Annotated in this window: 55 protein-coding genes, 1 tRNA gene and 1 pseudogene (2 of these 57 cut by a window edge); 43 read left to right on the plus strand and 14 right to left on the minus strand. The window is 72.6% G+C overall.

Going from position 1 to position 56,736, the window contains the following annotated elements; translation table 11 throughout:
• Positions 1-101, minus strand: partial view of an SAF domain-containing protein gene (locus tag ABD143_RS03865; RefSeq protein ID WP_343971272.1) — the 5' end (the start) only. Its footprint begins 541 nt before the window's first position; only the first 101 of its 642 coding nucleotides appear in the window; its start codon is at positions 99-101; the stop codon falls past the left edge of the window.
• Between the two features lie 72 nt (positions 102-173).
• Here ABD143_RS03865 and ABD143_RS03870 point away from each other — a divergent pair, with 72 nt between their 5' ends.
• Complete coding sequence (locus ABD143_RS03870; protein WP_343971667.1) at positions 174-374, plus strand: hypothetical protein; 201 nt, start codon at positions 174-176, stop codon at positions 372-374.
• A 14-nt stretch (positions 375-388) separates the two neighbouring features.
• Here the strand turns inward: ABD143_RS03870 and ABD143_RS03875 are convergent.
• A pseudogene (locus ABD143_RS03875) lies at positions 389-604 on the minus strand (FmdB family zinc ribbon protein); the annotation flags it as partial.
• 12 nt (positions 605-616) lie between these two features.
• A complete protein-coding gene (locus ABD143_RS03880; protein WP_343971274.1) occupies positions 617-1,234 on the minus strand; it encodes a 5-formyltetrahydrofolate cyclo-ligase in 618 nt (205 codons plus the stop codon).
• A 36-nt stretch (positions 1,235-1,270) separates the two neighbouring features.
• Between ABD143_RS03880 and ABD143_RS03885 the strand changes: the two genes are divergently transcribed.
• The 5 genes from ABD143_RS03885 to ABD143_RS03905 all read left to right on the plus strand — a co-directional run bounded on the left by ABD143_RS03885 (position 1,271) and on the right by ABD143_RS03905 (position 5,316).
• Entirely contained in the window at positions 1,271-2,167 is an 897-nt protein-coding gene (locus tag ABD143_RS03885; protein WP_343971276.1) for a UTP--glucose-1-phosphate uridylyltransferase, read from the plus strand.
• Positions 2,168-2,172: 5 nt separating this feature from the next.
• Positions 2,173-3,399 (plus strand): molybdotransferase-like divisome protein Glp, encoded by a 1,227-nt coding sequence (gene glp, locus ABD143_RS03890; RefSeq protein ID WP_343971279.1) that lies wholly within the window; start codon positions 2,173-2,175, stop codon positions 3,397-3,399.
• A gap of 8 nt (positions 3,400-3,407) precedes the next feature.
• Entirely contained in the window at positions 3,408-4,073 is a 666-nt protein-coding gene (locus ABD143_RS03895) for a GNAT family N-acetyltransferase (protein WP_343971281.1), read from the plus strand.
• A gap of 219 nt (positions 4,074-4,292) precedes the next feature.
• Entirely contained in the window at positions 4,293-5,201 is a 909-nt protein-coding gene (locus ABD143_RS03900; RefSeq protein ID WP_343971284.1) for a hypothetical protein, read from the plus strand.
• Positions 5,202-5,243: 42 nt separating this feature from the next.
• A tRNA-Ala gene (locus ABD143_RS03905) sits at positions 5,244-5,316 on the plus strand.
• Between the two features lie 435 nt (positions 5,317-5,751).
• Here the strand turns inward: ABD143_RS03905 and ABD143_RS03910 are convergent.
• On the minus strand, positions 5,752-6,726 hold the full coding sequence (locus ABD143_RS03910) for a helix-turn-helix transcriptional regulator (RefSeq protein WP_343971287.1): 975 nt from the start codon (positions 6,724-6,726) through the stop codon (positions 5,752-5,754).
• An 80-nt stretch (positions 6,727-6,806) separates the two neighbouring features.
• Here ABD143_RS03910 and ABD143_RS03915 point away from each other — a divergent pair, with 80 nt between their 5' ends.
• Positions 6,807-7,943: an epoxide hydrolase family protein gene (locus ABD143_RS03915; RefSeq protein WP_343971290.1), complete on the plus strand. Its 1,137-nt coding sequence runs from the start codon at positions 6,807-6,809 to the stop codon at positions 7,941-7,943.
• 83 nt (positions 7,944-8,026) lie between these two features.
• Positions 8,027-8,593 (plus strand): hypothetical protein, encoded by a 567-nt coding sequence (locus tag ABD143_RS03920; protein WP_343971293.1) that lies wholly within the window; start codon positions 8,027-8,029, stop codon positions 8,591-8,593.
• A gap of 13 nt (positions 8,594-8,606) precedes the next feature.
• On the opposite strand, the gene ABD143_RS03925 is transcribed toward ABD143_RS03920, so the two are convergent.
• On the minus strand, positions 8,607-9,227 hold the full coding sequence (locus ABD143_RS03925; protein WP_343971296.1) for a helix-turn-helix domain-containing protein: 621 nt from the start codon (positions 9,225-9,227) through the stop codon (positions 8,607-8,609).
• 124 nt (positions 9,228-9,351) lie between these two features.
• On the opposite strand from ABD143_RS03925, the gene ABD143_RS03930 reads away from it, so the two are divergent.
• The gene (locus ABD143_RS03930; RefSeq protein ID WP_343971299.1) at positions 9,352-10,248 is read left to right on the plus strand and encodes an EamA family transporter; all 897 of its coding nucleotides are present in this window, start codon (positions 9,352-9,354) and stop codon (positions 10,246-10,248) included.
• Positions 10,249-10,257: 9 nt separating this feature from the next.
• Here the strand turns inward: ABD143_RS03930 and ABD143_RS03935 are convergent, their stop codons facing one another.
• Positions 10,258-11,916: a dolichyl-phosphate-mannose--protein mannosyltransferase gene (locus ABD143_RS03935; protein ID WP_343971302.1), complete on the minus strand. Its 1,659-nt coding sequence runs from the start codon at positions 11,914-11,916 to the stop codon at positions 10,258-10,260.
• Between the two features lie 151 nt (positions 11,917-12,067).
• Here ABD143_RS03935 and rsmI point away from each other — a divergent pair, with 151 nt between their 5' ends.
• A complete protein-coding gene (gene rsmI, locus ABD143_RS03940) occupies positions 12,068-12,919 on the plus strand; it encodes a 16S rRNA (cytidine(1402)-2'-O)-methyltransferase (RefSeq protein WP_343971305.1) in 852 nt (283 codons plus the stop codon).
• Between the two features lie 69 nt (positions 12,920-12,988).
• Positions 12,989-13,762: a hypothetical protein gene (locus ABD143_RS03945; RefSeq protein ID WP_343971308.1), complete on the plus strand. Its 774-nt coding sequence runs from the start codon at positions 12,989-12,991 to the stop codon at positions 13,760-13,762.
• Between the two features lie 48 nt (positions 13,763-13,810).
• On the opposite strand, the gene ABD143_RS03950 is transcribed toward ABD143_RS03945, so the two are convergent.
• Positions 13,811-15,007, minus strand: a complete 1,197-nt coding sequence (locus ABD143_RS03950) for a cation:proton antiporter (protein ID WP_343971311.1) — start codon at positions 15,005-15,007, stop codon at positions 13,811-13,813.
• Between the two features lie 6 nt (positions 15,008-15,013).
• Positions 15,014-15,490: a cation:proton antiporter regulatory subunit gene (locus ABD143_RS03955; RefSeq protein ID WP_343971314.1), complete on the minus strand. Its 477-nt coding sequence runs from the start codon at positions 15,488-15,490 to the stop codon at positions 15,014-15,016.
• 41 nt (positions 15,491-15,531) lie between these two features.
• Between ABD143_RS03955 and ABD143_RS03960 the strand changes: the two genes are divergently transcribed.
• From ABD143_RS03960 to ABD143_RS04025, 14 genes are all read left to right on the plus strand, one after another.
• Positions 15,532-16,086 (plus strand): Uma2 family endonuclease, encoded by a 555-nt coding sequence (locus tag ABD143_RS03960; protein WP_343971318.1) that lies wholly within the window; start codon positions 15,532-15,534, stop codon positions 16,084-16,086.
• 34 nt (positions 16,087-16,120) lie between these two features.
• Positions 16,121-17,914: a methionine--tRNA ligase gene (gene metG, locus ABD143_RS03965; RefSeq protein ID WP_343971321.1), complete on the plus strand. Its 1,794-nt coding sequence runs from the start codon at positions 16,121-16,123 to the stop codon at positions 17,912-17,914.
• 70 nt (positions 17,915-17,984) lie between these two features.
• Positions 17,985-18,830 (plus strand): TatD family hydrolase, encoded by an 846-nt coding sequence (locus ABD143_RS03970; protein WP_343971646.1) that lies wholly within the window; start codon positions 17,985-17,987, stop codon positions 18,828-18,830.
• A 327-nt stretch (positions 18,831-19,157) separates the two neighbouring features.
• A complete protein-coding gene (locus ABD143_RS03975; RefSeq protein WP_343971325.1) occupies positions 19,158-21,821 on the plus strand; it encodes a transglycosylase family protein in 2,664 nt (887 codons plus the stop codon).
• Positions 21,822-21,903: 82 nt separating this feature from the next.
• On the plus strand, positions 21,904-22,710 hold the full coding sequence (gene rsmA / locus ABD143_RS03980; RefSeq protein ID WP_343971649.1) for a 16S rRNA (adenine(1518)-N(6)/adenine(1519)-N(6))-dimethyltransferase RsmA: 807 nt from the start codon (positions 21,904-21,906) through the stop codon (positions 22,708-22,710).
• A gap of 78 nt (positions 22,711-22,788) precedes the next feature.
• Entirely contained in the window at positions 22,789-23,355 is a 567-nt protein-coding gene (locus ABD143_RS03985; protein WP_343971328.1) for a PadR family transcriptional regulator, read from the plus strand.
• The gene (locus tag ABD143_RS03990) at positions 23,337-24,866 is read left to right on the plus strand and encodes a DHA2 family efflux MFS transporter permease subunit (protein WP_343971331.1); all 1,530 of its coding nucleotides are present in this window, start codon (positions 23,337-23,339) and stop codon (positions 24,864-24,866) included. The genes ABD143_RS03985 and ABD143_RS03990 overlap by 19 nt, the downstream gene beginning before the upstream one ends.
• Positions 24,867-25,021: 155 nt before the next feature.
• On the plus strand, positions 25,022-25,993 hold the full coding sequence (locus ABD143_RS03995) for a 4-(cytidine 5'-diphospho)-2-C-methyl-D-erythritol kinase (protein ID WP_343971334.1): 972 nt from the start codon (positions 25,022-25,024) through the stop codon (positions 25,991-25,993).
• Positions 25,990-27,795, plus strand: coding sequence for an ABC-F family ATP-binding cassette domain-containing protein (locus ABD143_RS04000; RefSeq protein WP_343971337.1), 1,806 nt, complete (start codon positions 25,990-25,992; stop codon positions 27,793-27,795). The genes ABD143_RS03995 and ABD143_RS04000 overlap by 4 nt, the downstream gene beginning before the upstream one ends.
• A gap of 309 nt (positions 27,796-28,104) precedes the next feature.
• Positions 28,105-29,490, plus strand: coding sequence for a HAMP domain-containing protein (locus ABD143_RS04005; protein WP_343971340.1), 1,386 nt, complete (start codon positions 28,105-28,107; stop codon positions 29,488-29,490).
• Positions 29,487-29,852, plus strand: a complete 366-nt coding sequence (locus ABD143_RS04010; RefSeq protein WP_343971343.1) for a hypothetical protein — start codon at positions 29,487-29,489, stop codon at positions 29,850-29,852. Before ABD143_RS04005 ends, ABD143_RS04010 begins: the two co-directional genes overlap by 4 nt.
• Entirely contained in the window at positions 29,849-30,880 is a 1,032-nt protein-coding gene (locus ABD143_RS04015) for an NlpC/P60 family protein (protein ID WP_343971346.1), read from the plus strand. The genes ABD143_RS04010 and ABD143_RS04015 overlap by 4 nt, the downstream gene beginning before the upstream one ends.
• Positions 30,880-31,761 carry a hypothetical protein gene (locus ABD143_RS04020; RefSeq protein ID WP_343971349.1) on the plus strand — a complete coding sequence of 294 codons (882 nt, stop codon included), beginning with the start codon at positions 30,880-30,882 and terminating at the stop codon, positions 31,759-31,761. The genes ABD143_RS04015 and ABD143_RS04020 overlap by 1 nt, the downstream gene beginning before the upstream one ends.
• A gap of 114 nt (positions 31,762-31,875) precedes the next feature.
• On the plus strand, positions 31,876-33,366 hold the full coding sequence (locus ABD143_RS04025) for a glycosyltransferase family 39 protein (RefSeq protein ID WP_343971351.1): 1,491 nt from the start codon (positions 31,876-31,878) through the stop codon (positions 33,364-33,366).
• 67 nt (positions 33,367-33,433) lie between these two features.
• On the opposite strand, the gene ABD143_RS04030 is transcribed toward ABD143_RS04025, so the two are convergent.
• A complete protein-coding gene (locus ABD143_RS04030; protein WP_343971354.1) occupies positions 33,434-33,883 on the minus strand; it encodes a nuclear transport factor 2 family protein in 450 nt (149 codons plus the stop codon).
• Positions 33,884-33,965: 82 nt separating this feature from the next.
• On the opposite strand from ABD143_RS04030, the gene ABD143_RS04035 reads away from it, so the two are divergent.
• The 10 genes from ABD143_RS04035 (at position 33,966) to ABD143_RS04080 (ending at position 42,678) form a co-directional block, all read left to right on the plus strand.
• Complete coding sequence (locus tag ABD143_RS04035) at positions 33,966-34,517, plus strand: TetR/AcrR family transcriptional regulator (protein WP_343971356.1); 552 nt, start codon at positions 33,966-33,968, stop codon at positions 34,515-34,517.
• A gap of 249 nt (positions 34,518-34,766) precedes the next feature.
• Positions 34,767-35,747 carry an ATP-binding cassette domain-containing protein gene (locus ABD143_RS04040; RefSeq protein ID WP_343971359.1) on the plus strand — a complete coding sequence of 327 codons (981 nt, stop codon included), beginning with the start codon at positions 34,767-34,769 and terminating at the stop codon, positions 35,745-35,747.
• On the plus strand, positions 35,744-36,025 hold the full coding sequence (locus ABD143_RS04045) for a hypothetical protein (protein ID WP_343971362.1): 282 nt from the start codon (positions 35,744-35,746) through the stop codon (positions 36,023-36,025). The genes ABD143_RS04040 and ABD143_RS04045 overlap by 4 nt, the downstream gene beginning before the upstream one ends.
• A gap of 117 nt (positions 36,026-36,142) precedes the next feature.
• The gene (locus ABD143_RS04050) at positions 36,143-37,354 is read left to right on the plus strand and encodes an NAD(P)/FAD-dependent oxidoreductase (RefSeq protein WP_343971365.1); all 1,212 of its coding nucleotides are present in this window, start codon (positions 36,143-36,145) and stop codon (positions 37,352-37,354) included.
• A 4-nt stretch (positions 37,355-37,358) separates the two neighbouring features.
• A complete protein-coding gene (locus ABD143_RS04055) occupies positions 37,359-38,279 on the plus strand; it encodes an RNA polymerase sigma-70 factor (protein WP_343971368.1) in 921 nt (306 codons plus the stop codon).
• Between the two features lie 79 nt (positions 38,280-38,358).
• Entirely contained in the window at positions 38,359-39,594 is a 1,236-nt protein-coding gene (locus ABD143_RS04060; RefSeq protein ID WP_425563736.1) for an IS701 family transposase, read from the plus strand.
• Positions 39,595-39,832: 238 nt separating this feature from the next.
• The gene (locus tag ABD143_RS04065; protein WP_343971371.1) at positions 39,833-39,988 is read left to right on the plus strand and encodes a lasso RiPP family leader peptide-containing protein; all 156 of its coding nucleotides are present in this window, start codon (positions 39,833-39,835) and stop codon (positions 39,986-39,988) included.
• A gap of 119 nt (positions 39,989-40,107) precedes the next feature.
• Positions 40,108-41,907: an asparagine synthase-related protein gene (locus tag ABD143_RS04070; RefSeq protein WP_343971374.1), complete on the plus strand. Its 1,800-nt coding sequence runs from the start codon at positions 40,108-40,110 to the stop codon at positions 41,905-41,907.
• The gene (locus ABD143_RS04075; RefSeq protein WP_343971377.1) at positions 41,891-42,133 is read left to right on the plus strand and encodes a lasso peptide biosynthesis PqqD family chaperone; all 243 of its coding nucleotides are present in this window, start codon (positions 41,891-41,893) and stop codon (positions 42,131-42,133) included. The genes ABD143_RS04070 and ABD143_RS04075 overlap by 17 nt, the downstream gene beginning before the upstream one ends.
• 77 nt (positions 42,134-42,210) lie before the next feature.
• A complete protein-coding gene (locus ABD143_RS04080) occupies positions 42,211-42,678 on the plus strand; it encodes a lasso peptide biosynthesis B2 protein (protein WP_343971380.1) in 468 nt (155 codons plus the stop codon).
• Between the two features lie 300 nt (positions 42,679-42,978).
• Here the strand turns inward: ABD143_RS04080 and ABD143_RS04085 are convergent, their stop codons facing one another.
• Both ABD143_RS04085 and ABD143_RS04090 read right to left on the minus strand, forming a co-directional pair.
• Complete coding sequence (locus tag ABD143_RS04085) at positions 42,979-43,488, minus strand: AfsR/SARP family transcriptional regulator (RefSeq protein WP_343971652.1); 510 nt, start codon at positions 43,486-43,488, stop codon at positions 42,979-42,981.
• A 51-nt stretch (positions 43,489-43,539) separates the two neighbouring features.
• Positions 43,540-44,898 (minus strand): dipeptidase, encoded by a 1,359-nt coding sequence (locus ABD143_RS04090; RefSeq protein ID WP_343971383.1) that lies wholly within the window; start codon positions 44,896-44,898, stop codon positions 43,540-43,542.
• 74 nt (positions 44,899-44,972) lie between these two features.
• Here ABD143_RS04090 and ABD143_RS04095 point away from each other — a divergent pair, with 74 nt between their 5' ends.
• A complete protein-coding gene (locus ABD143_RS04095; protein WP_343971386.1) occupies positions 44,973-46,643 on the plus strand; it encodes a fatty acyl-AMP ligase in 1,671 nt (556 codons plus the stop codon).
• A gap of 13 nt (positions 46,644-46,656) precedes the next feature.
• On the opposite strand, the gene pth is transcribed toward ABD143_RS04095, so the two are convergent.
• Both pth and ABD143_RS04105 read right to left on the minus strand, forming a co-directional pair.
• Positions 46,657-47,241: an aminoacyl-tRNA hydrolase gene (pth, locus tag ABD143_RS04100; protein WP_343971389.1), complete on the minus strand. Its 585-nt coding sequence runs from the start codon at positions 47,239-47,241 to the stop codon at positions 46,657-46,659.
• 2 nt (positions 47,242-47,243) lie between these two features.
• Complete coding sequence (locus ABD143_RS04105; protein ID WP_343971391.1) at positions 47,244-47,867, minus strand: 50S ribosomal protein L25/general stress protein Ctc; 624 nt, start codon at positions 47,865-47,867, stop codon at positions 47,244-47,246.
• Between the two features lie 412 nt (positions 47,868-48,279).
• Between ABD143_RS04105 and ABD143_RS04110 the strand changes: the two genes are divergently transcribed.
• From ABD143_RS04110 to ABD143_RS04120, 3 genes are all read left to right on the plus strand, one after another.
• Complete coding sequence (locus tag ABD143_RS04110) at positions 48,280-48,843, plus strand: HD domain-containing protein (RefSeq protein ID WP_343971394.1); 564 nt, start codon at positions 48,280-48,282, stop codon at positions 48,841-48,843.
• A gap of 241 nt (positions 48,844-49,084) precedes the next feature.
• On the plus strand, positions 49,085-50,218 hold the full coding sequence (locus ABD143_RS04115; RefSeq protein ID WP_343971397.1) for an LLM class flavin-dependent oxidoreductase: 1,134 nt from the start codon (positions 49,085-49,087) through the stop codon (positions 50,216-50,218).
• Between the two features lie 7 nt (positions 50,219-50,225).
• Complete coding sequence (locus ABD143_RS04120) at positions 50,226-51,728, plus strand: MFS transporter (protein WP_343971400.1); 1,503 nt, start codon at positions 50,226-50,228, stop codon at positions 51,726-51,728.
• Here the strand turns inward: ABD143_RS04120 and ABD143_RS04125 are convergent.
• Positions 51,692-52,651, minus strand: coding sequence for a TIGR03564 family F420-dependent LLM class oxidoreductase (locus ABD143_RS04125; protein WP_343971403.1), 960 nt, complete (start codon positions 52,649-52,651; stop codon positions 51,692-51,694). The genes ABD143_RS04120 and ABD143_RS04125 overlap by 37 nt on opposite strands.
• A 47-nt stretch (positions 52,652-52,698) precedes the next feature.
• On the opposite strand from ABD143_RS04125, the gene ABD143_RS04130 reads away from it, so the two are divergent.
• The 4 genes from ABD143_RS04130 to ABD143_RS04145 all read left to right on the plus strand — a co-directional run.
• A complete protein-coding gene (locus ABD143_RS04130) occupies positions 52,699-53,493 on the plus strand; it encodes an MmyB family transcriptional regulator (RefSeq protein ID WP_343971406.1) in 795 nt (264 codons plus the stop codon).
• Positions 53,494-53,863: 370 nt separating this feature from the next.
• On the plus strand, positions 53,864-55,177 hold the full coding sequence (locus ABD143_RS04135; protein WP_343971409.1) for an NtaA/DmoA family FMN-dependent monooxygenase: 1,314 nt from the start codon (positions 53,864-53,866) through the stop codon (positions 55,175-55,177).
• 30 nt (positions 55,178-55,207) lie between these two features.
• A complete protein-coding gene (locus ABD143_RS04140; protein ID WP_343971412.1) occupies positions 55,208-56,308 on the plus strand; it encodes an LLM class flavin-dependent oxidoreductase in 1,101 nt (366 codons plus the stop codon).
• A 10-nt stretch (positions 56,309-56,318) separates the two neighbouring features.
• On the plus strand, positions 56,319-56,736 hold the beginning of the coding sequence (locus tag ABD143_RS04145) for an NtaA/DmoA family FMN-dependent monooxygenase (RefSeq protein WP_343971415.1). It continues 971 nt past the right edge of the window; the window shows 418 of its 1,389 coding nt (coding positions 1-418); its start codon is at positions 56,319-56,321; its stop codon lies beyond the right edge, outside the window.

Consider the following 56,736-nt stretch of genomic DNA (forward strand, 5'->3'; position numbering starts at 1 on the left):
GCCGCGGCACGGCGCAGCATCGCCACCCGGCGCCACCCGGGAGTGGTGAGCAGGGCGGCGGCACGGTGGTGCAGGCGGGGCGCGATCGGGGAGCGGGTCATGCTCTCGACGCTAGGACCGCGCCGCCCGGGTAACAGGGCGGATCGCGAACCTGTGGATGGTCACCCCGGGATGTGGATAACTCCGGTCAGGAAGCGGCTGCGGCCGGGGCGCTGCTGGTAGAAGTGCTCGAAGAGCCGTCGGAGGAGCTGCTCGACGACGAGCCGTTGCCCGACGAGGAGTCCTTGCCGGCGGAGGAGCTCTCGCTCTTCGACTCGCTCTTGGCGCTCTCGCTCGCCACGCCGCCCCCGCCGGAGCGGCTGTCGGTGCGGTAGAAGCCGCTGCCCTTGAACACGATTCCCACCGAGTTGAAGACCTTGCGCAGGGGGCCCGAGCATGCCGGGCACTCCGTCAGCGAAGCATCGGTGAAAGACTGCACTGCCTCGAACCTGTGGTCGCAGGCTCGGCAGGCGTACTGGTAGGTCGGCACGTGTCCCTCCGGAGGCACACTCGTACGAGTTGGCAGTCGGGCGCGCTGGCACTCGAACGCACTGAGTGCCAGCATAACCCGGAGGAGTCAGCTGTTGTTCCTCAGCGGGATGTGACCGGCGTCGGCCAGTAGTGCCGCCGTCACCCGCCGATCGTGTGGCTCGGCGGGCAGCTCGTCCACCAGTTCATCGTCGTTGAGCAGCACCACGAGCGGCACCTCGGCGGCGGTCAGGGGGAGCGTCCGGTCGTAGTAGCCGCCGCCCCGGCCGAGCCTGCGGCCCTCCCGGTCGGCGGCGAGCGCGGGCACGAGCACGAGCCGGGCCCGGGCGATCGCGGCCACGCCCAGCCGTTCTGCGGTCGGCTCGCGGAGCCCGAGGGGGCCGGCCGCCAGCCCCTCCGGGCCCGTGTACCGAGCCCAGTCGAGGGGGCCCGGGTCGGCGGGCACCACGGGCAGAAGCACCTCGTGGCCCGCGGCGTGCAGCGCCGCCACGAGCCCGGGGGAGCCGGGCTCCGACCCGACGGGCAGGTACGCGCACACCGGTCCGCCCGTCACGGCGGCGAGGCGCACGGCCGAGGAGGCGAGAGCCTCAGCTCGGCGGGCCCGTTCGGTCGCGGGGATCGCGAGCCGCGCGGCGGTGAGCCGGGCCCGCCACCGGGCCTTCTCGGCGCGCACCGCCCGACCTGTCCCGTTCGCGCGTCCCGTCACGCGCCAACGCTACCGGCGCCGTTAGCATCGCCGACCATGAGCGAGCCTGCGCGCGCCCCGACATTCCGCTCCGCCGTGGTACCGGCCGCAGGGCTGGGCACCCGGTTCCTGCCAGCCACCAAAACGGTGCCGAAAGAGCTCCTCCCGGTGATCGCGACGCCGGGGATCGAGATGGTGGCGGCGGAGGCGGCCGAAGCGGGCGCGCAGCAGCTCCTGATCGTCACCTCGCCCGGCAAGGACGCCATCGCCGCCCACTTCGCCGACTCCTCCGAGCTGGAGGCAGAGCTGAAGGCCCGCGGCAAGGACTCGCTCGTCCAGAAGGTGCGCAGGGCCCACGACCTGATCGACGTCCGGACCGTCACCCAGGACGAGCCGAAGGGCCTCGGGCACGCGGTCGGCTGCGCCCGCGAGGCCATCGGCCCCGACGAGGAGGCCTTCGCCGTCCTCCTGCCCGACGACCTCGTGCTGCCCACCGGCGTGCTCACGAAGATGGCGGCGGTCCGCGAGCGGCACGGCGGTAGCGTGCTGTGTGCTTTCGACGTCCCGCGTTCGGAGATCTCCGCCTACGGCGTGTTCACCGTCTCCGACACCGATGACGACGACGTCAAGCAGGTGCACGGGATGGTCGAGAAGCCCGCCCCCGAGGAGGCGCCGTCCACACTCGCCGCCGCCGGGCGCTACCTGCTGGACCGGGCGATCTTCGACGCGCTCGATCGCATCACCCCCGGCTCGGGCGGCGAGCTGCAGCTCACCGACGCCGTCGCGCTGCTGATCTCCGAAGGCCACCCCGTGCACGTCGTCGTGCATCGCGGCGGACGCCACGACCTCGGCAACCCCGGCGGCTACGTCCGCGCGTACGTCGACTTCGCCCTCGACGACCCGGACTACGGCCCTGACCTGCGTGCCTGGTTGGCCGCTCGCCTGAACGGCTGACAGCGGTGCGATCGGTCGACGAGCAGCTCGAGCGGATCATGGCCACCGCTGTCCGGCCCGCACCTGTGCGGGTCGCGATCTCCGAGGCGCACGGCCTGCGCTGCGCCGAAGAGGTCGTGTCCTCGCGCCCGCTGCCTGGCTTCGACCAGGCGGCGATCGACGGGTACGCGGTCCGGAGCGTCGACCTCCACGGCGCGTCGGAAGCCGAGCCGGTGTCACTCCCCGTGGTCGGGGAGATCCCGGCCGGATCCCGGCAGCCGCTGCGCCTGCAGCCCGGCCAGGCGGTCCGCGTCATGGCGGGGGCACCGCTGCCCACGCTGGCCGACGCCGTCGTCCCGATCGCGAACACCGATGGCGGCACCGCCCGACTCTGCGTGCACCGGGGGGTGCCGTCGGCGGCTTTCGTCCGCCGTATCGGCGAAGACGTGCAGCCCGGCGACGTCGCGGTACGCCGCGACGCCGTGATCGGCGCCGCTCAGGTCGCGCTGCTCGCCGCGGCCGGACGCGACAAGGTGCTCGTGCACCCGAAGCCGCGGGTCTCGGTGATCTCCGTGGGCGACGAGCTCGTCGATCTGGCCCGCACGCCCGGTGCCGGCCAGGTGGCCGACGTGTGCTCGCACGCGCTCACCGCCGCGGCGCGGGAGGCGGGGGCGGAGACCGCGCGGGCCGCGCTCGTGCGGTGCGACGCCCGCGACGTGACCGCCGCGATGCAGGACCGGCTCCCGTTCAGCGACGTGATCGTCGTGTGCGGGGCGGTCAGTGGCAACGCCGGAGCCGAGGTGCACGCCGCGCTGGGCGAGCTCGGCGACCTCGACACCACACGCGTCGCGATGCACCCCGGCTCCACCCAGGCGTTCGGACGGCTCGGGCCCGACAGCGTCCCCACTTTCCTGTTCCCGTCGTACCCGGCGACGGCCCTGCTGCTCTTCGAGGTCATGGTGCGCCCCCTACTGAGGCTCGCGATCGGGCGCCCCGACCCGTACCGCCGGCTCGTCCCCGCCCGGCTCACCTCGCCCGTCACATCCCTCTTGGGTCGCCGTGGCTACTTGCGGGGGAGGCTGCTGCGTGAACAGGCGACCGGGGACTATCTCGTGCAGCCGCTCGGCACGTCCGGAACCCACCTGCTGTCGTCGGTGACCGAGGCGAACGGACTGATCATGCTGCCCGAGGACGTCACGGAGGCCACAGTGGACGAGCTCGTGAGCGTCGCGTTCCTGCCCGCTCCAGCCTGACCGCCGCCGTGGCGCACGCCTACCCGGGGCGGTTCTCCGGGCGTCATCCCGGCTGGCCGGCCCAGCTGGGGCCGCTGCGCGTCCCGGCCGGGGTGGTCGCGCTGCGGCCGGTGCGGCTCCGCGACGCCAGTGCCTGGTCGGAGATCCGCATCCGCGACGAGGACCACCTCGCGCCGTGGGAGCCGACCCTGCCCGGCGGCTGGGCGCAACGGCATGCCGCAGCCGAGTGGCCGGGGCGGTGGCTGCAGTTGCGCAGCGCCGCGCGGCGCGGGGTCGCGCTGCCCTTCGCCGTGACACTCGACGGGCGCTTCGTGGGGCACGTCATGATCGGCAACGTGGTGCGGGAGCCGCTGCTCTCGGCGTACGTCGGCTACTGGGTGGACTCCACGGTCACCGGCGGTGGCGTGATCACCGCTGCCGTGGCGCTCGTCGTCGACCACTGTTTCAGCCGCGTGGGCCTGCACCGGATGGAGGCGACCGTCCGGCCCGAGAACGGCCCGAGCCTTCGCGTGCTGGAGAAGCTGGGGTTCCGGGAGGAGGGGCTGTTCCGGCGCTACCTCGACGTCAACGGCGCCTGGCGGGACCATTTCTGTTACGCCCTGACGACCGAGGAGGTGCGTCCGTCCGGCCTAGCCGGTCGCCTCGTCGCGGCGGGACTAGCGGAGCGCGTCTGATCAACATTGAGTACGCTCCGTGTTCAAATGTGGGCCGCTCAACCCCCACCGGGGTCCCAACTGCCACACCGGACACGTGCTGCGCACGAGTGAACCTCGGAGCCACGGCGCGTCGCTACGCGGGGGTCACCGCCTCGCTGACTACCGTTATCGCCCGGGGGCGATTCCGGCCGGGGAACCGAGTCGCACCCGGCCTGCGCCGTGGGGGAGGAGGCAGCCGTGCCGAGCTCGATGATCTTCGCGAGCCTGGTGGTGCTCTGGCTGCTGATCCTCGTTCCGGCGGTGGCACGGCACCGGCAGGAAGTGGCACGGCCCAGCATGGCCGCGCTCTCCGGGCGGGTGCTGGAGCGGCCGCGGCAGCGCCCACGCCCGGTCGGGGGTCGCGAGCTGGAGGTGGACGTGAAGGACGACGAGGCGGACGACCGGTCCGGCTGGGCCGACGAGACCGACGAGACCGACGACGAGCAGCGGTGGGAGCGCCCGCCGCCCCGCTACCGCCCCGGCCGCGGCGGCTTCGATCCCGAGGCCGCAGCACTGGCCGCGCGCGCTCGCTACGCGTTCCGCCAGCGCGTCGTACTGAGCATGCTGATCGTCGCACTCGTCACCGGCGTCGTGGCGGGCGTCGCCGTCCCGGGCATGTGGTGGCCGCACGCAGCCGTCGACCTCGTCCTCGTCGGCTACCTCGTCTACCTGCGTCGCCAGGTGCGTCTCGAGGAGGCGATCCGGGAACGCCGGGCAGCGCGCATGGCCGGCACCCGCCGCCAGTCCGCCGCGGAGGACCCGGAACTCGACGAGTGGGCCCGCCGCGGTCGCGAGGAGACCCGCGGCGAACCGGCCGCTCCTAATTCCGCGAAGGACGATGCCGCCAACTCGACGGGCGACGACGGCGAGGACCTCCTCGACGAGGAGCCCGAACGAGTCAGCGGCACGGGCGAACCCCTGCCGGCGAGCGGAAGCCGCAAGGCCGATCCTGTCGAGGGCGAACGGGCGCTGCCCCGCCTTCTCCCGGCCCCACCCCCGGCCCTGCCGGCCGGAACGGCGCTGGTGGAGGTCGAGGAGGACGACCTCGAGCTGTTCGACCTCGACGACGCGGGCAACCCCGACTACCGCCGTGCGGCCGGCGAATGACCCCCTGATAAGGTCGTCTCGTCCGACCGCGAGGCCGGGCGCGGGGCTGTGGCGCAGTTGGTAGCGCGACTCGTTCGCATCGAGTAGGTCAGGGGTTCGATTCCCCTCAGCTCCACTCGCTCTTGGGCGAGGTGTGCTCGCGGAGAGCGCTCGCCGGTCTCGCTCGTCGTGTTTTGTGGGGGCGCAGCCCCCACACCCCGCCCGGCGGGCTCCGCCCCCGGACCCCCGGCTTGTGGTTGCGTTGGGTTGGCGGGGTTCGAGTGGTCCTCCGTCGGTGGCTCACTCATGGAGAGCATGAGCCTTTCTCGTTCCGCATGTCTTGTGGGGGCGCAGCCCCCACACCCCGCTCGGCGGGGCTTCGCCCCCCGAACCCCCCGCCTTGGTCGCGTTGGGTTCGCGCGGCCGCGGTGATTGTGGAACCCGGGCTTTGCCCCCGCGTGCCGCAGGCTCTGCACACAAATACGCGCCGCGAACCCGTGAGATGGACGTGAGGGCTGTTCGAGCTTGGATCTCGGGATCTGGTGTTCATCTCACGGCTCGCCTAGCCCCCTCAGCCGTCGGCCGCCGCCGGAAGGGCGCGCGTGTAGCGCTCCGCCAGCGTCCGGATGTGCTCGACGAGTTCCGGTGGGTCGGTGACGTGGAAGTCGAGGCCCAGCATCCCGACCCATACCGCGACGATCTCCAGGCTGTCACCACCGGTGACGAGCACGCTGTGGGTGTCGTCGACCGTCTCGACGACCCCGACCGTCGGGTTGATCCGCGCCAGCACCTCGGCGGCCGGCGCGTCGACCTCGATCCGGGCGTGGACGGACCACCCCGTGAACGCCACCTGCCGCAGGACGAACGCGGTGTAGTCGCCGCCTTCGAGCGGCTGGGGGAGGAACCGGGCGCCGCCGGGCAACCGCAATCGCATCCAGTCGGCGCGGTAGCTGTGCCACTCCCGTGAGCGGCGCTCCCGGCCCACGAGGTACCAGCGCTGCTGCCAGCTCACCAGTCGGTAGGGCTCCACCTCCACCGGCTCGCCGTCGCGGTAGGAGAAGCGGACGCCCGCGTGGTCGCGGATCGCGACAGCCAGGTCGGCGAGCAGGTCGGGGTCGACCGGAGGATCGTCGACATTCGTGCCGGTGTTCACAGGACCGGTGGACGTGCTGTCGTGCAGCGCGCGGACGCGGCGGCGCAGCCGGGCGGGCAGCACGTGTTCGAGTTTCGCGAGGGCCTGCACCCTGGCCTGCTCCACACCGCGAACGGCGGTGACGGCGGCGGCCTGCAGCCCGACCGCCACGGCGACGGCCTCGTCGTCGTCGAGGAGGAGCGGCGGGAGCCTGCCGTGGTCGCCGAGCCGGTAACCGCCCGCGGGACCGCGGATCGTGTCGATCGGGTAGCCCAACTTCCGCAGCCGCTCGACGTCCTTGCGCACCGTCCGCTCCCCGACGCCGAGCCGGGCGGCCAGGTCCGCGCCGGCCCACGTGCCAGGGGTCTGGAGCAGACCGAGCAGGGCGAGCAGCCGGCCGGAGGTCTCGAGCACGTGCCCACCCAGAAATAGACGGCGAAATCGGTGAAAGTACAGGAACGAACCGTGCCGGTACTCCTCATAGCGTAGCCATCATGACCAGCACGCAGACGCTCTCAGTTCGCCCCTTCGAGGTCTCGATCCCGCAGGCCGACCTCGACGACCTGCAGCACCGGCTCGAGATCACCCGGTTCGCGACCCCGGCCCCCGGCGACGACTGGAAGTACGGCACCCCGGTCGGCTACCTGCGGGACATGGTCGAGTACTGGCGCACCTCGTTCGACTGGCGCGCGCAGGAGGAGCGGATGAACCGCTTTCCGCAGTTCCACACCGAAGTGGACGGCCAGACCGTCCACTTCATCCACGTGCGCTCAGCAGTCGAGAACGCAACGCCGATCGTGCTCACGCACACCTACCCCGGCTCGTTCGTCGACTTCCTCGACGTGATCGGCCCGCTCACCGACCCCGAGGCCCACGGCGGTCGGGCCGAGGACGCGTTCCACGTGGTGGTCCCCACCCTGCCCGGCTTCGGGTTCAGCACGCCCCTGTCCGAGGGCAAGTGGACGATGGCTCGGGTCGCGCGGACCTGGGACGCCCTGATGCGGGGGCTCGGGTACGACTCCTACGCCGCGCACGGCAGCGACGGCGGGGCGATGGTCTCGCGCGAGCTGGCGATCCTGAACCCGCCCGGGTTCCTCGGCGCCCACGTGCTCCAGCTGTTCTCCTTCCCCTCGGGTGACCCTGCGGAGTTCGAGCGCATGACGCCGGACGACTACGCGGCGCTGGAATTCGCGGGCTGGTTCCAGACCGTCAACGGCTACGCCCTGATGAACGCCGCGCGGCCGCAGACGATCGCCGCGGCGCTGTCGGACTCGCCGGTCGGCCAGCTCGCCTACAACGAGCTGTTCGAGAACTTCGGCAACGGAACGAGCCTGGTCAGCCGTGACCAGGTGCTGACGCAGGTGACGCTGTACTGGCTGACCAACACCTCCGCGACCGTGGTGCGCTACCACTTCGCGGAGCGGTCGTCGGCCCCGGTGGTGAACAACGGTCCGATCGGGGTGACGGTCTTCGCCGACGACTTCCGCTCGATGCGGCCGTTCGCCGAGCGCGACAACACCGACATCGTCTCCTGGACCGAGCGCCCGCGCGGCGGCCACTTCGCGGCCATGGAGGTGCCGGACGACCTCGTCGAGGAGATCCGTGCCTTCTACGCCGGCCGCCGTTCCTGACGAGGGTCCTGACGCAGCGGGAGCCCGTCACCCGGACGTGTTCCACCCAACAGGGTGATCGGCGGTGGGGCAGGATGCGCGCCGTGAGAAGACTCCGCCGGGTGGCGCTCCTCGGCGTCCTGACCGTGATCGTCGGGCTGTTCGCGGCACTCGCAGTCGCCGACCCGTTCCACCTCCGCCACGCGCGCTGGTTCACCGCTGCCCTCGTGCTGCTGGGGATCCTGCTGTTCACTGCGGCTCTCGCCGTCGCCGTGGGGCGGGGGATCCTGCGGGTGCTGGTGCTGATGGTCGGTGCTGTGGCTGCGCTCGGATGGTGCGCGCTGATCGGGGTCGCAACCCAGCTCACGTCCCCGAGCACCGAAGTCTCCCAGTCCGCCGACGGCGGCCGGCGACTCGTCGTGCTGGAGGGCTCGGCGACGGCGATCGATCCGGTCTTCGCCGTGGTCGTGCGGAACGGGACCGGGCCGTTCGAGCAGGAGACCGTCGTCTTCCAGGGCGTCGAGGCCGCCCCCGCACCGACCGCGCGGTTCGTCGACGGCAACACGGTCGAGGTACGTCTACCCGGCGGGTGCCTCTACCGCTCGGAGGTGGAGGCCGTGACCCTCGCGGTCGATCCGGTGCACCGGCCCCTGCGCGCCGACGGCTGCTGACGCCTCGCGCAGGTCACGAGAGCGGGATCTCGGCCTCGGCGATCGCGGTCGGTGGCACCAGACCCGCGTCGCCGGGCTGGAGCACCACCATCACGAACCGCACCGGCACCTCGCCCTCGCCGGAGTAGCGGTGTGGGGCGTGCGCCTGGAACAACACGGTGTCGCCGGTGTCGAGATGCTCCTCGGTCTTCCCGACGCGTAGGCCGAGCCGCCCCGACAGCACCGACAGCACCTCCTGCGTGCCCATCGGGTGCGCCTCGCCGTCGAATGCGTCGCCGGGCTGGAGGGTCCAGTCCCACAGCTCGACGACGTCGGGCGGGTCGGTGCCGATGCGGAACACGGCGTTGCTGCCGGAGGCGCTGCTCCACAGGGTCGCGGCTTCGGCGCCCCGTCGGACGACCAGGCGTGGCTCGGCGTCGCCGTCCACCAGCGACGCGACGCCGACGCGCAGCGCGGCCGCGAGCCCGACCAGCGTGGCGATGCTCGGGTTGCCGCGTGCGGTCTCGATCTGGATCACGGTGCCGCGGCTGACGCCCGCCGCTGCGGCCAGCGCGTCGATCGTCATCCGGCGCTGCTGGCGCAGGGCCCGCACGTTGCGGCCGACTGCCGTGGCGACGTCCTCGGGGGACTGCATGCGGACAGTCTGCCGTACTTCCTCGGCTACTCAGTTGTACTTCATGCGCAGCGCGGTTAACGTCCAGTCTGTTGGCCTTCCCAGTCGGATCCACTGCACTTTCGAGCTGCTGAACTGAGGTCGTATGTCCGTCCCCGTCGCGCTGCCTGCCGCGCTCGCCTACGGCGTCGCCGACTTCACGGGCGGTCTCGCCGCCCGGCGCGCTCCCGTCCTCGTGGTCACGGCGGCGGCTCAGGCCACGGGCCTGGTGTCGCTGGTGCCCGTCGTCTGGCTGGTGACGGGCACTCCGTCGGCCGCCGCGTTCGGCTACGGGGCGCTGGCCGGGATCGCCGGCGCGGCGGGCCTGCTGCTCTACCTGCGGGCGCTCGCCGTCGGGCCGATGGGGGTGGTCGCGCCCCTCTCGGCGGTGGTCGGCGCGGGGCTGCCGCTCGCGGTCGGACTCGCAGGCGGGGAGCGGCTCGGCCCGGTCACTGTGCTCGCGATCGTCGTCGCGATGGCGGCGATCCTGCTCGCCACCGCGGGCACCCGCAGCGATGCCGCGGCCAGCACGGGGCTGCTGCTCGGCCTCGGTGCAGGCGTCGGGTTCGGGCTCTTCTTCGTCGGGCTCGACGCCACGCCGTCCGGCTCGGGACTCTGGCCGCTGCTGGCCGGCCGCGTCGCCTCGGTGGCGCTGCTGACGGCGCTCGTGCTGCGGCACCGGCTCCCGCTGCGGTTCGGCGCCCGCCAGGCCGTGCGGGAGCCGGTCGCGCCGGCCGCGCCGGTGGCCGCTCCCGAGGCGGCACGGAGGTCCTCGCCGACGCTGCTGATACTGGTGTCCGGTGTGCTCGACACCGCGGCCAACGTGCTGTTCCTGCTGGCCGCGCGGCTCAGCGACCTGGGTGTGACCGCCGTGGTGGTGTCGCTCTATCCGGTGGTGGTCGTGCTGCTCGCCCGCCTGGTGCTCGGCGAGCGTCTCACCAGGATGCAGCTGACGAGCGCAGCCCTCGCCCTGGTTGCGAGCGCACTGCTCGCGGCGGGGTAGCAGGCCTTCTCAGGCCCGCCAGGACGGCAGCCAGAGCTGCATGTTCCACATGTCCTGGGTGATGGGCTGACCCACGAGGATCGGCCAGAGCCACAGGAAGTTCGCGACGACCAGCCCCACCCACAGCCCGACGACCAGCAGCCCGGTCTGGCGGCGTTCGCGCGCGGCGTGGGCGGGGCCGAGGATCTCGCCCATCAACAGCACGGTGGCGAGCACGAGGAACGGCGCCACCGGCGCCATGTAGAAGTAGTACATCTGGCGCTCGATGTTGGCGAACCACGGGAGGATGCCCGCGCCGTACCCGACGAGCACGGCGCCGTAGCGCCAGTCGAACCGCGTGAACGTGCGCCAGAGCGCGAACGCCAGCACGACGAGCGCAGGCCACCACAACGCGGGCGTGCCGATCAGCATCACCGCGCTGACGCAGTCGGGGCCCCCACAGCCGGTGACGCCTTCGCCGGAGGCGTAGTAGTAGAGCATCGGCCGCAGGCCCATCGGCCAGGTCCACGGCTTGGACTCCCACGGGTGCATGCCGCTCGCCGCGGTGGTGAGCCCGGCGTGGAAGTCCAGGACGTGGCCGCTGTAGTACCAGAGCGAGCGCAGCGCGTCGGGCAGGAATGCCCACGGCCCGCCGGTGCCGACGTCGATGCCGACGACGTGCCGGTCGATCGCGGTCTCGCTCCGGAACCACCCCCACCAGGAGAAGAGGTACGCGAGCACCGGCACGAGCGCGAGCGCCCACAGAGCGGGCCCGAGGTCGCGGCGGACCGTGCCCACCCACGGCCGTTCGACGCCGGACGCACGCCGGGCCGTGGCGTCCCAGAACACCGCGAGCACGGCGAACGCGGCTAGCCAGTACACGCCCGACCACTTGACCGCGCAGCCCAGCCCGAGCAGCACGCCGGTAGCAAGCCGCCACCACCGCACCCCCAGCCGGGGCCCGAACGGGGTGTCGCCGATACGGCCCTCCGCGACAACCCTGGCCATGCGGGCCCGCACGTCGTCGCGGTCGCAGACGAGGGTGGCGAAGGCCGCCAGCACGAAGAACGCGGCGAAGGCGTCGAGCATCCCCATGCGGGACTGCACGTGGGACAGGCCGTCGCAGATGAGCAGCACACCCGCGATCGCGCCCAGCAGCGTGGAGCGGGTGAGCCTGCGCGCGACGCGGATCACCAGCAGCACGGTCAACGTGCCGGCGAGCGCGGCGGCCGCGCGCCAGCCGAACCCGTCGTAGCCGAAGAGCATCTCCCCGAGCGCGATGAGCTGCTTGCCCAGCGGCGGGTGGACGACGAGCTCGTAGCCGGGGTTGTCCTCCACACCGCCGTTGCGCAGCATCTGCCACGCCTGCGGCACGTAGTGTTTCTCGTCGAAGACGGGGGTGCCGCCGTCGGTCGGGTAGCCGAGGCCTGCGAACCGGACCGCGCCCGCCACCAGCGTGAGCACAGCCGTGACGATCCAGCCGCGTAGCCGGTCGCTCGGTGGCGGCGGGCCGAGCCGGGCGGCCGGGTCGAGCGGGTGCTGCACGGGTGGTGGCCGCTCGCCCAGCAGCGGGTTGCCGGTGGTGGGAGCTTCGTCCGCGGCTGTACGGGTGGCTGCGCCATGCCGCGAGCCCGCGACGGTGCGGGAGGCCACGGCCCGAATCCAGGGTCGTGGAAGCGAGGTCGTCATGCCCGCCTCCGACGCCCAGGCGGCGCCTCGCGGCGTTGTCGTCGTCGCCGATACAACAGCGGTATCGCCTCCTCCTCCGCCTTGCGACGCATCCGCCTGGACGCCGGATCCGAGCATGGAACCCCGCTTCCACGACCCTAGGCTGTGCCCCGTGAGCCGCGAGTCACGAGATGGTCTGCTGGTGCTCGCGGCGACCCCGCTCGGCGATGCCAAGGACGCCTCCGCCCGCCTGATCGACGCCCTCGCCACAGCGGACGTCGTCGCCGCCGAGGACACCCGGCGGCTGCGCTGGCTCGCCGCCGCGCTGGGCGTCACCGTCAGCGGGCGGGTCATCAGCCACTACGACGCCGTGGAGGCCGCGCGCCTGCCCGGCCTTCTTGAGGACGTCCGGGCCGGGCGCACCGTGCTCGTGGTGACCGACGCCGGGATGCCGGCGGTGTCCGACCCCGGATACCGGCTGGTGGCTGCCGCCGCGGCCGAGGGGCTCCCGGTCACGTGCCTGCCGGGGCCGTCCGCGGTGACGACCGCGCTCGTGCTCTCCGGCCTGCCCGTCGAGCGCTTCTGCTTCGAGGGGTTCGCGCCGCGCCGTGGCGGCGAGCGGCGCCGCTGGCTGGAGACGCTCGTGGCCGAGCCGCGGGCCGTCGTGTTCTTCGAGTCGCCGCACCGGCTCGCCGAGACGCTCGCGGACGCCGTCGACGTGCTCGGTGCCGAGCGTGCGGCGGCGGTATGCCGGGAGCTGACCAAGACGCACGAGGAGGTGCTCCGCGGCCCGCTGTCCGAGCTGGCCGCGTGGGCCGAGGAGAAGGACCGGGTGCGGGGCGAGATCACGGTGGTGCTCGCCGGGGCCGCACCCACGGCCGCGCCGAGTGTCGAGTCGCTGGTCGGGGCGGTCGAGGAGCGCGTGGCGGACGGGGAGCGCCTCAAGGACGCGGTGGCCGCGGTGGCGACGGCGGCGGGCGTTCCGAAGCGTGAGCTGTACGCGGCGGCGCTCGCCCATCGATGATCGCCTTGGTCGTCAAGTCGGTTCCTGCCGTTCTTTGACCGTTCAACCGCTGCCGCGACGATCACCCCTATGACCGCTCCGGGTGGCCGGGGCTCCGGCAGGCGGGTTCTCAGCTGGCTCCTCGCGGTCGTGCTGCTGGGTGTGGTCGTCTGGGTGGTGGTGGCACCGCCGGGCGCCGACGATCCCGCGCCGCCGCCGGTGACCACGGTGAGAGGCGTGATCGGGTCGGAGAAGCTCGCGTTCTTCGGCGACCCGCGGGTGCAGGAGGTGTTCCGGGCCAACGGCCTCGACGTCCGCGTCGACCCGGCCGGCTCCCGCCAGATCGCCACCACTGTGAAGCTCGACGGCTACGACTTCGCCTTCCCGTCGAGCTCGCCAGCGGCGGACAAGCTGCTGGCCGGGCATCCGGCGGCGCGGACCTACGCCCCGTTCTCCTCGCCGATGGCGGTGGCGACGTTCGCCCCGGTCGTCGACCTGCTCACCGAGGCCGGCGTGGTCGTGCCCGGCTCCTCGACCTTCGACGTGCGCCGCTACCTGGAGATCGCCGCGGCCGGCACGCGATGGGACCAGCTGCCCGGCAACACCGCATTCCCCGCGCGCAAGGACGTGCTGCTCTCGACAACGGCGCCGTGCCAGTCGAACTCCGCCGCCATGTACCTCGGCATCACCTCCTACGTGGCCAACGCCGACACGGTGGTCGCCGACGCGGCAGCGACCACTGCGGTGCTGCCCGCCGTGCAGCCGCTCTTCCGTGACCAGGGCTACCTACCGCCCTCCACCGAGGTTCTCTTCGCCAGCGACCGGCGCAGCGCCCCGATGCGCCGCCGCCACGGAGAGCCCTGACCGTCAGGTGTGCGTGATGGTGAGCCCGTAGCCGACGACCTGCGTTGCTCAGTTGCCGGCGGAGGGTGCGGGGGCCGCGGACGGGCGCTTCGAACGCACCCAGCGGGCCGTCGGCTCCACCATCCGCGCGGCCACCGGCCCGATGACGGCCATGAGCAGAACGTAGGTGGTGGCGAGAGCGGCGAGCTGTTCGTCGACCGCCGCATTGCCGACGGCGAGCCCGGCGATGACGATGGAGAACTCGCCCCGCGCGACGAGCGCCGCGCCTGCCCGGGCCTGGCCGAGGGGCCCGATGCCCGCGCGCCGGGCGGCCCACCACCCGGTGCCGAGCTTCGTGAGCGTGGTGGACAGCGCGAGGACGATCGCCCACGCCAGCACCGGCGGGATCGTCGCCGGGTCGGTGTTGAGGCCGAAGACCACGAAGAACACCGCGGCGAACAGGTCGCGCAGCGGCTCGAGCAGCTTGGTGGCGTTCTCGGCGGTCGAGCCCGAGATCGCGATGCCGAGCAGGAAGGCCCCGACGGCGGCCGAGACCTGCATCGCCGACGCGAACCCGGCCACCAGCAGCGCGAGGCCCAGCACCTTGAGGAGGAAGACCTCGCGGTCGGGGGAGTCGACGAGCGCGGAGACGAACCGGCCGTAGCGCAGCGCCACGAGGAGCACGACGGCCAGCACGGCGACCGACACACCGACGGCCGTGAGCCCGCCGACGAGGCTGACGCCGATGAGCACGGCCGTGAGGATCGGCAGGTAGACCGCCATCACGAGGTCCTCGAACACGAGGATCGACAGCACGACCGGGGTCTCCCGGTTGCCGAGGCGGCCGAGGTCGGAGAGGACCTTCGCGATGATCCCCGACGACGAGATGTAGGTGACCCCGCCCATCACCAGCGCCCCGACGGGGCCCCAGCCCAGCAGCAGCGCCACGGCCACGCCGGGCGCGGCGTTGAGGACGATGTCGAGGAGTCCCGCCGTCCACGAGCGTTTGAGCCCGGTGACGAGCTCCGTGGCCGAGTACTCCAGGCCCAGCAGGAGCAGCAGCAGCACGACGCCGACCTCGCCTGCGAGCGTCGTGAAGCCCTCGATGCCTGAGAGCGGGATGACCCCGCCCGTGCCGAAGAACAGCCCGCCGAGCAGGTAGAGCGGGATGGGGGAGAGGCCGATCCGACCGGCGAGGCGGCCGAGCAGGCCCAATGTGAAGAAGACGGCGCCGAGCTCGATCAGCTCCAGCGCGGTGTGGTCCACGCCGCGTCAGCCTCGCTTAAGGATCTTGACAGCGTTGTCGAGCCCCTCCGACGTGCCGACGGTGACCATGAGGTCGCCGGCGGTCAGGGTGAAGTCCGGTGTGGGGCTCGGGTGCACCTGGCCCGCGCGCATCACGGCGACGACGGAGACGCCGGTGCGGGTGCGCAGCGCCGTGTCGCCCAGCGTGCGCCCGTCGAACGGGGTGCCGACCGGGATCTGGCGCGTGTGGATGCCGGGGAGGTCGCGGTGCTCCTCGGTGAGCTGCGCGACGAGCTGAGGGGCGCCGAGCAGGTTGGCCAGCGCCCCGGCCTCCTCGGTGGTGAGCGGGATCTCGGCGAGGCAGGCGTCGGGGTCGTCGGACTTCGAGATGATCAGCTCGATCTTGCCGTCCCGGTGGGTGACGACGCCGATGCGCCGCCCGTTGCGGAGAGCGAAATCCTTCCGCACCCCGATCCCGGGCAGGGGCGTGACCTCAACGTTCACGGCTTTCACGGTAGTCGATCGGCTCCCGGTACCCTCTGGCCATGCGGGTCGTGATGCTCGACGCACCCCAGGAGCTGCTCGACGAGCGGCGCCGGCTGGGTCAAGACGTCCGTGATGAGATGTGGGACGGGGTACTGCACATGGTTCCGCCCCCTGGCGATCCGCACCAGGAGTTCGGCATCGAGTTCATGCTCGTCGTCGGACCGATCGCCAAACGTCTCGGGCTGCTCCCGCGTTACGAGACCGGGCTGTTCCGCACGGACACCGACTACCGTGTCCCTGACCAGATGTTCTGCCGTCCCGAGCAGCGGTCGAAGCGCGGGGCCGAGGGTGCCGACGTCGTTCTCGAGATCCGGTCCAAGGACGACGAGACCTACGCGAAGATCGACTTCTACAGTGAGCGCGGTGTCCGGGAGATGCTCGTGGCGCACCCGGAGGAGGGGCGCGTCGAGCTTCTCCGTTCCGTCGGCGGTCGCCTGATTCCGATGCAGCCCGGCCCCGACGGCGAGCACACCTCCGAGGTGCTCGGGATCGCGCTGCGCACCGTCGACGGCAAGCTGGAGATCACATGGGACGGCGGCTCGGCCGTCGTCTGAAACCCGGCTGCGGCCGGGGCTTAGGCTGGTGAGCATGAGTTCCCACGTGCTGACCGCCGTGGCCTGGCCTTACGCCAACGGCCCGCGGCACATCGGCCACGTCTCCGGCATCGGTGTGCCCTCCGACGTGTTCTCCCGCTACCAGCGGATGGCCGGCAACCGGGTGCTCATGGTCTCCGGCAGCGACGAGCACGGCACCCCGATCCTGGTGCAGGCCGAGAAGGAAGGCCTCACGCCCCAGCAGACGGTCGACAAGTACCACCGCGTGATCGCTGAGGACCTGCGCGGGCTCGGCGTCACCTACGACCTCTACACCCGCACCACCACGGGCAACCACGCCGACGTGGTGCAGCAGATCTTCCTGGCCCTGCACCGCAACGGCTACGTGATCCCGAAGACCACCACCGGCGCGATCAGCCCGTCGACCGGGCGCACGCTGCCGGACCGGTACGTCGAGGGCACGTGCCCGATCTGCGGCTACGACGGGGCGCGCGGCGATCAGTGCGACAACTGCGGCAACCAGCTGGACGCGGCCGAGCTGATCAACCCGCATTCGCGGATCAACGGCGAGGTGCCGAAGTTCGTCGAGACCGAGCACCTCTTTCTCGACCTGCCCGCTTTCACCGAGTCGCTGGGCAAGTGGCTGTCCACCAAAACGGGGTGGCGGCCCAACGTCCTGAACTTCACGCGGAACCTCGTCGACGACATGCGGCCGCGGCCGATCACCCGCGACCTCGACTGGGGCGTCACGATCCCGCTCGACGGGTGGCGTGACCAGCCGCTCAAGAAGTTCTACGTGTGGTTCGACGCGGTGATCGGCTACTTCTCGGCGAGTGTCGAGTGGGCGCGGCGCACCGGTGACCCGGACGCCTGGAAGGCGTGGTGGAACGACCCATCGGCCGAGATCGTGCATTTCATGGGCAAGGACAACATCACGTTCCACGCCCAGATCTGGCCCGCGCTGCTGCTCGGCCACAACGGCCAGGGCGACCACGGCGGCGAGCCCGGGCCCTACGGCGTGCTGAACCTGCCCACGGAGATCGCGTCGAGCGAGTTCCTCACGATGAGCGGGTCGAAGTTCTCCACCTCCCGCGGCACCGTGATCTACCTGCACGACTTCCTGCGCGAGTTCGGCCCGGACAGCCTGCGGTACTTCATCTCCGCGGCCGGGCCGGAGACGCAGGACGTCGACTTCACGTGGGACGAGTTCGTTCGGCGGGTCAACTTCGAGCTGGCCAACGAGTGGGGCAACCTCGTCAACCGGTCGATCTCGATGGCGCACAAGAACAACGGCGCGATCCCGCGCCCCGCCTCTCCGGCGGCGGCCGACGCCGAGCTGCTCGCGCTGTCGCGTGCCGCGTTCGACACGGTCGGCGCGCACCTGCAGCGCTCGCGGTTCCGCGCCGGCATCAGCGAGGCCATGCGCGTCGTCTCTGCGGCCAACCGGTACCTGTCGGAGCAGGAGCCGTGGAAACTGAAGGACGACCCCGGCCGCCGCGACGCCGTGCTGCACACGGCCCTGCAGGTGGTGCAGGACGCCAACACGCTGCTCACGCCGTTCCTGCCGCACGCGGCGCAGAAGGTGCACGAGGCGCTGGGCGGCACTGGCGTCTGGGCGTCGCAGCCCGACCTGTTCGACGTGCCCGACCTGGACATTCCCGGCCGGATCAACCCGATCCTCAGCGGGGACTACACGCGGGAGCAGGCGCGCTGGGAGTCCACGCCGATCGAGGTGGGCCGCCCGCTCGCCAAGCCGACGCCGATCTTCCCCAAGCTCGACCCCGAGCTCGGTGAGACCGGCCCGGAGTGGGCCCCGATCGTCCCGTGAGCGAGCTTGTGAGCGAACAGCCGACACAGCACATGCGCGAAGCGACTCCCGACCGCAGCGAGGGCGTGCACTGAGCGCCGGGAACGGGCGGCGGGAGCGTCCTCCCGCCCCCGACCCGCTGCCCGTCCCCACCGTCGACGCGCACACGCACCTCGACGCCTGCGGCTGCGTCGACGCCGCGGACGTCGCGGCGGCGATGGACCGGGCGGCGGCCGTCGGCGTCACGCGGGCCGTCACCGTGGCCGACGACCTCCCCGCGGCCCGGTGGGCGGTGCGGGCCGCGCACTGGGACGACCGGGTGGTCGCCGCCGTCGCGCTGCACCCCACACGCACGGCGGCCGTCACCGAGGACGACCACGCCGAGATCGAGCAGCTCGCCCGCGACCCGCGTGTGGTCGCGGTGGGGGAGACCGGCCTCGACTACTTCTGGGACTATTCGCCGCCCGCCGCGCAGCAGGAGTCTTTCCGCAGGCACATCGACCTCGCCAAGCGCATCGGCAAGCCGCTGATGATCCACGACCGGGACGCCCACGACGACGTGCTGCGCATCCTCCACGAGGAGCGCCCGCCGGAGACCGTCGTCTTCCACTGCTTCTCCGGTGACGCCGCCATGGCTCGCGAATGCGCGGACGCCGGCTTCGTCCTGTCCTTCGCCGGTCCGATCACGTTCCGTAATGCCCGAGCTCTCCAGGAGGCGGCCGTCGTCGTGCCGGAGGAGCAGTTGCTCGTGGAGACCGATGCCCCGTTCCTGACCCCGCACCCGCACCGCGGCCGCGCCAACGAGCCGTACTGCCTGCCGTGGACCGTGCGCGCTCTCGCTGCTCTACGCGGCATTACAGACGAACGTCTGGCGTCGGTCGCCGGACGAAACGCCGAGCGGGTTTTCCGGTTCGGCGAGCTGCCACCAGTCGCGTAACCGGCCACGCCGGGCGGCGGACCGGGCTCGTTCGCCGTAGCGGGTAGGCCGTTCGGCGAGGACCGTGCGTCGTCACTCGGATACGACGCTCACTACCCGTTACGGTTCCGTGATCGCTAAAGCCGGGGTGGGGAAACGCTCCCCAGCACCGCGGTCACGGTGGTTCGGCTCGCTCCCCGAACTCACGCCTCCGGGCCACCGTGACCGTGGTCCTCCTCCCCTGCCCGGTCCGACGAGGTCTGGAACCCAGTGGTCGACGTCCCTACGCGCGCTCGGCATCGCGCCGTGCGTGCACGCGTCGGTCGGGCAGAGCCCCCGATCGACGCCGTGGCGACGCCGGACGACCCGTACGCAGACTGGTACGGCGGCGGAGACACCGGCGCGGGGCTGGCGACGTCGGCGATCGACCTGGTCGCGCCCGTCGTCGAGCACGAGCCGCGGCGCCGGTCGGCAGCGCCGAAGCCGCCGAAGCCGCCGAAGCCGCCGAAGCAGCCCAAGCGGTCGAAGCGGCCCGATGAGCCGGCGCCCGCGAGCGCCGCGGACGGGCCGGGTGATCCGTACGCGGCGTGGTACGGGGAGCCCGATCCGCCGACCGTCGTCCCGGTCACGCCGTCCGCCCCGCCGAGCCGGTCGGACTCGTCCCGCGCATCGGCGTTCCACCAGCGGCCGATCGTCACGCGGCCCGCGGACGCCTCGGCCGACGACGCCTCGGCCGACCCGATGACCGGCCCGCTCCCCGCCGTCGACGCGGCACGTCCGGGCCTGGACGCGCCAGGGCTGCCCACCACGAGCCGGCCGCCCGCCCCCCGGGCCCGCCCCGGGAGTGACCGGACCGGAGCCCTGCCGGCGTATGACGCCCCCGAGAGCACGGGCACGTACACCACCCGGGGCACCGGGTCCCACCGCAGCGCTGGTGCCGATCGAACGGGCGCCGCGCCCGCCGCCGCCGGTAACGCGGGCACCGGCGCGTACCGGACTCCGACCGGCCGGACGGGTGTGCAGCCTGCGGCCGCCACCGCCACCGCTACTGCGGCTCCGGCCGTCGGAGCTCCGAACGGCACTGGCATTCCGAACGGCACTGGCACTCCGAACCGCACTGGCACTCCGAACGGCACTGGCACTCCGAACGGCACTGGCACTCCGAACCGCACTGGCACTCCGAACCGCACTGGCACTCCGAACGGCACTGGCACTCCCAACGGCACGGGCACCTACCGCCAGGCCGGGGTCGACCGGACCGGTGCGCTCCGCCCGCCGGCGGCGTCCGAACCCACTGGCGCCCACCGTGTCCGGACGGCTGCCGCCGGTACCGCAGCGACTCCCGCGGTCGGGGCCCCGGACGCGACCGGCACCCACAGGCGAGCCCGCACCAACCGCACCGGCGCCCTCCCGGCGACGGCTCCCACCACCGGCGCCGCTCCCGATCCCACCGGCACCCACCGGCGGGCCGGGGCCCAGCGGACCGGTGCCGTTCCGGCTGCCACCGCTACCGGTACTGGCACCCACCGTCGCTCGCGCGAGACCGGCACAGCCTCCGGATCCGAGGCGACGGCGCGCACCGCGGCCGTCACCGCAACGGGCACCGCCGCCGTCACCGCAACGCGCATTGCAGCCCGCACCGCAACCGTCAGCGCCCCGTCGATCGCCGAGCGCACCGGCACCATCGAGCGGATCGAGGAGGCCCTTACCGGCCCGATCCCGACCGTCGACGGGATCGACCCGCTCACCCAGCCCTTCGCCGCCGTCACGGCGCCGGTCGGGGTGCTCGCCCCGCCCGCTCCCGCCCCTGCAGAGGCGGAGCCCGAGGCCGAACCGGCACGCCGCCGCGCCGACCCGCCCGCCCCGCGCCGGTCGCGCCGGGCGGCGACCGCCACCCCGCCCCGGCGCACAGCGCTGCGGGCGGTGGTCCTGGCGATGATCCTCGTGCTGGTCGGCGGCGGTGGGAGCGCGCTCGCCATGGACAAGGCGATCACGATCACCGTGGACGGTCAGGACCGCACTCTGCACACGTTCGCGAGCACCGTCGAGTCGGCGCTGGCGGCGGCCGGGATCGCACCGACCGCCCGCGACAAGGTGGAGCCCGCGCTCCCCACCGAACTCGTCGACGGCGACCACGTCATCTTCAGCCGGGCCCGCAAGCTCACCCTCGTCGAGGGCAGCTCGGAACGGGAGCTGTGGACCTCCGCGGCATCGATCGGCGAAGCGCTCCAGATGGTCGGGGTCGAGGCCGCGCCCATCCAGATGTCGATGTCCCCGGACGCGGACATCCCGCTCGACGGCGCCTCGCTCGAGCTGCGGGTGCCGCGCAACGTCACGCTCACCGACGGCACCGCCGCGCGGACCCCGCTCACGACGATGTCCGGCACGGTCGGCGGGCTGCTCGCCGAGCAGGGCATTCACCTCGGGCCTGACGACGTCGCCATTCCGTCCGGCGACACCCCGCTCACCGAGGCCATGTCGGTGCAGGTGGTGCGCAACGGTGTCGGTGAGGTCGTGGAGACCCGCCCGATCCCGCCGCCGGAGCAGCTGATCGAGGACCCCGATCTGCCGCGGGGGGACCGCGTGGTCGTCGAGCGGGGCAAGCCGGGTGAGCAGACTGCGATCATGCGTGTCTACGTGCAGAACGGCCAGGAGGTTCGGCGCGAGCAGGTGCGGGCCGGAGGCATGACACCTCCGACGCCCCGTGTGGTGCGCGTCGGAACCAACGACGACATCCCGAGCGCGCCCACGGTCGCCGACGGCAGCGTGTGGGACCGGCTCGCAAACTGCGAGGCCACCGGGAACTGGGCGATCAACTCCGGCAACGGCTACTACGGCGGCCTCCAGTTCGACGCCGGCACCTGGCGGGCCTACGGCGGCACCGACTACGCCCCGCTGCCGCACCAGGCCAGCCGGGAGGAGCAGATCGCGGTGGCGTCGAAGGTCCGCGACGACCGCGGCGGCTACGGTGCCTGGCCCGCCTGCTCTCGCAAGCTCAGCCTGCCCCAGTGACCGGCGCGCCATCGGCACCGGGCACCCTCCCGGGGTGACGGACGAGCGGTCGCGGTTGCTCGGTCCCGCCGAGGTGCGGGCCATGGCAGCAGAGCTTGGCCTGCGCCCCACCAAGCGGCTGGGCCAGAACTTCGTGCACGACCCGAACACGGTGCGGCGCATCGTGCGGGCCGCCGAGCTGACGCCGGACGACGTCGTGGTCGAGGTCGGCCCCGGCCTCGGCTCCCTGACGCTGGCGCTCCTGCCGGCCGTGCGCGCCGTGCACGCGGTGGAGATCGACCCGGTGCTGGCCGACCGGCTGCCCGTCACCGCCGCCGACCGGGCCCCAGAGCTGGCCGCCCGCCTCTCCGTCACCGCCGCCGACGCGCTGCGCGTGCGGGCGAGCGACCTCCCCACGCCCGAACCGACGGCGATCGTGGCCAACCTGCCCTACAACGTCGGGGTGCCGGTGGTGCTGCACCTGCTGGCCGAGCTGCCCGGGATCCGGCGGGGGCTGGTGATGGTGCAGTCCGAGGTGGCCGAGCGGCTCGCCGCCGCGCCCGGCAGCAAGGCATACGGGGTGCCCAGCGCGAAGCTGGCCTGGTTCGCGGCCGCCCGCCGGGCCGGGCCCGTGCCGCGGGCGGTGTTCTGGCCCGTGCCGAACGTCGACTCCGGGCTGCTGGCCTTCGACCGGCGCGACCCGCCGCCCGGCGACCGCATCGAGGTGTTCACGCTGATCGACGCGGCGTTCGCGCAGCGCCGCAAGGCCCTGCGCTCGGCGCTGTCGGGCTGGGCGGGCTCGCCGGCCGCGGCGGAGGAGGCTCTGCGCGCGGTCGGAATCTCGCCGCTGGAGCGCGCCGAGCAGCTCGACGTCACCGCGTTCGCCCGCCTGGCCGCCGCCCGCCCGTAGCCGCCGTCCGCGGCGGTTCCACATGTATTATTCCGTGCGGAATAACCCCACTGGAACGATCAGAGCGGAGTGGTGCGTGTGGCGGCGGTACTGACGCCGCTCGCGACCAGCATCCTCGCGATGGTGTGCGAGCGGCCGATGCATCCCTACGAGATGTACCGGCTGATGATGGATCGGTTCGAGGACCGGGTCGTCAAGGTGCGTCCGGGCTCGCTTTACCACTCTGTTGCCCGGCTGGCAGCCGACGGGCTGGTCGAGGCGATCGGCACCGACCGCGAGGGCGGGCGTCCCGAGCGCACCACGTACCGTGTCACCGACGCCGGGCGCGTCGCGATGCAGGAGTGGATCCGCGGCGTGCTCGCCAAGCCGGTCAACGAGTTCCCCCGGTTCCCGGTCGCCCTCGGCGAGGCGCACAACTTGCCGCGCGCAGAGGCGATCGAGCTGCTCACGGCACGTATTCGCCACATCGAGGCGGAGCTCGCCGAGGTGGAGCCGGCCCTCGCACACGGGGCGACCAACACCGCTGAGGCCTACCTGCTGGACGGGAACTACCTCGTGGAGATGTTGCGGGCCGAGCTGAGCTGGCTGCGGCGGCTCGTGGCTCGGCTGGAGACCAAGGAGCTGGGATGGCCACTCGACGACTGACCGATACGGCTGCCGAGGCCGCGCCGCCCAGCCCGTGGCCCGCGCTGTGGGCGCTGGTGGTCGGGTTCTTCATGATCCTGGTGGACTCGACGATCGTCTCCGTCGCCACGCCCGCGATCATGGCCGGGCTCGGTGCCGGCGTGGACTCGGTCGTGTGGGTCACGAGCGCCTACCTGCTGGCCTACGCGGTGCCGCTGCTGATCACCGGCCGGCTGGGTGACCGGTTCGGACCGCGCCGCGTCTATCTCGCCGGGCTGGCCGTCTTCACGCTGGCGTCCTTGTGGTGCGGCCTGACCGACAGCATCGGCGAGCTCGTCACGGCGCGGGTCCTGCAGGGCCTCGGCGCGTCGCTGATGACCCCGCAGACGATGGCCGTGATCACGCGGACCTTCCCGGCCGAGAGCCGGGGCAAGGCGATGAGCCTGTGGGGCGCCACCGCCGGGGTGGCCACGCTCGTCGGGCCGATCCTGGGCGGAGTGCTCGTCGACAGCCTCGGCTGGGAGTGGATCTTCATCGTCAACGTGCCGGTCGGCGTGGTCGGCTTCGTGCTGGCGGCCCGGCTGGTTCCCGAGCTCCCGACCCACGTCCGCCGCTTCGATCTGCTCGGTGTGGCGCTGAGCGCGATCGGCATGTTCCTGCTGGTCTTCGGCATCCAGGAGGGACAGACCTACGACTGGGGGACGATCACCGGCCCGATCTCCGTGTGGTCGCTGATCGTCGCAGGCCTGGTGGTGATGGCGGGCTTCCTGTTCTGGCAGGCGCGCACCCGTGGAGAGCCGCTGGTGACACTTGCTCTGTTCCGCGACCGGAACTTCAGTCTCGCCAACGTCGCGATCACCACGGTCGGTTTCGCGGTCACCGCGATGACGTTCCCGATCATCTTCTACGCGCAGGGCGTACTCGGGATGACCCCGACCGGTTCGGCGCTGCTGCTCGCGCCGATGGCGGTCGTCTCCGGGGGGCTCGCGCCGATCGTGGGCGGGTGGACCGACCGTGTGCACCCGAGCTGGATCGCCGGTATCGGGATGGTGTGCTTCCCGGCGGCGTTGCTGTGGCTCGCGGCGATCATGGGGCCGGCCACGCCGGTCTGGCAGCTGTTGCTTCCGGTCGCGCTGTTGGGGGTGGCCAACGGGTTCGTGTGGGCTCCGATCGCCACCACGGCGACGCGGAACCTGCCTCCCTCGAACGCCGGTGGCGGCGCCGGCATCTACAACACGACCCGCCAGATCGGCGCGGTGCTGGGCAGTGCGGGGATCGCGGCGCTGATCGAGTCGCGGCTCGCCGCGAACCTGCCGGCATCTTCCGCCGGCGGGAGTTCGGAGGTCGGCGTGTCGCAGCTTCCGGAGGCGCTGCACGCCGGCTTCGCGACGGCGATGGGGCAGGCCCTGGTGTTGCCTGCCGTGGTGCTGCTGATCGGGCTGGTGGCGGTGCTGTTGTTCGCGCGGCCGCGGCACCTGAGCCGCCCGTTGCCCGCCGAGACGGCAGCGCCGGTCCTGCCGGCCGCCAGCTGACCAGGCGCCGGGTTCGTGGCCTGCGGCGGCTACGGTGCCTGGCCCGCCTGCTCTCGCAAGCTCAGCCTGCCCCGGTGACCGGCGCGCCATCGGCACCGGGAACCCTCCCGGGGCGCGGGCCGCGGGCGTCCGGCTCGCGCACGTAGGGTTGTCGGGTGCTCGCTGCCGTTCCACCACCGGTCACCGTGCGCGTGCCCGCAAAGATCAACTTGCACCTGGCCGTCGGACCGCTCCGGGAGGACGGTTACCACGACCTGGTCACCATCTTCCACGCGGTGAGCCTGTTCGACGAGGTGTCGGTCGCCGCGAGTGACGCGCCGGGCATCGAGGTGTACGGCGAGGGCGTGTCGGAGGTGCCCGCCGACGAGACGAACCTGGCGTGGCGCGCCGTGCAGCTCCTCGCCGACCGGGCCGACCGCGACCCGGACGTGCGGCTCGTGCTGCGCAAGGGCATCCCGGTCGCGGGCGGGATGGCGGGTGGCAGCGCCGACGCGGCGGCTGCCCTGGTCGGGCTCTCCTCGCTGTGGAAGCTCGACCTCAGCCGCGACGAGCTCTCGGGACTCGCCGCCGAGCTGGGCAGCGACGTCACCTTCGCGCTCTACGGCGGCACCGCTCTCGGTACCGGGCGCGGCGAACAGATCGTGCCGGTGCTCGCGCGGCACACCCAGCACTGGGTGATCGCCCTGCACCGCGGCGGCCTTTCCACACCGAGCGTCTTCCGCGAACTGGACCACCTGCGCGGCGACAGCGCACCCACCGAGCGGCCGGTCGAGCCGGTGCTGGAGGCGCTCGCCGGTGGCGACCCCCGCCAGCTGGCGCTCAGCCTCGGCAACGACCTGCAGGCGGCCGCCGTCAGCATGGCCCCCGACCTGCGCCGCACGCTGCGTGCGGGCGTCGGGGCCGGGGCGCTGGCCGGGCTCATCTCCGGATCGGGGCCGACCTGCGCCTTCCTGTGCTCGAGCGCCGAGGCCGCCATCGACGTCGCGGCTGAGCTGGCCGGCGTCGGGGTCTGCCGCACGGTACGCGTGGCGCACGGCCCGGTGCCCGGAGCCCGGGTCGTCGACCAGCACGAACCGCCGGGAAGCCCGTCGGGCCCGCCCACCTCCTGGCCCCCGGTGCGTGCATGATGGCGCCCCGCGGATCGGCCCAGAACCTGGTCAACCTCGAGTCCGTCACCGCGCACGTGCCGGGCGACGCGTCGCGGGTGCTGCTCGACGCCGTCTCCCTCGGTGTGGAGCGCGGCGAGCGGGTGGGCGTCGTCGGGCTCAACGGCGGCGGCAAGACCACCCTCCTCGACATCATCACCGGCGTCCGCGAGCCCGACGGCGGGCGCGTCTCCCGGGTCGGCGGGCTCAACCTCGCCCACCTCGTGCAGGGCGACGCCCTCCCCGCGGGCGCGCGGGTCCGTGACGTCGTCCTCGCCGCGTGGGACGGGGCGGCAGAGCACGAGTGGGCGTCGGACGCCAAGGTCCGCGACGTGCTCGACGGGCTGGGCATCGGCGACCTCGACCGCTCCGTCGAAGGTCTGTCCGGCGGGGAGAAGCGGCGCGTAGCCCTCGCGGCGGCACTCGTCGGCGAACCCGACCTCGTCGTGCTGGACGAGCCCACCAACCACCTGGACGTCGAGGGCATCAGCTGGCTCGCCGAGCACCTGCTGTCCCGCCGGTGCGGGGTCGTGGTCGTGACGCACGACCGCTGGTTCCTCGACGCGGTCTGCACCCGCACCTGGGAGGTCGCGAACGGGCGGGTGGAGAGCTACCTGGGCGGCTATGCCGACTGGGTCTACGCGCGCGCCGAACGTGCCCGGCAGTCCGACGCCGCCGAGGCCCGTCGGCAGAACCTGGCCCGCAAGGAGCTCGCCTGGCTGCGCCGCGGGGCGCCGGCCCGGACGTCGAAGCCGCGGTTCCGCATCGAGGCCGCCGAGGCACTCATCGCGGACGTGCCGCCGCCGCGCAACAGCGTCGAGCTGCTCGGGTTCGCCACCAACCGGCTCGGGCGCACGGTGCTGGAGCTGGAGGACGCCACGGCGGTCGTCGCGGCGCGCACCCTGCTGGACCGCGTGACCTGGCGGATCGGCCCGGGCGACCGGATCGGCATCGTCGGCGTCAACGGCTCCGGCAAGACCACGCTCCTGCGCACGCTGAGCGGAGAGCGCCCGCTCGACGGCGGCCGGCTCGTCCGCGGGCGGACGGTCCAGCTCGCGCAGCTCAGCCAGGAGCTGATCGACCTGCCGCGCGACCTGCGGGTGCTGGAGGCCGTCGAGCAGGTCTCGAAGTACGTGCGGCTCGGGAAGACGGAGCTGTCGGCGTCGCAGGTGCTGGAACGCCTGGGCTTTCCGGCGTCCCGGCAGTGGACGCCCGTCGGCGACCTGTCCGGCGGCGAGCGCCGCCGGCTGCAGCTCACCCGCCTGCTGATGACCGAGCCCAACGTCCTGCTGCTCGACGAGCCCACCAACGACCTCGACGTCGACACCCTCTCGCGGCTGGAGGACCTGCTCGACGGGTGGCCGGGCACGCTCGTCGTCGTCAGCCACGACCGGTACCTCGTCGAGCGGGCGTGTGACACGGTTGTCGCGCTGCTCGGCGACGGCGGGATCACCCACCTTCCCGGCGGGATCGAGGAGTACCTGCAGCGACGCGCGAGCGGGTCCGCTCAGGTCAACGGCCTCACCGCGACCGCCGCGCCGGCACAGCCGAAGCCCGCGTCGAATGCGGCGGAGCAGCGCGCGGCGCGCAAGGAGGCCTCGCGCCTGGAACGGCGGATGGAGACGCTCGCGGTGAAGGAGGAGCGGCTGCACGAGCAGCTCGCGGAGGCCGCGACCGAACCGGCGCGGCTCATGGAGCTGGACCGTGAGCTGAAGGCCGTGGTGGCCGAGCGGGAGGCCGCGGAGTTGGACTGGCTAGCCGCTGCGGAGCTGGCCGAGTCGTAGTACTCGTCGCAAGAAGGCGACGTGCTCATTCGCGGCGTTCGGCCCTGTCCAAAGTCTCTTTGGACGAGACCGAGGAGCAGCTTTCGTTCGTAAACACGGTCGACACGACCGAGTGACGTCGCCTTGTCGTGTCCGCCGAATAGGCGTACAGATGTAGCCGTTTGGTTTCAGAGACACTGCGATATTGGGCTAATGCGACGACGGACATGCAGCCTCACGCGGTGCTCCTGGGCAGAGCGCTGCTGACGGCTTCGCTCCCGTCTCCCCGGCACACCCCTTGCCGCCGTCGAAAGGACATGCGCGTTGAGCATGCCCGGCTCTCCGCTGATGACCCCGCTGGACCGGAAGTCCCCGTTCCCGCAGCCGCGCTTCCCCGCAGGCGTCAGCGGAGGACCCCTCGCGCTGCTTGCCGTCGAGCTGGCCGGAGTCGCGGGCCTGAGCGCGAACCTCCCGCTCGCCGCGACGCTCGTGCTGGTCGGCGCGGTCTGCCAGACCCTGCTGTGGTTGGGGGTCGTGCGGCCCGTCCGGCAACTCCGGGACGCGATGGACGACATCCTGGAGCGGTCGACGCGGGAAACCCCGGACGATAACCCCGACCGCGCACGGCGGTGGCAGATCGCCGAGACCGCTCGCATTCTCGCGGCAATGCGCCGGTTCACCGGGAGCAGCCGCTCGGCAACCACCGGCCGCCTGCTCGCGATGGCCGTGGCGCCGATCGTCGCCGGGGCCATCCTGCTGGGCTGGGGAGCTACCGCCGCGGCCGCCATCCTCGGCGCCGGACTGGTCCAGGACCCGGCTGCCACCGCGCGACAGGCGGGCGCGGCGGCCGCCGGACGCGCCGACGAGCTGCACGCCGCCCTGCGCGGCGGGCTCACCGCACTGGAGCGCGCGGCTGGACCCCCGACCGGCCAGGTGGTGACCGCCGCGGCCGCCACCGTGGCCAGGGCGCTCGCTGCGGAAGAGCTGTTCCGTGCCGTGTCGATCGTCGATGGCTCCGGCCGGGCGATCGCCACGGCGGGACACCCGCAGCACCCCCCGACGGTTTCACCCGGCGGGTCCCGTGTGGTGCAGGCCAACGACGGAGGCAGCGAGCCCATCGTGCTGGCCTCGACTCCGATGTGGGACGGCGCGAGCATGTTGGTCGGCGAGTTCGACCCGCGGGCGCTCAACGACGTGGTCCGCGCTCCGGGCGTTCGGACCAGGGTGATCGACCCGCATCTGGACACGGTGCTCGACACCGCCGGCTACCTGGCGTTCGCCAAGCTGGAGGACCCGGCGCTCGTCACCGTCGCTCGCGGTGCGCAGCAGGGCGTCCACGTGATCTCGTTGCCGGCGGACGGGCGGGCCGTCACGGCGCAGCGGGTGGGTGGGGTGGACTCGCCGACCGACCTGGGCTGGGTCCTCGTGGAGGACCAGAGCGTCGCGGCCGCTGCCTTCACAGCCGACGCCGGTCGGCGCACCGCGCTCGTCGTGATCGGGCTCGTCACGAGCATCGGCGTCGGGGCACTCGCGTGGGTCGGCGTGACGGTTGTCCGGCCGGCGCGCAGGCTCGCCCGCCACGTCGAGCGGCTCGCGGACGGAGAGCCGGTGACGCCGCTGGCCCCGCAGCGACTCGATGAGATCGGCACCGCTGTCGCGGCGACGAACCGCCTTGCGGCCGCCCGCGCGGTACGGGACGCGGTGGCCGGGTCATGACCTTCCTCTTCGGCGCGTACATGGTCGGCTGCCTGCTCATGCTCGTTGCCGGGATCGTGGAGCAGCGCAACCACCACCGGCACCTGATGGCGATCCCAGAGCGGATCATTGTGAACGGCATCCGCGGCAAGAGCTCGATCACTCGGCTGTGCGCAGGCGCGTTGCGGGGCGGCGGGCTGCGCACGGTCGCGAAGACCACGGGCACGGCCGCCCGGTTCATCGTCCCCGACGGTACGGAGGAGCCGATCCACCGCAAGTTCGGGCTGGCCAACATCGTCGAGCAGATCGGCATCGTCCGCCGCGCCGCCGCCTGGCGGCCCGACGCGCTGGTGATCGAGTGCATGGCCGTGTCAGCGCGGTGAGGCTGGCGACCCGCCGTCTTGTGATGGGGGCGGCTGCCGTCGCGGTCGGGATGACCGGAATCGTCGTCGGAGCGGTCCGGGATCACACCGGCTCGCTCGTCGCCGCGGCGGTCACAGGCCCGATGGCGCAGCCGGCAGCGTCGCCGGGTCCGCTCGACGCGCAGTTCTTCCGGCTGCACGAGCCGGCGCGCACGGTTGTGGTGGACGCAGGGGGCATGGTCGTCGCGACCCTCACAGACGGCGCCCGGACCGCCACCCTCGAGGGGCCGGAACGCACGTTCGCCGAACCGCAGTTCACCGCCGCGAAGGTGGTCAGCCGGGTGTGGGTGCGGCTGCTGCCCCAGCCATGGCAGTCCGGGCTGGAGCGTGCGCCGTGGTTCTGGCAGTGGCTCGAGGAGAACCGCGCGAGCACCGCGCCCGACGTGCTGGCGGTTGCCACCGAGTACTTCGACGGGGCACCGGACGGCCGGGACGCGGCCGGTGTGCGCGTCCGCGGCGACGCCGGGTTCGGCCCTCCCGGCCCGCCGGGAGCGCTGCCCCGCGAGAACTCGGACTTCGCCGACTACCTCGGCGTGCCGTGGACGTTCGCGGACGGCCAGGTGCGGGATCCCGAGCCGGAGCGCTACGGGTCGGTGGACTGCTCGGGCTTCGTGCGGCTGGTCTACGGCTACCGGGCGGGCTACCCGCTGCTGGCGACGAACGTCGCCGGGCCGGAGCTGCCTCGGCGGGCGTGGGCGATGGCCGAACTCGGACCAGGCGTTCCCGTCGTGACCTCCGAGGCCGGAGAGCCCTCAGACCTGCGTACCCTGCAGCCCGGTGACCTGCTGTTCTTCGATCTCGATCAGGCACCCGACGGGCGCAACGACCACTCGGCGATCTACCTGGGGCTCGACGACGCCGGGCAGCACCGGTTCGTCTCCAGCCGGATCAGGGCCGAGGGACCAGCGCTCGGCGACCTCGGCGGGGTCTCGCTACTCGACGGCGACGGGCGCTACGCGCGGGCGTTCCGGGTGGCGAAGCGGTTGTGATGCGCGCCGCGGTGGCAGTGCTCGCGTTGGTCGTCGCGGTCACAGTGCTGGCTGTGATGGCGACGCGTAGTGCGACTCCGGTCGCGTTGGAGGAGCAGGTGCGTGAGTTCACCCGGCAGCTCACGCCGGGCGGGCCGTACCGCGCACCGGAACGCGAGGAGCGCCACGCCGTGGTCGGCGCGGTGGCCGCCATGGCGGCGGCCGGACCCGAAGCGGCCGGCGACGCGGGCGCCGACGCGCGTCGTGAGCTGGATCGGGCAGGCTTCGCCGTGGCCGTCGTGCCGGACAAGGCGGGGCACCGGTACCTCGTGGCGCAGAGCGACCCGGCGTCGGAGCGGTCGTGGGGACTCGTCGCGCTGCCGCTGGAACGTCTGGCCCGGCTCATCGTCGAGGTCCCGCATCCCAACTCCGACTACGGCACCGAGAACGTCGGGCTGGCTGTGCTCGGTGCCCTCCCGGACGCGATCTACCTGCAGGCCGGGGCGCACCGCAGGGCTGCGGGGGAGCGGGCCGACGTGGCGCACCAGGAGGATTCGCTCTTCCACGCGCTCGCGGTGGATTTGAGCGTCCGGCTGCGACTGCCGCAGCTGCAACTGCACGGATTCGGGGAACGCGACGAGCTCGACGACGACGTCGTGATCTCCAGTGGGCCCGCCGACCCGGAGCCCGTGGTGCGAGCCGTCGCTGACCGGCTGGAGGAATCCGGCCTGAGCGTCTGCCGGGCGTGGGCGCGGCGGTGCCACGGCCTCGAGGGCACGACCAACGTCCAGGCGGCGGCCGCCGATCGGGCCGGGCTGCCTTTCGCGCACGTCGAGATGAGCGCCTGGGTCCGCCGGAGCCCGGACGCGCTGGCCGGCGCACTGGCGGCCTTGGGAGGTTGACCCCGGTCCGCATCCACCGGTGGAGGCAGATCAGTCGATCGATCGATCCGCGCAGCGCGCGGCGTTCCTAGCCTTCTTCGCGGGGCCGGCGCGGTCCCTTGCGAAGGGGGAGCGATGACCACCACAGAGGCCGAACGGGGGCCGGTCGGCACGGTGCCGGCGTTTGCACGCGGGCCCGTGATCGCGGTGGCCGCGGCGGTCGGCGTGCTGCTGACGGCCGTGAGCGGGCAGTACGGGTACTTCGGCGACGAGCTGTACTTCATCGCCGCGGGCAACCACCTGGCGTGGGGTTATGCGGACCAGCCGCCGCTGTTGCCGCTGATCGCGCTCGCGATGGACACGATCGCGCCGGGCTCGGTAGCGGTGCTGCGCATCCCGGCGACGCTCGCGATCGTCGCGGCGGTGGTGCTGGGGGCGCTGCTCGCCAGGGAGTTCGGGGGCGGGCGGCGCGCCCAGTTGCTCGCGGCGGGCGCCGTCGCGGTGTCGCCGGGGATGCTGGCCACCGGGCACCTGCTGGCGACGTCCACACTCGACCCAGCCCTGTGGATCGCGCTGACGTGGCTCCTGGTGCGCTGGGTCCGCACCCGCTCGGACGGGCTGCTGCTCGCGGCCGGGATCGTCACGGCACTGGCGCTGCAGGTGAAGTTCCTGATCGTGGGCTTCTGGGTGATCGCGATCATCGCCGTGCTGGTTTGTGGGCCGCGCGAGATGCTGCGGAGGCCGATGCTCTGGCTCGGTGGGGCGATCGCCGTGCTCACCACGGTCCCGACGCTGGTGTGGCAGGCGCAGAACGGCTGGCCGCAGCTGGAGATGGGCCGGATCATCGCGGCCGAGAGTGTGTACGCGGGCGGGATGCTCGGGTTCCTGCCGCTCGGGTTTTTCGCAGCCGGGCTGCTGGTCGGCTCTGTGCTCGGGGTGTACGGGATCGTACGGCTCCTCCGGGCGCCCGACCTGCGGTTCCTCGGGGTCACCGCGCTGGGTGTTGCCGTGCTGTTCATGCTGGTCGGTGGCCGCCCGTACTACCTCGCGGGGCTGCTGCCGATGTTGTGGGCGGCGGGTGCGGCCGGCGTCGAGCAGTACCGGCCGGCGGTCTGGTGGCGGTGGGTGCCGACGTGGCCGGTGTACGCGGTGACGGTGCTCCTGCTCGGCCTGGGGAACGTGCTGCCGATCCAGCCGGTGTCCGCGCACGCTGACAAGCCGCTGATGATCGGCAACTTCCAGCTCGACGAGATCGGCTGGCCGCAGATGGTGGAGGACGTGCATGCCGCGTACCGGGCACTACCGCCGCACGTCGCGCGGGACGCGGTGGTCGTCTCCGGCGACTACTGGTCCTACTCCGCCGTGCAGTACTTCGCGTCGGAGCTGCGTTCCTACAGCTACTCGCGTGGGGCTGGGTGGTTCGGGGTGCCGCCGGAGGACTCCGGGGCGGTGGTCTTCATCGGGGACCCGACCGACGTCGCCCCGGCGTTCGACAGCGTCAGGCAGGTAGGAGCGCTGGACAACGACGTGCGCGTCAACAACCTGGCGCAGGGCACCCCGATCTTCCTGCTGGAGGGCCGCAACCGACCATGGGCGCAGCTGTGGCAGGACGTCCGCCACCTCTGAGCCACGGTCTGCGGGACGCGGGCGGCCGGTGCGTGGGGGGCACCGGCCGCCTCGTCATGCCAGGTGGTCAGGCGGCCGACAGCGCGGCGACCAGGTCCGGGGTGCGGCCCAGCAGCGCGGCCATCGCGATCGGGTCCATGTAGTCGTCGTAGGACACGATCTGGCCGTCGCGCACGCGGATCACGCCGAGCGCGCGGAACCGGTACGGGCCGCCCGTGGCTTGGGAGCGGCCGTGGTGCTCGATCTCCGCCACCACGACCTCCGGGTCGTCGGTATCGCGGACGACGACGTCGACCCCCTCGATCGCGAACATGTCGCGCTGGCCGGCCGCGGCGCCGTGATAGGCGGCGATCTCCTCTCGACCGGCCAGTTCCCGGGGCATCCCGGGTGGGGCGAACGGGTAGCGCAGCACGCCGTCGGGCGCGAAGAGGTCGGCGAACCGGACGCCCTCGCCGGCCACCATCCGGCGGACCTGCTCGACGACCTCGCGAGGGTTCCTGCTGGGTTCTGCGTTCATGCGCGTCTCCTCCATAGAATCGGAACGGTGACCCCGCTTCAACGATACGGAACGCACGCCCCGTTTAGCAAACCCGGTCGCCGTGCCTGACCGCCCGCTGCGCGCGGACGCACGCCGCAACCGGGACAAGGTGCTCGCGGCGGCGCGCGAGGCGTTCGCCGAGCACGGGTTCGCGGTGCCGCTCGACGACATCGCCAGCGCTGCCGGCGTGGGCCCGGGCACCGTCTACCGGCACTTCCCGACCAAAGAAGCGCTCTTCGAGGCCGTCTCGCTGGCCCGCGTGCAGGACCTCGCGGCCGACGCGCGCGAGCGCGCCGACGCGTCCGACCCTGGCGCGGCCTTCGACGGTTTCCTCGCCCGGGTGGCCGACGAGGTGAGCGCAAAGCGTGACCTGCCCGACGCCCTCGACGGGGTGGGGACGGACGGGATGGCCGACGCGGTGGGCGAGCTGCACGAGGCGCTCGGTGTGCTGATCAGCCGAGCCCAGGCGGCCGGAGCGGTGCGCGCGGAGCTGACGGTGACCGACTTGGTCGCGCTGCTGAAGGGGCTCCTCGCAACGGTCCGCGCCGACCCGGATCCCGGCCTGCGCGAGCGGGTGTTCGCGGTGGTCCGCGATGGCCTGCGCCCGCGGTGACGCCAACGCCAGGAAAGCCACGTCCAGGACATCTGCCGCCCGGAATGTGGCTGCGCGGTCAATCGGAGGTCTGGTGTCCCGCGGGATCAACCTTTCGACCGATCCCCCCGGCCGTCGCTTGGGCTAGCGTCGTTCTCGTGCGGGTCGGGTTGGGGGACCCATGGGGAGTACCGCACAGACGCGACCGGCCCCCGTCGTTCGATGGGCGGCGGAGGGCCGGTCCGCGCATCGCCCCGCAGGGTCGACGGCATGGAATCCGTCATCCAGGTCGAGGGCCTGGTCAAGAACTTCAAGGAGACGCGGGCCCTCGCCGGCGTCGATCTCACCGCCCGGCGCGGCACCGTGCTCGGGCTCCTCGGGCCCAACGGGTCCGGTAAGACCACCACGGTCCGGGTGCTTGCGACGCTGCTGCGTCCCGACACCGGCCGGGCGAGCGTCCTCGGGCACGACGTCGTCTCCGCCGCGCCCGCCGTTCGTCGCCGGATCGGCCTGACCGGGCAGTACGCGGCAGTCGACGAGGCGCTGTCGGGCGTCGACAACCTGGTGCTGGTCGCGCGCCTGCTCGACATGCCGCGGCGCGCCGCGCGAGCCAGGGCGGCCGAGCTGATCGAGCGGTTCGGGCTGGTCGAGGCGGCTGGTCGGCGCGTGCGGACGTACTCGGGCGGCATGCGTCGCAGGCTCGACCTCGCCGTCAGCCTGATCGGCCGCCCGGAGGCGCTGTTCCTCGACGAGCCGACCACCGGCCTCGACCCGCGCCACCGCAACGAGGTCTGGGACAGCGTCCGGACGCTCGCTGCTGAAGGCGTGACCGTACTGCTGACCACGCAGTACCTGGAGGAGGCCGACCAGCTGGCCGACGACCTCGTCGTGCTGGACCGGGGGCGGGTGATCGCCGCCGGCACCCCCGCCACCCTCAAGACCGAGGTGGGCGGCCGGCGGCTGCATGTCCGGCCGATGCACCGCGGCGACATCGCCGTGGTCGCTGCGCTCGTCGCGTGGCTGGCGCCGGGCCTCGAGCCGATCGTCGACCCCGCAGGCGAGCTCATCGTCCCCGGTGCCGACACCGGCCTGCTGCACCGCGTGGGCGGCGCCCTCGACGAAGCCGGACTCGCCGTCGCCGAGCGGGGGTTGCGCCTGCCCAGCCTCGACGACGTGTTCCTGACGCTGACGGGTCGTCCCGCCGCGCCCGCCGAAGCAGGCGCCGGCGCTGCCGGAGAGGAGGCGGCGTGAGCACCGCGACCACCACCCGCCGGGCCGCCACACCCCCGCAGGCAGGCGCCGCTCCCCGGGTCACGGCGATCCCGTCGACGCTGCGCCACGGGGCCACCCTGGCCTGGCGCGGCATCATCAAGACGGTCTACTCGCCGGAGGCGCTGATCGACGTGACGTTGCAGCCGGTGATCTTGCTCCGCTTCAGGCCGCGCGGGCAATCCGCACGGGCCGGAGCCGCGCCCGGTGGCGACGCCTCGATACCGGCGGGCAAGCCCTGCTGGTCGTGGCCCGCCTAAGCAAGGCGAGGCCGACCGCTGAGTCCGTCACATCGTCGGCAGGTGATGTCACAGCCGGGAGCACCACCTCGTCCCGTGGGTATGAGCGCATCGAAGACCACATCACCGAAGAGCAGGATGCGGGTCCTGGTCGTCGGCGCCGGGTACGCCGGTGCCACGGCCGCCGTCCGGCTGGCCGGCCGGTCCGGTGGGCGCGTGGACGTGACCGTGGTGAACCCGCGGCCGGGTTTCGTCAACCGGCTCCGCCTGCATCACGTCGCCATCGGGCGGCAGGTCCCTGCTCCGAGCCTGCGCGACATGCTGGGTACGGGGGTCACCTTCGTCGAGGGGTATGTCACGGACCTTGATCCCGACGCCGGGCGGGCCAGGGTCTCCGGGCCCGACGGCGTGCGCGACGTCTCGTTCGACCGGGTCGTCATCGCCACGGGGAGCACCACCGAACGCGCGCCGGTCCCGGGCGGCGAGCACGTCCACGCCGTAGGAGACCTGGAGTCCGCGCACCGGATGCGCCCCGCGTTCGCCGCGTTGCGGGAGGGTGCGGAGGTCGCCGTCGTCGGCGGTGGGTTCACGGGCCTGGAGACGGTCGCCGAGCTGGCCGAGAGCCGCCCGGACGTGCGGGTGCGGCTGGTGACGGCGGGCGACGTCGGCGGGTGGTTCACCCCGCGGGCGGGCGAGCACGTGCGCAGCACGCTGGGTCGGCTGGGCGTGGAGACTCTCGGCGGGACACGGGTGCAGGCTGTGGAGCCAGACCGGCTGCTGCTGGACGACGGCGACGAGGTGCCGTCCGAGCTGACCGTCTGGTGCGGCGGGTTCGCCGCGCCGCCGCTGGCGCGTGAGGCCGGGATCGCCGTCGACCTCCAGGGCGCGGTACTCACCGACACCGCTCTGCGGTCGGTCTCCCATCCGGCCGTGCTGGCCGTGGGCGATGCCGGGCACGCACCCGGCCCGGGCGGCGACCGGCACAGCATGTCGTGCCAGTTCGCGTTCCCCTCCGCAGCGCACGCGGCCGACCTGCTGCGCGCCGAAGCGCTCGGGCGTCTGCCCGACGACGGCTGCATGGGTAGCCAGGACACCAGCGCCGCACTCGACCTCGGATTCACGGCACGCGCCGTCAGTCTGGGGCGCCGCCACGCCGTGCTGCAGCCGACCACCCGCAACGACGTGGCGGAGGGACGGGCATGGACCGGCCGGGCTGCCGTTCTGGCGAAGTGGTTCCAGGTCCGGGGAGTGGTGTCCGCGGTCGGCGTCGAACGGCGTATGCCCGGGGCGATCCGCTGGCCGCACGCCGACCGGGCGACCCGTCGGGACGCGCAATCGGTGGCAGGCTGACGACTTGACCCGCACCGAGGAGTTCACCGAGCAGCGACCGCTGCTGTTCGCGATCGCCTACCGGATCCTAGGCAGCGTGACCGAGGCGGAGGACGCCGTCCAGGAGACCTGGCTGCGCTACGAGTCGTCCGCGACCAAGCCCGCGTCGGTCAAGTCCTTCCTGTCGGCCGTGGTCACGCGGATCTCGATCGACGTGCTGCGGTCGGCCCGCGTCAGGCGGGAGAAGTACGTCGGGCCGTGGTTCCCCGAGCCGCTGTTGACCGACCCGTACGAGGACCCGGAGCGGTCGGCGGAGCTGGCGGACTCGGTGTCGATGGCGGCGCTGCTCCTGCTGGAGCGCCTGAGCCCGCTGGAGCGGGCGATCTTCGTGCTGAGAGAGGTGTTCGGGTTCGGCTTCCCGGAGATCGCGACGGCCGTGGAGCGCTCGGAGGCGGCGTGCCGTCAGCTCGCGGTGCGGTCACGCCGACACATGGAAGAAGGTCGGCCACGGTTCGAGGCCAACCGCCGGGAGCGGGAGGAGCTCGCCGCCCGGTTCTTCGACGCCTTCCGGGAGGGCGACCTCGACGGGCTCAAGGAGCTGCTCGCGGCCGACGTGCTGACGGTCACGGACGGCGGGGACAAGGGTCCTGCCCTGGCCAAGCCGGTGGTCGGGTCCGAGAACGTGGCCCGGCTGATCGGCGCGTTCGCCCCGTTGCTGCGCGGGATCGTCCTGGTGGAACCGCGGGAGGTGAACGACCAGCCGGGCGCGATCCTCCAGGACCGGGACGGCAAGGTCCTCGCCATCATGGCCCTCGACATCCTCGACGGACGGATCCAGACGATTCGCACGGTGATCAATCCCGACAAGCTCGGGCACCTTGGACCGGTCGCCGACGCCTGGCGCCTTCGCGAGGAGGTGCAGGCCCGACGACGTCCGAGGGCGTGAAATCGCGATCCCCTCGGGGCCACTCGGGCTAACACTTCAGCCGCAGTTCGTGATCTTGATGGTTTAGTCTCTCGATCTTGTGCTGGGGGACGCGGATCTCGAGGCCTGGGCGGGTGGGTTGGACGGGCTGTTCGCGCGGGTTGCGGGGCGGTTCTTTCGGGCGGAGCCGCGGCGGCGGGCGCGGGCGTATGTGCGCGGGCTGCTGGCCCCGTTGGCCGGCAAGAACGGCTGGACGCTGGCCGAGGTGGCCGGGGATGCGACGCCGGATGGGATGCAGCGGCTGCTGAACGCGGCGAGTTGGGATGCCGACGGGGTCCGGGATGACGTGCGCGGTTACGTCGTCGAGCACCTCGGTGAGCCTGGCGGGGTCCTGATCGTGGATGAGACTGGGTTCTTGAAGAAGGGCGTCAAGTCCGCCGGGGTGCAGCGGCAGTACTCCGGCACCTTTGGGCGGATCGAGAACTGCCAGCTCGGGGTGTTTTTGGCCTACGCCACGTCGAAGGGCCGGACGTTGATCGACCGGGAGCTGTACCTGCCCAAGACCTGGATCGGTGACCGCGACCGCTGCCGGGAAGCCGCGGTGCCGGACGAGATCGGGTTTTCCACCCAAGCCGTGCTCGGCGAGGAGATGTTGGGTCGTGCCTTGGACGCCGGGGTGCCGGCGTCGTGGGTGGCCGCGGACGAGGCCTACGGGCAGAACCGCAAGTTCCGGATCTGGTGCGAACGTCGCCGGGTCGGCTATGTCGTGGCCGTGCCGCCCAGCCAGACAATCCCCAGCCAGACGATCCCCGCTGGTGCCGGATCCAGCCGCGCCGGATCCAGCCGCGCTGACTCCGCCGCCGCGGCGGCACCCGACCAGGCCTGGAAGCGTCTCAGCTGCGCGGAGGGAGCGAAGGGGCCGCGGTTGTTCGACTGGGCCGTCGCCTCCGTGTCCGTCGGTGAGCACACCCCGCCGGGTTGGGGTCGCTGGCTGCTGGTCCGTCGCCAGATCCTGTCTCCCGACCAGCTCGACGCCGGGAAACAACCGGAGCTGGCCTACTACTTGTGCGCCGGCCCGCCCGGCACCTCCGACGACGAGCTCATCCATGTCGCCGGTACCCGCTGGGCGATCGAGGAGTGCTTCCAGACCGCGAAGAGCGAGGTCGGGCTCGACCAGTACCAGGTCCGCCGCTACGACGCCTGGTACCGCCACATCACCCTCGCGATGCTCGCCCACACCTATCTCTCGGTTACCGCCGCGATCGCCCCAAAAGCCCTGGCAGCGGCCTCATCGGGTGCACCCTCGGCGAGATCCGCCGTCTCATGGCACACCTGATACAGACCCCCAGTCGGGCACTCCTCTGGGCGTGGTCGCGTTGGCGCAGACGCCACGAATACCGAGCCCGCTCCAGTCGCTACAAGCGACGCACCCGGGGTTTCATAACGAACTGCGGCTGGAGTACAAGGCCCGTTACTCACCCTTGTCTGTGACGGCCCGGCATCATAAACGGGCATTATTGACATACTGTATGGAGTAGACATATTTTGATCGTCCACCTAGGGGAGGGGTTCCGATGGAAAGCATGGAGACCTACGAGCCGGCCGCGGTCGTCAAGGAGACCTACGAGCCGCCCGCGCTCGTCGAGGTCGGCGGGTTCGCGGAGCAGACGATGGGGGCGGGCTACGTCTACCCCGAGGGGCGCCCCGCCATGCGGTACCTCGGTTCCTGAACCAGGCGCTCCGCAGGCCAATTCGTGCGGCGGGCGCCGGCTCCTGGTCGTCTCGACCCGGGAGCCGGCGCTCGCCGCCGGTCTGTACGCAGTAGCCGAACTCTGAGGGGGGAGTTCCCGTGGACAGCGGGCGCTGGTTCCTTGTCCTGCCCGACTCGGAGCAGGCGCTCGCGATCGCGCGCCGCGTGCAGCCGTTCGCGTGCGGGTCGATAGCGCATGCGTCGGGCCGTCCCTGGCTGATGGGCTGCTGGGCCGGCGACGGGATTGCTGTCGGCTCCTCGGACGCGAACCGGGTGGCCGCGATCGGCACCTTCTCGGCAACCGAAGCGGACCTCTCGCGGTGGGCGGCGCGAGGTGAAGAGCCGGAGCTGGCGGGGGCCCTTCACCTGATCGCCTCCCTCGACGGGCGTGTGCGCGTGCGCGGCAGCATGTCCGGCACCCACCGCGTCTTCCATGCGCTGATGGACGGCGTGACGGTCGCCGCCGACCGAGCCAGGACGTTGGCGTGGCTCACGGGCGCGCCGCTGGACGAGGGCCAGCTGGCGATGCGGATGGCGTACCCGCAGCCGCCGCACCCGATGGAGGACACCGCACTGTGGCAGGGCGTCGAGGCGCTGGCCGGTGGATCGGTGCTGACCGTGGACCCGACCGGCGCGGCCCACGTGCGGCGCTGGTGGCAGGCGCCGGAGCCGGAGCTGCCGCTGGAGGAGGGGGCGCACGCGCTTCGCAAGGCGCTGCTCGAGGCGGTGGAGCTGCGGGCCCGCGGCGGCGGGGTGCTCGGCATGGATCTGTCCGGTGGTCTGGACTCCACCTCGCTGTGCTTCCTGGCCGCCCGGACCGGCGCCAACCTGGTGATGGTGACGCTGCGGTGGGCGGCGGCCGGCAACGAGGACGCGGTATGGGCCGACCGGGCCGCCGCCCACCTGCCCGGCTGCGAACGCCTGGTCTACGGGCCGGACCAGCTGCCCGCCTTCTTCACGGGGATCGGGTCGCTCGGCGACGGCCGCTCGGAGGACGAACCGACGATGAGCGTGCGGGAAGACGCGCAGCAGGACGCGATCGACCAGGAACTGCTGGCGCGCGGCGTGCGCCTTCGGCTGTGCGGTCACGGCGGCGACCACGTGGTGCAATCCCCACCCTCCTACGTGCACGACCTGCTCCGCCGTTCCCCGCCTGAGGCGTTGCGGAACGCGATGGGCTACCGGGCGCGGCACCGGTGGCCGGCGGCCGCCACCGCCCGGATGCTGCTGGACCGCACCCCGTACCGTCGGTGGCTGGCCGCGGCGAGCGACTCGCTGACCGCTCCGCCGACAGAATGGCCGGAGCCGTGGGGCACGTCGCCGAGGCTGCCCCCATGGGCAAGTGGCGACGCGGCCGCCGCGGTCGCGGCCCTGCTGCGTCGGACCGAGGCCGAGCCGCTCGACCCGGCCCGCGGTCGTCATGCGCGAATCCACCAGGCACAGACCGTCGGCCGGCTCGGCCGCCAGATGACCATGCGCGGGCTGGTCACCGACTCGCCGTTCTGCGACGACAGGGTGATCGAGGCCTGCCTCGCGGTCCGCGCCGAGGCGACCGCCTCGCCGTGGGCGTACAAGCCGCTGCTGGTCCGCGCTATGCGCGGCCTGGTCCCCGACGAGGTGCTGACCCGCACCACCAAGGACCACTCGGGCCACGAGTGGTTCTCGGGCCTGAAGCTGCAGCGCCCGGCACTCGCCGCGCTGGCCGAGGACTCCCTGCTCGTCCGGTACGGCCTGGCCGACGCCGATTCGCTACGGCGGGCGCTGCTCAGCCCTCAGCTCGCCACCGTGCCGGCGCAGCCGCTGGAGCAGACGCTCGGCCACGAGATGTGGCTACGCGACCTCGAAGCCCACCCGACGCCCGCCTACCTGCGGAAGGAGCACCATGCGTCTGCGCACTGAGGTCGTCGCCGTGGACACGGAGGACGCGCGCGTGCTCCTCGACGAGCGCACCGGCCGCTACTTCCAGATGAACCGGTCGGGGGCGCTCATCCTCGACGCCGTGCTCGCCGATGAGGACGCGGCCCAGCGCCTGACCGAGGTCTACGCCGTCGGCCCTGAGCGGGCCGCCGCCGACGTCGCGGACCTGCTGGAGCGGCTCCGCGCGGCCGGACTGGTGGTCACGTGAGCGAGCGTGCGCGCGAACCGTCAGACACATACAGCAGTGCCGCGAACGCGGCCGACGAGCGCCAGCGAGGAGGCGGCGTGAGCCAGGCGCTGCACCGCGGAAACCGGCCGCCCGTGGGCCGTCGCGTCGCCGTCCACCTCGCCGTCGGCACCGCCCGGATGCTGGCCCGCATGCCGCCAGCGCGAATCCGGCGGGTGCTCGAGCTGCTCAGGCGCGGAGCCGCTGCCGCCACACCGGAGCAGGCCCTCGCCGCCCGCCAGGATGTCGTCGCGGTCAGCGTCCTCTGCTCGGGCCGGTTCTGCCTGCAGCGCTCCCTCGCGACTGCGCTCGTGTGCCGGATCCGCGGTGTCTGGCCCACCTGGTGCACAGGCGTGCGCACACCGCCGTTCGCCGCGCACGCCTGGGTCGAGGTCGGCGGCCGGCCCGTCGGCGAGCCGACCGACACCGTCACCTACCGCCATCTCATGACCGTTCCTCCAGTGAGTGGCCCCCGGGGCGGCTTGCGCGGCAGTTCGAGACCTCCTCGGTCAGGAGAGAAGGCATAGAGAGGCCGGAAATGAAGGAACTCCACCGGGGGTGCCTTTCAGGACGGAGAACGGGATGACCGACACCCGGATCCGCGCCACCGCAACGAGGTGTGGGACAAGTCGGCGCGCTCGCCGCTGACGGCGTGACAGTGCTGCTCACGGGTGGGTCGGTCGCCCGGCGATGGCCGCGCTGATCGCAGCCGCTGTGGTCGTGGCGATCTTCGCCCCGCTCGCGGTGGCCCTTTACCAGCGCAAGACCTGACCGACGACGGCCCGTCGCCACGTCGACGGGAGTGGCGGGCCGGGCCGAGCGAGTCGTCAGGGCTTGGCCACCTCCATAAGGACCGCCAGCCCCTTGGCGCGAGGCATCTCGGCGACGGCCGCCAGCCGGTGTGCCACCGGCCTAGCGAACGGCAGATCGAGCACGTCGGCGAGCGCCGGCCCGCGCCACAGCGTGAGTGCCTGCCCGAGAAGGGCGTGCGCGTTCGCGTCACCCGCGGCGTCCGCTTCGGCGAGCAGTGTCGTGAACTTGTGCGCGTCGACTGCATCCTGGAGTACCCGGAGCCGGTAACCGCGGGCGGCGGTGTCGACGAGATCCGCCCCGATCGCGCGGCGCAGCCTCGACACCAGGGCCTGCAGCGCGTTGGGGGCCCCATCGGGCGGGGCTTCGCCCCAGAGGTCGTCGACCAGTTGGTTCACCGCGACCGGTCGCCCGGCGTCGAGCGAGAGCCGGGCCAACAATCCGCGCAGGCGCAGGCCGCCGAGAGATGCGGGCCGTGGATCATTTCCGGTGCCGATCGGCCGGACCTCGTCGGCGCCCAGCAGCATGATCCGCACGGCGTCAGTGTGCCCCGGGGGTACCGGGTTGTCCCCTACCAGTCAGGTGGCGTCCGAAGCGAGCTCCGCGAGCAGCAGCGCCTCGGCGAGCACCGCCTTCCCGAACATCGCCAGATCGAGGCTCTCGTCGATGCCGTGCCAGCGGCTCGCCGGGTCGCCGACGCCCGTCACGAGGACGGTGGCGCCGGGGAACGTGCGCGCGAACTCCCCGATGAACGGGATCGAGCCGCCGATACCCGTCTCGACCACCGGGTTGCCGTACGCCTCGGCGAACGAGCGGCGCGCCGCGTCGTAGACGCTTCCGGTGCTCTCCAGGCTGAACGGCGCAGCGGTGCCGGTGCCCGGAGTGACGGTCACCTGTGCACCCCACGGCACGTTGGCCTCCAGGTGGTTGGCGAGCGCAGTCTGCGCCTTGGCGGTGTCGTCGCCGGGCGCGAGCCGGAGGCTCACCGCGGCGCGGGCCCTCGGCAGCAGCACGTTGGACACATCAACCACCCGCGGCGCGTCGATGCCCAGCACCGCGACGGCCGGCTTGTTCCAGACGCGGTCGGGAATCGTGCCGCTGCCCAGCAGCTCGACGCCGTCCAGCAGCCGGACGTCGGAGCGGAACGTGGCCTCGTCGACGTCGGGGGCCTCGGAGCTGCGGTGCACGAGCCCGGGGACCGCCACCTCGCCGCGCTCGTCATGCAGGGCCGCGAGCGCATGGCAGAGCGCGGTGAGGGCGTCGCCGACCGGGCCGCCGTACACGCCGGAGTGCACGGGCTGCTCCAGCATCGCCACCTCGACGGTGACGTCGACGAGCCCGCGCAGGCTCGTGGTGAGCGCCGGGACGTCGACGGCCGGGTTGGCGGCGTCGGCGATCACGATGACGTCACAGGTGAGCAGCTCGTGGTGCTCACGCAGCAGCGCCGGGAGCGTGGGGGAGCCGGACTCCTCCTCGCCCTCGATGAACAGGGTGACCCCCACCGGCGGGCGCCCGCCGTACGCGCGCAGCACCGCGAGGTGGGTCATGACGCCCGCCTTGTCGTCGGCCGCACCGCGCCCGTAGAGCCGGCCGTCGCGCTCCGTCGGCTCGAACGGCGGGCTGCTCCACTGGTCGTCGCCACCGGTGGGCTGCACGTCGTGGTGGGCGTAGAGCAGCACCGTGGGGCTGCCCGCTGGCCCTGGGAAGTGTGCGACGACCGCGGGCGCGCCCCCGTCCGCCGCGATGATCCGGACGTCCGCCGCGCCCGCCCCACGCGCCAGCTCGGCGACGGCCTCGGCGCTGCGGTGGGTGTCCTCGGCGTGCGCCGGATCAGCCCAGATACTGGGGATGCGCACCAGCCGCTCCAGGTCCGCGCGCGCGGACGGAAGGGCGTCGGTGACGGCCGCGGTGAGAGCGGTGGAAGGCAGGTGAGCCACGAAGCGATGCTAACGGTGATGCCGGGATCGCTGTGGTGCGCGCCCCGTCACGGTCCGGCCCGTAGGCTCGCAGTATGTCGCGGTTTCTGGTGATGCTGCTGGACTCCGCTGCCCACTCCCCCCGAGGCATGACCACAGGCGAGCCGAAGGTGCCGGTTAGGCGCACGTGGCCCGAGGTGCACGCCACAGCCCGGCGGATGGCAGCGGCACTGCGGGCGGGCGCCGCTGAGGTGCCGGGGCTCGAGCCGGGCAATGCGGTCGGGGTGCTGGCGGGCGAGCCGGCCTCGATCGCGCCTGCCGCGCAGGCCGTCTGGCTCACCGGGGGCAGTGTCACCATGCTCCACCAGCCCACGGCGCGCACCGACCTCGCCGCATGGGCCGAGGACACCCTCGAGGTGCTGCGGATGATCGACGCGCGGCTCGTGCTGCTCGGCGCGCCGTTCGACGCCCTGGCCCCCGTGCTCACCGAGCGCGACGTCCCGTTCCGCACGCTCGACGAGCTCGCCGCGGAGGGACCCTCGATCGAGCCGGACGCGGGCGTGGCCGCCGAGGACGACACCGCGCTCCTGCAGCTCACCAGCGGATCTACCGCGGAGCCGAAGGCCGTGCGGATCACCCACCGCAACCTGCACGCCAACATCACCGGCATGGTGGCGGCGTCGCAGCTCGTGGTGGAGCGCGACGTGATGGTGTCGTGGCTGCCGCTGTTCCACGACATGGGGATGGTGGGCTTCCTGACCGTCCCGATGACCACCGGTCTGGAGCTGGTGAGCGTCACACCCCTCGACTTCCTCTCCCGCCCGCTGCTGTGGGCCGAGCTGATCTCGAAATACGGCGGAACCGTCACGGCTGCGCCGAACTTCGCCTACGCCGTGCTCGCCCGCCAGCTCGCCCGCGCCGACGACGGGTCGATGGACCTCTCCTCGCTGCGCATCGCCCTCAACGGCGCCGAGCCGATCGACCCCGACGCGGTCGCCGCGTTCACGTCGGGGGGCGCGCGCTTCGGGCTACGTCCCGAGTCGGTGCTCGCCGCGTACGGGATGGCCGAGACCGTGCTCGGGGTGTCGTTCGCGCCGATCGACACGGGGCTCGAGGTGGACGAGATCGACGCCGAGCAGCTCGAGACGCACCGCAGTGCGGCCCCTCCCGGCGACGGGCCGGTGCGGCGCTTCCCCAAGCTGGGCCCGCCGCTGCCGGGCATCGAGGTGCGGGTGGTCGGCGACGACGGCACCGCGCTCGGTGAGCGCGAGGTGGGGGTGCTGCAGTTGCGCGGCGACTCGGTGACCCCCGGCTACCTCACGGTGCACGGGCCCGTCGCCACGCAGGACGCCGACGGCTGGCTCGACACCGGGGACGAGGGCTACCTCATCGGAACCGAGGTGGTGGTCTGCGGCCGCCGCAAGGACGTGATCATCATGGGCGGGCGCAACATCTACCCCACCGACATCGAGCGGGCCGCCGCCACGGCCGAGGACGTGCGCGCGGGCAACGCCGTGGCCGTCCGGCAGTTCGCGGGCGAGGACGGCGGGCGGCACCGCGAGTCGTTCGTTGTGGCCGTCGAGTCGCGCAAGGCCGGCGACGCCGAGGCCGAACAACTGATCCGCAAGGAAGTGACGGGCCGGGTGCTGTCGGCTGTGGGTGTCCGCCCCGCGAAGGTCGTGGTGCTGGGGCCGGGGAGCTTGCCGAAGACGCCATCCGGGAAGCTGCGCCGGGCGGCGACGGGAGACCTGCTGCGCGCCCGCTGACGGTGGCGTGCGCTCAGCCCGAGAGGGCGTGGAAGCGGTTCTGCGCCGGCTCGAGGCCCAGCTCCAGCAGCGCTTCCGTGGCGTCGGCGGCCAGGTCCACCGCCAGGTCGAGCTCCTTCTTCTCCACGGCGGAGAAGCGCTTGAGCACGAAGTCGGCGGGATCCTGGCGACCGGGCGGGCGGCCGATGCCGAACCGCACCCGCAGGTAGTCCTTGGTGCCCAGCGACGAGCTGATCGAGCGCAGCCCGTTGTGGCCGCCCTCGCCGCCGCCGCGCTTGAGCCGGACGACGCCGAAGCCGAGGTCCAGGTCGTCGTGCACGACGACGAGATCCTCGGCAGGCACCGAGAAGTACTTGGCGAGCCCGGCTACCGGGCCGCCCGACACGTTCATGTAGGTGCGCGGCTTCGCGAGCACCACGCGGCGCCCGGAGAGCCGGCCCTCCAGGACGTCCGCATTGGACTTGTGCCGGGAGAACCGGCCACCGCCGGCCCGCGCCGCAAGCAGTTCGACGACGCGGAATCCGACGTTGTGCCGGGTCTCGGCGTACTCGGGGCCCGGGTTGCCGAGCCCGACCACCAGAGCGGGGCCCGGCGCCATGCTCAGCTCTCGGGCTGGGCCGACGAGGGCTCCTCGACGACGCCCGCGCCCTCGGCGTCGACCGTGGCCTCCATCTGGGCCTCGGTCGGCGAGGCGACGACGTTGACGACGAGGAGCTCGGGGTCGGCCTTCAGCTCTGCGCCCTCGGGCAGCGGCACGTCCGACGCGTGGATCTGCGCGCCGATCTCGAGGCCCTCGACCGAGACCTCGATCTGCTCGGGGATGCTCGAGACGTCGGCCTCCACCTCGAGAGTGTTGAGCTCCTGGGTGATCATGGTGCCGGGGGCGGCGTCGCCGATGACGACGACCTGCACCTCCACCGCCACCTTCTCGCCACGCCGGATCACCAGCAGGTCGACGTGCTCGATGTACGGGCGGATCGGGTGCGTGACGACGGTCTTGGTCAGCGCCAGCTGCGGCTTGCCCCCGATGTTGAGGGTCAGCACCGCGTTGCGGCCCTGATCACGGACGACCCGGGCGAACTCCAGCGACGGGAGCGCGAGGTGCTGCGGGTCGGTGCCGTGCCCGTAGAGCACAGCGGGGATCTTGCCGGCACGGCGGGTGCGGCGGGCTGCGCCCTTGCCGAACTCCGTGCGGGTCTCGGCGTCGATACGGGCCTCGGCCACGGTACTTCTCCTCGATCAGCATGCGGTGCAACGGATGCGCGCGGCGAGGCAGACCGGTCGGGCCGGAGCTGCGTCGATAACGGCGGGCTAGAAGGTCACCCGCCCTCGCCGCGGAACTGCCGACAAGAATACGCGAACCGTTCACCCCGCCCGGTGGCGGGCGCCCGAGCGGGGCTGAACCCCAGACGCACCCCGCGAGTCGGGCCCTGGGTGCGCGCGAGTCGGGCCCTGGGTGCGGGCGAGCGGGGACGGCGGGTGTCCCGTCCCCAGATGCGCGTGCAGGTAGGCCGCATCTCGCGTGCACTCACGCCCCGGCAGGTGTCGCTTGTGCAACGTGCGGTGTTGCCCGACACACGTGGGGATGCCTTTATGAAGAAGTCGCCGGTGTCCGTGGTCAGGCGGACCGCGATGCGTGCCGGATGAAGACGCCGTTGGTATCGCGGCATTCGGGTACAAACTGGGTGTGCTGAAGCGGATCCGGCGATCCGGTTGGTGGCACGCGGGTGTCCGTGATCCGGAATCGGTTGCCGAGCACAGCATGCGCGTCGCGCAGGTTGCCGCGATGCTCGCCGCCGAGGAGGGTGCCAACCCAGAGCGGGCTGCCTTCCTTGCGCTCTGGCACGACACCCAGGAGACCCGAACCGGCGACCTTCCGCACACCGTGCGGCCCTATCTCGCCAAACCAGAACCGCGTGACATCACCGCCGATCAGACGGCGAAGATGCCCGAGCGCGCCCGCGACGTCATCCGTGCTGCCGTCGACGAGCTCGAACTCTGCGAATCAGTCGAGGCGCAGTGCGCCCAGGACGCCGACGCCCTGGAGATGCTGCTGCAGGCCGTCGAGTACCGCGATATCGGCGTTCACCGCGTCGACGGCTGGATCGACTCCACACGCAAGAACCTGCGGACCGAGACGGCTCGGCGAGTCGCGGAGGTCGCTGTCACGCTCTCGCCGCTCGCTTGGCGTTACCGCTGATTCAAGGGCAGGAGTCGGGCACGGTTCGGCGGCATACTTGTCTGCACGGCCGTCCCGGACGACGATGATGCTCATGGAACCAGGATGTTTCCTGGAGGGGTTCTGGCCCTCGCGGCGCGGTCTGGCGTTCGACGAGTTCTGTCGCTGACCCGGATCTCCCCGTCGGTCCCTTCCCGGGCTGCCCCACCGTGAGTGACGTGCAGGGCGCTCGGGCCGTGCCTCACACCCTGGAGCTCCCCCGATGACCGTGCCGGTCACTCCCCTGTCCGTTCTCGATCTATCCCCGATCTCCTCCGGCTCGACGGTCGCGGAGGCGCTGCAGCACACCGTCGACCTCGCCCGGCATGCCGAGCGGCTGGGCTACCGGCGATTCTGGCTCGCCGAGCACCACCTCAACCCTGGGGTGGCCGGCTCCGTCCCTGCGCTGCTCATCTCCGCCGTCGCGCGCGAGACCCACCGCATCAGGGTCGGTTCAGGAGCGGTCCAGACCGGCCACCGCACCCCCCTCTCGGTGGTCGAGGAGTTCGGCACCCTCGACGCGCTGTATCCGGGCCGGATCGACCTGGGTCTCGGCCGCTCGGGTGGCCCGCGCACCCCACCCCCGGCCCCGGCTCCGGTCGAGAGCGTCGCCGTCGGCACGCGAACGGTCGGCGGGGTGGTCATTCCGTCGCGGTTCTCCTTCGCGGGCCTGCTCGCCTCGCCGCGGTTCCGGGCGCAGGCCGCTCTGATCCGTCAGCCCGAGGCGAGGACGCCGCCGTATCCGGAGGTCGTCGAGCAGGTGCTGGCGCTCGTCGAAGGCAGCTACCGCACCCCCGAGGGGGTGCCCGTGCAGGCTGTCCCGGGCGCCGACGCCGGTTTCGAGCCATGGATTCTGGGCAGCAGCGGTGGGGAGAGCGCCGAGGTCGCCGGTGCGCGAGGCCTGCCGTTCGCCGCGAACTATCACGTCAGCCCCAGCTCAGTGCTCGAGGCCGTGGCGGGGTACCGGGCCGCGTTCCGGCCGTCGGCCCGGCTGGCCGCCCCGCACGTGATGGTCTCGGCCGATGTGGTGGTCGGGCCCGACGACGAGACGGCTCATGAGCTCGCGGCCGGTTACGCCCCGTGGGTGCGCAGCATCCGCACCGGCGTGGGAGCGATCCCGTTCCCCACCCCCGCCGAGGCCGCGGCGCTGACCTGGACCGACGACGAGCGCAATTTGGTGGCCGACCGGGTGGCTACCCAGTTCGTGGGATCGGCGAGCACGGTCGTCGAGCGACTGCGGGCGCTGCGTGACGTCACCGCTGCTGACGAGCTGCTGATCACGACGATCACGCACGGACACGCCGACCGGGTGCGGTCCTACGAACTGCTGGCCGCGGCGTGGGCAGAGCAGTCGTAGCCGTTCGATGCGCGACACCTCGACCCGCGAGTTTCACTCCGCACCGGCCGGTCCGGTCAGCTCCCCTGAGCGGGCCCGGCAGAAGATCGTCCTGGCCATCTGCCTCGCCACCGGCTTCGCGACACTCCTCGACCAGTCGGTCCTCAACGTCGCGGTCCCGGCGCTGCGCGCGGAGCTGGGGGCGGGCCGCGCCGACGTGCAGTGGATCCTCGCCGGGTACTCGCTCACGTTCGGCCTCGCACTGGTACCCGCCGGCAGGCTCGGCGACGCCCGGGGTCGGCGCGGCCTGCTGATCGCCGGCCTCGGCCTGTTCGGTGTGGCGAGCGTGATCGGGGTCCTGGCCGTCGACCCGTGGATGCTGGTTCTCGCGCGGCTGCTGCAGGGCATCGGGGCAGGCACGGCCAACCCGCAGGTCATCGGCCTGATCCAGGACACATTCACGGGAGCGGCCCGCGTCCGTGCCCTCGGTGCCTACGCCGCTGTGGGCTCGCTGTCCGCGATCGCGGGCCCGGTGGCCGGTGGCGCGGTGCTCGGGCTCGCCGGCCCGGCCCTCGGCTGGCGGCTCGCCGTTGCACTCAGCATCCCGTTCGGGCTGGTCACCTGCCTGCTGGCGGCCCGGTACCTGCCGCACTCCGACAGGCCACCGCGGCGGGCACACCTCGATGTCGTCGGTACCGCGCTCCTGGGGCTGGTCACCGTCTGCGTGTTGCTGCCGGTGATCGGCGTCGGGGGCGCCGGACCGGTGGTCGTCGCCGGCTGGCTCGCCGCTGCGGTGCTGGCCGGGGCGGTGCTCGTCGGGTGGGAGCGGCGCACCGCGCGCCAGGGCGGGACGCCGATCCTGCTCCCGGCGCTCTTCGCGTCGCGCGGGTTCGTGCTCGGCACCGTGGTGGCGATGTGCTGGTTCGGCTCGGCCCTCGGGCTGGGGCTCGTCGTGACGCTGTTCCTCCAGGAAGGTCTGGGTCTCAGCCCGCTCGTCGCCGGGCTGTGCACGTTGCCCGCGGCCGTCGCGATGGGGATCAGCTCCACGCTGGGCTGGCGTGTGGTCGGCCGGTACGGGCGGCGTTCGGTCACCTGGATGCTCGGGCTGCTGGTGGCGACCCTGGCGGCCATGCTGCTGCTCGTCGGGGTGCTCCCCGCGGGAGCGCTGCTCGCCGCGGTGGTGCTGTCGCAGCTGCTCACCGGGGCCGCCGGGGGGTTGATCACCTCGCCGAACCAGGCGCTCACGCTCGCCCACGCCCCGCCCGGGGCAAACGGCCTCGCGGCCGGCTTCTTCCAGGTCTCCCAGCGCATCGCCTCGACGCTGTGCCTGGCCGCCGCGGGCGGCGTGTTCGTCGCCGTCGCCGCACCCGGGGACCTCGCCACCTACCGTCTCGGCTTCTCCGTGGGGATCCTGCTCTCCGCGGTGCTGGCGCTCGTCGCGCTCGTGGCGTCCCTTCTCGACCGGTCCGGGACGGCGCCCCGCCTGGATCCCGCTCAGGGGGGCGGCGCTCCGGAGGGGACGGTGCGGTGATCGGCGGCGAGGTGGCCGAGCAGCTGCAGGGTCCGCTGCCTCTCCGCGGGCTCGCCGACGAGGCTGATCAGCGCGTCGGTCACACCGAGGCCGGCGTAGCGGGACAGGTCGGCGGCGACGAGGTCCTCGTCGCCTGCGATGACCATCGCGCCGGCGTCGTCGAACCCGTCCCGGTCGAGTGCGGTGCGGTACGACGGCAGTGCCGCCAGGGCCTCGTTCTCCCGCGCCACCTGTGCCCGCACCCGGTCCGGCGACGAGGTGACGGCGACCGGCAGCCCGGCCACCACCCGCGGTCGTGGCCTCCCCGCGGCTGCCGCCGCTCGGCCGAGCAACGGGACCACGTGCTCGCCGATCGTGCGCGGCCCGGCGAGGAACGTGATCGTCCCGTCGGTGCGCTCGCCCGCGAGCCGGAGCATCCTCGGGCCGAGCGCACCGAGCAGAACCGGCACGCGCGGCACCGCGCCAGGAACGGTCGTCGAGGCGGCGTCGGATCCGACCCCGGTGGCCCCGGGCACGGCCTTGCCGTCGAGGATCGGGAGCAGGACGTCGAGGTGGTCGCGCAACGCCTCGACCGGCTGTGCGAACGGAATGCCGTAGACCTCGAGCAGGCCGGGATGGCTGACGCCCAGGCCGAGGGTGAGCCGCCCGTGCGAGGCCGCCTGCACCGTCTGGGCCTGTGCGGCCAGCACCCGCGGATGGCGGGGCTGGACCACCACGACCGAGGCGCCGAGCTCGATGCCCGGCACCTCGCGAGCGATGGCGGCGAGGCTGGTCAGGGTGTCGTGGGCGTAACCCTGGGGCAGCCATGCCGTGGGCAGCCCCGCGGCCGCGGCGGCTCGGGTGCGAGCGACGAGATCGTCGACGACGTTGTGGGCGTGGCCCGCGGGCAATCCTGCGGCGATGTTGAGACCGAGCCGGAGCATGGCTGCGAGCGTGTGCGACGAGCGGGCGGGCAACCAGGAGGGCGGGGATGGGGGTAGTCGAAGTGACAGGCTACAAGGCGCGGCGCCGCGAGCTCGGTGCGTGCCTGCGGGCCTATCGGCAGCTGATCCGGCCTGCCGATGTCGGCCTGCCCGACCACGGCCGACGACGAACGCCGGGCCTGCGCCGGGAGGAGGTGGCAACCCTCGCAGGCGTGGGTCTGTCCTGGTACACGTGGCTCGAACAGGGCCGCGTGACCGCTTCACACCAGGTGCTGGACGCAGTCGGCCGTGTCCTGCGGCTCGACCGTCATGCGCGTGATCACCTGCGTACCCTCACCGCTCCGCCGGCGCCGTTGCCTACACACGACATCCTGCGGGCCGAGCTGGGCCCGCTCGTGGAGAGCTGGACCGCGGGCCCGGCAGCGCTGCTCGACCACCGGCTCGACCTGGTCGCGGTGAACCGGACATGGGCGGCGGCGTGGAACGAGCCGGAGGCGCTCGATCCGATGCGGCGCAACGTGGTCTGGCTGCTCGCAGCCCACCCGCGCACCCCCGGGCCGCTTCCCGACGCGGGACCGCTGGTGCAGCAAGTCGCCCGGCAACTCCGGATGGCGACCAATCTCCACGCCGGTGACGCTCGCATCCTCGAGATCGGGGATCTGCTACGGGCCGAGGCACCGGGGCTGAACCCGGTGTGGGAGTGCCGCGGGGTCGGAGCTTTCGAGGCTCCCGCGTTGCGATGGGCCGGCGGCGCGGCCCGGGCGTATCTCCTGCACCCGGGCGGTTTGCCAGGCGTGTCGATCCTGACGATCGTGCCCACGGATCAGCGCGGCGAAGCGTGATCGCCACCGACAGCGGCGTCGGGCTGATGCGGCCCGATTGTGAGGCTGGTCATCGCGCCCACCGGCGATCGACATCGTTCTTGACAAGCCGGGCGGTTCGCGACGTACGTTTCTCGATGACGGTGACGAGCGGCCGTCGAAGCCACAGCAACGACGCGTCCTTGAGGCGCAGCATGCTGACGCCAGGATCGTGGGGAGACATCGTGCGGACAACGCACGGCAGAACAGGGGCCCTGATGCCCCTCTGGTCGAAGCGACGGCATGTCGATCTCTGCCGCACGCAGACCGCGCTCTGTCGCTGATCGTTCGTTCGGCCCTTGTTCGCCAAGGGCCACGTCCGGATCAGCCGACGAGCGAAGGATGAACGACAGTGAGCACGAAGCGGCCCAGGACGCTGAAGACCGTGACCGGGGCAGGGGGGTCGCCCGGCACCTACGACCTGGCGATCGACCCGACACGGTCGACGCTCGACACCGCCGTGAAGGTGGCGAAGCTGGCTGAGGCGGCCCGGATCGATGCGTTGTTCACCGCCGACCTGCTGACCTTCAACGCCCAGGGTGCGATCGGCTCCCAGGAGCCGCTGATCTTCGTCGCGGCGCTGAGCCAGGTGACGTCGCACGTGGGCCTGATCGCCACGGTCTCGACCACGTTCCACCACCCGTTCAACCTGGCCCGGCTGTTCGGGACCCTCGACCATGTGAGCAACGGCCGGGCCGCGTGGAACCTCGTGACCTCCTCGATCGGTGAGGAGAACTACGGCGCGGACGACCTGCCCAGCCCCGAGGACCGCTACGCGCGAGCAGCGGAGACGCTCGAGGTGGTCAACGCGCTGTGGGACAGCTGGGAGCCCGGCGCGCTGTCCCTCGGTGCGAACGGCAACGCCGTGCTCGACCCGAGCAAGGTGCACCCGATCAACCACGCCGGCCGGTTCTTCACCGTGGCCGGGCCGCTGAACATCCCGCCGCTTCCGCAAGGCCGTCCGGTGCAGATCCAGGCGGGGCAGTCCGAGGCAGGCATGGCGCTCGGTGCGCGTTTCGCCGAGATCGTCTTCACCTCCCTGCCGACACTGGACATCGCGCTCGACTTCACCCGGAGGATCCGGAGCCAGGCCGCGGGCCTCGGGCGCGCCGACGGGCTGCCGCTGATCTTCAGTTCGTTCCACGCCACCTACGGCGCCACCGAGGAGGAAGCGCGCCGGCTGGTCCGGGAGAAGCAGGAGTCGATCGACTTCGAACGTGGCCGGGCCCAGGTGGCGGACATGCTCGGTGGGGGAGTCGACCTGTCCGAGGTGGCGCTGGACTCGACGGTGCCGGAGAGCCTGCTCCCCGAGGTCTCCTCGGTGAACCGGCGCCGGGGCCGGGTCGAGATCTTCTCCGGCTACGCGCGCAAGGGCTACACCCTGCGCGAGCTGATCATCGCTGCCCAGGACACCGGCCACTGGACCGTCGCGGGCACGCCCGAGCAGCTCGCCGACGCGGTCGAGGAGCGTTTCCGTGCCGGTGTCCTGGACGTGCTGACCCTCGGCGGCCTGGCCGATCCGCGCCAGCACGACTTCGTCGTCAACGGCCTGCTGCACGAGCTGCGCAAGCGGAAGATCGTCGCCGACGACTACAGCGGCTCCACCTTCCGCGAGAACCTCGGCCTGGAGCTTCCGGCGCGCGCCGGTGTGCCCGCCGCCGTCTGACCGCTCGAGATCCCACCGGAGATGAGTTCCATGAGTGATCGTGCCGGCCTGTTCCTCGCGCTCGACGCCGACGGCGACGGCGCCCATCCCGCAGCCTGGCGGTTCTCCGGGCGTCCACCGGCCGCGGTGCTCGGCGGGCGGGCCGTACGCGAGGTCGTGGCCACCGCCGAGGGCGCCGGCTTCACCCTCGTCACCTTCGCCGACTCGCCGGTCCCGCCCAGCAGCGGTCTCGAAGCGGCCGGCCGATTGGAGGCGGGCACGCGGGCCGCGTTCGTCTCCACGCTCACCGACCGCATCGGGCTGGCCCCGACACTGCACGTCACGAGCACCGAGCCGTTCCACCTCGCCACCCAGCTCGCCGGCCTCGACCACGCCAGTAAGGGCCGGGCGGCCTGGGTCGTCGGTGCGGCCAACAGTGCCGCCGAGCTGGCGACGATCGGTGCTCAACCGCTCGGGGCCGACGCGCTCCGGCGCGAGATCACCGACGTCATCGACGCCGCGCGTGCGCTGTGGGACTCGTGGGAGGACGACGCGGTCGTCAAGGACGTGGCGACGGGCCGCTACCTCGACCCGGACAAGGTCCACCACGTCGACTTCGCCGGCGCGGCCTTCACGATCACGGGGCCCCTGATCACGCCCAGGCCCCCGCAGGGACAGGTCGTCGTGCTGGCCGTCGACGAGCTGGACGTCGCCGACCGGGCCGACATCGTGCTCGTGAGCGGGTCCGACGCCGCAGCTGTCGCGGCAGCGGCGACGCGCGCCCGTGCGGCCGGGGCGGGCATGGTGTTCGCCGAGGTGGAGGTGGTGCTCGACGCCGCCGAGCCCGCGACCTCGCGCCTCGCCCGGCTGGCCGAGGCAACGCCGTGGCCGGCCGCGGGGCGCGTGCGGCACGTCGGCTCGCCCGCGGCACTGGTCGAGCTCCTGCGACGTCTCGCCGATGCCGTCGACGGCGTGCGGCTGCACCCGGCCGTGCTCGCCGTCGACCTGCCGGTGCTCGCCGAGCACGTGCTGCCTGCTCTCGCCGCTGCTGGCCTGCATCGCGGGCCGCGGGCGGGCGACACGCTGCGCTCGACGTTGGGGCTGCCCCGTCCTGTCAACCGGTTCGCCGCCCCGGCGACCACGAACGCCTGAGGTGAGCAGAGTGACCACGGAGCGCCCGTCCAGCACCGAGTACGACCCGAACGCCCAGGTACATCTCGGCGTCTTCCAGACCGGTGTCGGGCCCCAGCTGATCTGGGCCGACCCCTCATCGGCGCCGCACATGGCGATCGAGACGTTCGTCGGTGTCGTGCAGTTGCTGGAACGGGGCCTGTTCGACGCCTTCTTCCTGGGTGAGGGGCTGCGGGTCCGGGAGAACCGCGGCCGGGCGTACGACCTCGACGTCGCCGGGCGTCCCGACGCCATCACCCAGCTGTCCGCGCTCGCCGCGGTCACCGAGCGGATCGGCCTCGTCGCCACCCAGAACACCACCTACAACTTCCCGGCCGACCTCGCCCGGCGCCTCGCGAGCCTGGACCTGCTGTCGGACGGCCGGGCCGGCTGGAACATCGTCACCACCG

The sequence above is a fragment of the Pseudonocardia aurantiaca genome (genome assembly GCF_039526725.1).
Classification (GTDB): domain Bacteria; phylum Actinomycetota; class Actinomycetes; order Mycobacteriales; family Pseudonocardiaceae; genus Pseudonocardia; species Pseudonocardia aurantiaca.

Excerpts from the sequence above, each read along its gene's own strand:
- ABD143_RS03885 (WP_343971276.1), top strand. The coding sequence starts at position 1,271 with ATGAGCGAGCCTGCGCGCGCCCCGACATTCCGCTCCGCCGTGGTACCG.
- ABD143_RS03915 (WP_343971290.1), top strand. The coding sequence starts at position 6,807 with ATGACCAGCACGCAGACGCTCTCAGTTCGCCCCTTCGAGGTCTCGATC.
- ABD143_RS03925 (WP_343971296.1), bottom strand. The coding sequence starts at position 9,227 with ATGCAGTCCCCCGAGGACGTCGCCACGGCAGTCGGCCGCAACGTGCGG.
- ABD143_RS03930 (WP_343971299.1), top strand. The coding sequence starts at position 9,352 with ATGTCCGTCCCCGTCGCGCTGCCTGCCGCGCTCGCCTACGGCGTCGCC.
- ABD143_RS03935 (WP_343971302.1), bottom strand. The coding sequence starts at position 11,916 with ATGACGACCTCGCTTCCACGACCCTGGATTCGGGCCGTGGCCTCCCGC.
- ABD143_RS03945 (WP_343971308.1), top strand. The coding sequence starts at position 12,989 with ATGACCGCTCCGGGTGGCCGGGGCTCCGGCAGGCGGGTTCTCAGCTGG.
- ABD143_RS03960 (WP_343971318.1), top strand. The coding sequence starts at position 15,532 with ATGCGGGTCGTGATGCTCGACGCACCCCAGGAGCTGCTCGACGAGCGG.
- metG (WP_343971321.1), top strand. The coding sequence starts at position 16,121 with ATGAGTTCCCACGTGCTGACCGCCGTGGCCTGGCCTTACGCCAACGGC.
- rsmA (WP_343971649.1), top strand. The coding sequence starts at position 21,904 with ATGGCAGCAGAGCTTGGCCTGCGCCCCACCAAGCGGCTGGGCCAGAAC.
- ABD143_RS03990 (WP_343971331.1), top strand. The coding sequence starts at position 23,337 with ATGGCCACTCGACGACTGACCGATACGGCTGCCGAGGCCGCGCCGCCC.
- ABD143_RS04000 (WP_343971337.1), top strand. The coding sequence starts at position 25,990 with ATGATGGCGCCCCGCGGATCGGCCCAGAACCTGGTCAACCTCGAGTCC.
- ABD143_RS04005 (WP_343971340.1), top strand. The coding sequence starts at position 28,105 with ATGCCCGGCTCTCCGCTGATGACCCCGCTGGACCGGAAGTCCCCGTTC.
- ABD143_RS04010 (WP_343971343.1), top strand. The coding sequence starts at position 29,487 with ATGACCTTCCTCTTCGGCGCGTACATGGTCGGCTGCCTGCTCATGCTC.
- ABD143_RS04020 (WP_343971349.1), top strand. The coding sequence starts at position 30,880 with ATGCGCGCCGCGGTGGCAGTGCTCGCGTTGGTCGTCGCGGTCACAGTG.
- ABD143_RS04025 (WP_343971351.1), top strand. The coding sequence starts at position 31,876 with ATGACCACCACAGAGGCCGAACGGGGGCCGGTCGGCACGGTGCCGGCG.
- ABD143_RS04030 (WP_343971354.1), bottom strand. The coding sequence starts at position 33,883 with ATGAACGCAGAACCCAGCAGGAACCCTCGCGAGGTCGTCGAGCAGGTC.
- ABD143_RS04040 (WP_343971359.1), top strand. The coding sequence starts at position 34,767 with ATGGAATCCGTCATCCAGGTCGAGGGCCTGGTCAAGAACTTCAAGGAG.
- ABD143_RS04050 (WP_343971365.1), top strand. The coding sequence starts at position 36,143 with ATGCGGGTCCTGGTCGTCGGCGCCGGGTACGCCGGTGCCACGGCCGCC.
- ABD143_RS04065 (WP_343971371.1), top strand. The coding sequence starts at position 39,833 with ATGGAAAGCATGGAGACCTACGAGCCGGCCGCGGTCGTCAAGGAGACC.
- ABD143_RS04075 (WP_343971377.1), top strand. The coding sequence starts at position 41,891 with ATGCGTCTGCGCACTGAGGTCGTCGCCGTGGACACGGAGGACGCGCGC.
- ABD143_RS04085 (WP_343971652.1), bottom strand. The coding sequence starts at position 43,488 with ATGCTGCTGGGCGCCGACGAGGTCCGGCCGATCGGCACCGGAAATGAT.
- ABD143_RS04095 (WP_343971386.1), top strand. The coding sequence starts at position 44,973 with ATGTCGCGGTTTCTGGTGATGCTGCTGGACTCCGCTGCCCACTCCCCC.
- pth (WP_343971389.1), bottom strand. The coding sequence starts at position 47,241 with ATGGCGCCGGGCCCCGCTCTGGTGGTCGGGCTCGGCAACCCGGGCCCC.
- ABD143_RS04115 (WP_343971397.1), top strand. The coding sequence starts at position 49,085 with ATGACCGTGCCGGTCACTCCCCTGTCCGTTCTCGATCTATCCCCGATC.
- ABD143_RS04120 (WP_343971400.1), top strand. The coding sequence starts at position 50,226 with ATGCGCGACACCTCGACCCGCGAGTTTCACTCCGCACCGGCCGGTCCG.
- ABD143_RS04125 (WP_343971403.1), bottom strand. The coding sequence starts at position 52,651 with ATGCTCCGGCTCGGTCTCAACATCGCCGCAGGATTGCCCGCGGGCCAC.
- ABD143_RS04130 (WP_343971406.1), top strand. The coding sequence starts at position 52,699 with ATGGGGGTAGTCGAAGTGACAGGCTACAAGGCGCGGCGCCGCGAGCTC.
- ABD143_RS04140 (WP_343971412.1), top strand. The coding sequence starts at position 55,208 with ATGAGTGATCGTGCCGGCCTGTTCCTCGCGCTCGACGCCGACGGCGAC.